A 40,565-nucleotide genomic window follows, 5' to 3' on the forward strand; every position below is an offset into this window, starting at 1 on the left:
CGCCAAGCAATATCGCGTATACAAAATATATGCTTGACGTGGCGGCGAATGGCTCGCTCGCAGAGGTTGTAGCGGCGCTGCTGCCGTGCATGTGGAGCTACCGCGAAATTGGCGTAACCTTCGCCGAATATCCGGGCGCATTGGAGCATCCGCTTTATAAGGAGTGGATTCTCATGTACAGCTCGGAGGAGTTCGGCGAGCTGACGAACTGGTGCATTGGCCTAATGGACCAATTGGCAGCAGGGCTTCCAGAGCGGGAGCTTACGAAGCTGGAGGAGCATTTTGTCATAACATCGAAGATGGAATATTTATTTTGGGATATGGCATATCGCGGGGAGGAGTGGCCAGTGTGAGCATATTGAAAGGTCAGCCGGGAGAGCAGGGGCTTAAAAAGGCGGCGGGGGCAAGCGAGACAGAAGCATTAGAAGCAGCAGATGCAGAAGCAGCAGAAGCAGCGAAAACGACCGCTTCTGCACATAGCGAAAGCAACGAGCCAGCGGGCCTTAGCGTCAGCGGACTGACGTATGCTTTTCCCGGCGGGCCGCCGCTGATTGAAGGGCTTGACCTGCATATTAAGCAGGGCGAGTTCGTCAGCGTGCTTGCGGCGAGCGGAATGGGCAAGACGACGCTGTTTCGGCTGCTGGCCGGACTGCTGGAGCCGCAAGCCGGCACGATTACGATTGGCGGCGTGAATCGCCAGCAGCAGGCGGCGAAGATCGGCTATATGCCGCAGAAGGATTGCCTTATGCCGTGGCGGACGGTGCTGGATAATGCCGCGCTCGGCATGGAGCTGGCAGGAACGCCGAAGAAGGAAGCGCGCCAGCGGGTGCGGGAGCTGCTGCCGGATTTCGGCCTCGCCGGAACCGAGGCGAAGTATCCGCATGAGCTGTCGGGCGGCATGCGCCAGCGGGTATCGTTTCTTCGTTCGCTGCTGGGCGGCGGCGAGCTCTTTTTGCTCGATGAGCCGTTCAGCGCCCTTGATGCGATGACGAGAGTCAGCATGCAGGAATGGCTGCTGCAAATATGGGAGCAGCACCGCAAAACGATTGTTTTTATAACCCACGACATAGATGAAGCGCTGCTTCTGTCGGACCGGGTGCTGGTGGCGGCGAAGGCGCCGGTTGCCGAGCTGGTGGAATATCCGGTGGCACTGCCGCGTCCACGCACCTACGAGACGATGCTGAGCGAGCCATTTGTGGCGTTAAAACGCAAGCTGCTTGGGCATTTCGGGCATGCGCACACAGCGGCCAGCTTAGAGGGGGGAAGCCGATGAAGCGCTTTTTCAAGAAGCATATGCCAGTTGTGCTGTTCATCCTCCTGCTTGCCGTTTTGTGGGAAGTCGGAACGCGAATATTCCAAATTCCCCATTATATTATCCCACGGCTGTCTGATGTGCTCGTCTCCATAGCGGAGAACAGCGGGCTGCTGGCGCGGCATTTCGCCATCACGCTAGGCGAGGCGCTGCTTGGGCTGGCGATTTCAATCGTGCTGGGAACGTTGTCGGCGATCTGGATCGACAGCTCATCGCTGGCACGCAAAACGGTGTATCCGCTCGTTGTCGCCTCGCAGACCATCCCGATTATTGCGCTGTCGCCGATTATGGTTATGTGGTTTGGCTATGAAATCGGCAGCAAAATCGCCGTCGTTATGCTGTTCACCTTTTTCCCCATTGCGATGAATACGGCGGACGGCTTCCGCTCGGCGGACCCGGATATCGGGGAGCTGCTGCGGACGATGGGAGCAGGCAAGCGCGAGTTGTTTCTCAAGTGGAAAATCCCTTCGGCGCTGCCGGAGTTTTTTACAGGGCTGAAAATGGCAGCGGCGATCAGCGTCGGCGGCGCCACGCTTGGCGAATGGCTGGGCGGCGAAGCGGGGCTGGGCATGTACACGAAGCGGGCGGCGAATATGCTGCGCGGTGAAAGTGTTTTTTCCGGCGTGCTGCTGCTGTCAGCAATGGGCATTATGCTATTTTTAGCCGTATTGGCGCTTGAGCGAATCTGTCTATCCTATCGGAAAGAATCGAAGGTAGGTCAGTAAGGGGGCCCCAAGGCGGAGTGCCGCTCAAGCTTTATGGCCTTTTATATACTATAATAGAACAAGAAAGAGGTAAGTTGTCTATGCGTAAGGAGAATGAAGGGAATCGTATTTTTACGAAAAATAAAGCTTCCAAATGGAAACGCAGCTCATGGGTCGCAGCATGCCTGGCTTTGACGCTAGCCATTATGGCGGGCTGCTCCTCGGATAATAAAAACACGGCAAATGGCGAGGAAGGTGTGCAGGAGCTGACGGTGCTGCTCGACTGGTATCCGAATGCGGTGCACACGTTCTTGTATGCGGCGGAGGAGCAAGGTTATTTCAAGGAAGCCGGCCTTAATGTGAAGCTCCAGGTGCCAGCCGATACGAATGATGCGCTTAAGCTGGTCGCAACAGGCAAGGCGGATCTGGCGATCAGTTATCAAATGCAGGTAGCCGTTGCCCGCGCAGAGGAAATTCCGATTGTATCGGTTGCCTCGCTTGTGCGCCACCCGCTGAACCAGCTGTTCGTGCTGGAATCGTCCGGCGTGAAGACGCCTAAGGATTTGGTTGGCAAAAAAATCGGCTACCCGTCGATTCCGCTGGATGAAGCGTACGTGAACACGATGGTGAAAACCGACGGCGGCGATCCGTCAGCACTGAACTATATCGATGTGGGCTGGGACCTGATTCCGGCCATGACGACGAAGAAGGTTGACGCCATTATCGGCGGTTATGTGAACCACGAGAAGCTGCTGCTGGAGAAGGAAGGCGAGAAGCTGATTGCGTTGAATCCTGCCGATTATGGCGTGCCGGACTATTACGAGCTTGTCATGACAGCGAGCGAGGATGGCGTTGCCAGCAAAAGCGAAGTGTTCAAGAAGTTTATCGACGCTGCGGCTAAAGGGCAGGAATATACGGCAAGCCATCCGGATGAGGCGCTTCAGGTGCTGCTCGACAAGCAAAGCGCGGATTACCCGCTCGATGCCGAGATTGAGAAGCAGAGCCTGCAGGTATTGCTGCCGCTCATGGACGCGGGCTCCGAAGCTTTCGGCAGCCAGACGGCGGAGTCGTGGAGCAATGTCATTTCATGGTTGCAGGAGCATGGCCAGCTTACGAAAGAGATCAAGGCGGAGGATGCATTCCGCAACCTATAATGGTGGAGGGAATACGGCGTATGGACGAACGCTATTCAAGACAGATGTTGTTTACGCCAATTGGTGAAACAGGGCAGCGCAAGCTAAGCGAAAGCGCTGTGCTTATTATAGGAATGGGAGCGCTCGGCACCGTTCTGGCCAATCATATGGTCAGAGCGGGGGTCGGGCTCGTCCGTTTCGTTGATCGTGATTATGTGGAACGCAGCAATCTCCAGCGCCAAATGCTTTACGACGAAGAGGATGTCGAGCATGGCTATCCGAAGGCGGTTGCCGCCGAGAAGAAGCTGCGCAAAATCAATTCCGATGTCAAAATCGAAGCGATTGTTGCTGACGTCACCGTTCAAAATATCGACGCGCTGCTGATGGATATCGACCTTGTGCTTGATGGGACGGATAATTTTCAGACGCGTTTTCTGCTTAATGATGCTTGCTTCCGCAGCGGCATTCCGTTTACCTATGGCGGGGCGGTCAGCTCGCGGGGCATGAGCGCGATTCTCGTACCGGGCGCTACGCCGTGTCTGCGCTGCTTTATTCAATCGGCGGATGCGGGCGGACAAACCTGCGATATGATTGGCGTTATTTCGCCAGTAGTGGATATTGTCGCTTCCTACCAAGCGGTAGAGGCGCTTAAATATTTGGTCGGAGCTGCGGATAAAAGAAGAAACAGCCTAATGACCTTCGATTTATGGCAAAATCACGCATTCGAGATGAAGCTGGGCGAGCCTGCCAAGCAGTGCCCTTGCTGCCAGCTGAAGCAGTATCCAGCTTTGCAGGTGGCAGAGCAGGATGCGGCAGTCTCGCTATGTGGACGCAGCACCGTGCAAATTTCCGGCGGCGCCCCGCTTCATTTGGAGCAGTGGCGGCAAAGGCTGGAACCGATTGCTGTGGAGCTTACGCATAACGCTTATTTGCTGAAAGCCGAGCTGCCGGAAGGCGAGCGGCTCGTGCTGTTCCCCGATGGGCGTGTGCTTGTGCAGGGAACGGAAGATATGGTCCGTGCCAAAACCTTATATGCCCGTTATATCGGAAACTAAGGAGCTGCGAGGAAATTAGTACCCGCTTTTGTCAATAAATTAGCGGTACTTTATTTCGTCGCAGTCTCCAACAGCGAAGGGAATGTGTGAATATGAAGGATTTTCGTTTATATGCGATTACAGGCGAGGAATTTCATCCGGGCCGCGATTTAATTGAGGTAATGGAGGAAGCGATTTACGGCGGCGTTGATATTATTCAGCTGCGCGACAAGTCGGGCGACAAGCCGGCGATTTTGGAAAAAGCACGGGCGCTCCGCGAGCTGACCCGCAAGCATGGCGTAACCTTTATCGTCAATGACTACATTGATATTGCACTGGAAGTGGATGCGGACGGCATTCATTTGGGCCAGGGCGATGTGCCGCTCGTGGAAGCACGCAAGCTCGTGGGCGATAAAATCATCGGCATTTCGACGCATGCTATTGAAGAGGCGCTGCTTGCCGAGGAGCAAGGCGCCGATTACATCGGTGTGGGCCCTGTGTTTCCGACGAAGACAAAGGTTGACGTTGTTGATCCGGTAACGGTTGATTATGTGCGCGAGGTAGCGGATAAGGTAAAAATACCATTTGTCGCCATCGGCGGCATCAAGCTGCGCAATGTGGATGAGGTTATTGCAGCGGGAGCTACGCGCATTTGTGCGGTTAGCGAAATTGTTGGCAGCAGCGATATTTCCGGCACCTGCCGTTCTTTTCTGGACAAGCTGGATAAATGGGGAGAGTCGTAATGGAACTAGTCATTAACGGTGTGAAGCAGGAGCTGGCAGCGAAGACGATTGAAGAGGTCATTGCCCATTTTGAACTGACGGGCAAGCCGGTTGTCGTTGAAGCGGATGGAGCGGTGCTGACACAGGAGCAATGGGCAGCAACCGAAGTTCGCGAAGGCATGAAGATCGAGCTTGTACATTTTGTAGGAGGAGGCTGAAGCGAATGAAGCCGGATGTATGGCATATTGGCAACCGTGAACTAACGTCCCGATTTTTTATCGGCACCGGGCTTTTTCCAAGTCCTTATGTACAGAGGGAGGCGATTGAGGCGTCAGGCGCCGAGGTGCTGACGTTCGCTATTCGCCGCATTAATTTGGAGGCGACCGAGGACGATTCCATTCTTCAGCATTTGCAAGGCCAATCGTATCAATATTTGCCGAATACTTCAGGAGCAAGCACGGCGGAGGAAGCGGTGCGGATCGCGCGTCTTGCGCGGGCTTCGGGACTCAGCGACTGGATCAAGGTCGAGATTAGCGCCAATGAGCGCACGCTGCTGCCTGATCCGATTGAAACGCTGAAGGCGACGGAAATTCTCGTAAAAGAGGGCTTCACCGTCCTTCCGTATACATCGGATGACCCGGTCATTTGCAAGCGGCTGGAGGAAGCGGGCGCTGCGGCTGTTATGCCGGGAGCGGCTCCGATTGGGACGGGCCTTGGCATTTTGAACCCTTATAATTTGGGCCTTATTGTAGAGGAAGCGAAGGTTCCAATTATTGTCGATGCGGGGCTTGGCTCGGTCAGCGATGTGACCCAGGCGATGGAGCTTGGCGTGGCGGGTGTGCTGATGAATACACCGGTTGCGAAGGCGAAAGATCCAGCAGGCATGGCGCGGGCGATGAGGCTCGGCATTGAAGCTGGCCGTCTGGCTTATTTGTCAGGCCGCATTTCGAAGAAGCGCTACGCTTCGGCAAGCAGCGGTTATGAGGAGTTTAAGCTGAAATAACAGCATCATTCAACAAGGAAAGCTGGTTAGGACATGGGAGAACGGATTGTAATCATGGGCGGCGGCATTATTGGCTTATCCTGTGCGTTCGAGCTGCGGAGCCGCGGTCATCAGGTGACGGTGCTGGAAATTGGCAGCTGTGGCGGGCAGGCGTCGGGAGCGGCTGCGGGGATGCTGGCTCCTTTTTCGGAAAATGTTGAGGGGCCGGATGACTTTTTTCGCTTATGCGCGCAGAGCTTGAGGCTCTATCCTTCGTTTATAGATCGCGTGAAGCAGGTTTCCGACCTGCCTTTCGAATATACCGAATCCGGGAGCATGTATATTGCTTACCATGATGCGGATATTTTGGCGCTTGAAGGCAGGCTGCGCTGGCAGCGGGAGTATGGTTCGTCGGGCAGCCTGCTGGAAGGTGGCGACGTGTTTCGGTTGGAGCCGAAGCTGTCAGGCAAGGTGCGGGCGGCGCTGTATACGCCGGAGGAAAGCCATCTGTACGCGCCGCATTATGTCAAAGCGCTGGAGCATGCCTGCCGCTTGATGGATGTTCATATTCATGAGCATTTGGAGCAGGTTGCGATCAAGGATTGGCAGAGCTCGGTTGTGCTGGAGGCAGCAGACGGACGTTCTTTTGAAGGGGATCGGCTCGTTGTATGCTCGGGAGCTTGGGCGCAGCAGCTGGAAGCCGCATTTGGCCTTCGCATTCCGGTCTATCCGATTCGCGGACAAATTTGTGCTTATGAGACGGTGGAGAAGCCCGTTCACCATATGGTGTTTTGCAATCAGGGCTATCTCGTGGCGAAGGAAAATAATACGCTCGTATGCGGCGCCTCCGAGGATGTAGCCGGGTTCGAGACGAGCGTAACGGAGAAGGGCATTGAGCGCCTGCGAAAATGGAACAAGCAAGCTTTCCCGTTTCTCGAAACGTGGACGCCGTTCCACAAATGGGCGGGACTTCGCCCTTCCACACAGGATGGCTTCCCGCTGCTCGGCGCGCTGGCGCAATCTGGCCGTGTCGTGATGGCGGTAGGGCATTACCGCAATGGGATTTTGCTCAGCCCCGTTACAGCGCAGCTTGCGGCTGATAGCGTAGAAGGCAAGAAGATGCCGGACTTCATGCAGGCGTTTGCTCCTGAGCGGTTCAGTTAGACAGAGCAAGGCACAGCGAACTGGGGATGGAAGTGAAACGCGCCGCGCCGCCGAAGGGCGGCGTCAGCCGTTTCACCTTGGTTCGGCATTTGATGAAGAAAGGGGCAAAAACACATCATGAGCGTACATGGGAATGGACAGGCGCCACGCAGTGTCCCAACGGCATTGACGATAGCGGGCTCGGACAGCGGCGGCGGCGCAGGCATTCAAGCGGACCTGAAAACGTTTCAAGAGCTAGGCGTATTCGGCATGTCCGCGGTTACCGCGATTACGGCGCAAAATACGCTTGGCGTACAGGGCGTATTTCCGCTTAGCGTGGAGGCTGTCGTGCAGCAAATGCATTCGGTCGGCTCGGATATTGGCGTCGATGCGCTGAAGACGGGCATGCTGTTCAATAGCGAGATTATTACGGCTGTTGCGGCAACGATTGCCGAGCTTGGCTGGAAAAATGTCGTCGTAGACCCGGTCATGATCGCCAAAGGCGGAGCCTCGCTGCTGCAAGAGGAAGCCATCCGGGCGATGACGGACAAGCTGCTGCCCGTAACGACGGTCATTACGCCGAACATACCGGAAGCGGAGAAGCTGACGGGCATTGCGATCGTAACGGCGGACGATAAGCGGGAAGCGGCGAAACGGCTCGCTGGATATGGAGCAGGCTACGTCATTATTAAGGGCGGCCACGATACGGGCGAGGAAGCGATCGATCTGCTGTATGACGGCAGCGGCTTTACCGAGCTGGCAGGCAGACGAGTGGCGACGGCCCGTACGCATGGCACAGGCTGTACTTTTTCGGCGGCGCTTGCGGCAGGGCTTGCAGAGGGGCTTGATATGGAAGCTGCGATGCGCCAAGCGAAAGCGTTTATTCAAGCGGCCATCGAGGACGGCATTCAAATTGGCGGCGGGCATGGTCCGACCAATCACTGGGCGTACCAGCGCAGCAAGCGGGCATTGCAAGCTCCACTATAGTAGAAAAAGCTATGCGGCTTCCGGTTAGGTTCTAACCGAAGGTTGCATAGCTTTTTTTGAACGATAAGAATACATAAGCTTCACACTTATGGGCTAAGTCCAGCCCCAGAAAAAACCTTCACGGTCCCAGGCTGCTTTGCCACCATGGCCTTTTTTAAATGCTTTTTTAACTTCCTTGTCGATCGACGTATTTCCCTGCTCGTTCACATAAATGAACTGCTCTCCAAAATGGGCTGTAATATGGGCAACGGCCTTCTCCTGATGAAGAATGCCAGCAAACTTCAGCTCTCCAAGCATCCAATCGGCTACATCCTGTGCGGTATGACTCAACGTATCTCTTCCTCTCTCATTCGCAGCTCTCGCCCACTATTATAATCAACCGCCGCGCATATGCCAAATTTACAGCAGGCTTACTCCAAAAGCGTCCACATAAACGGCAGTGCCCGTCACTTCGATGAGTGGTTCATCCTGCTGTTTAGTGACTGTTACCAGGACACGTCCATCCCGGCCTATTTCATGGCCTTGTTCAATGCATAGCTCAAGCGATTGTAGCGGTTTCTCAGCCAAATGCGCTGCATAATAAGCTCCCATTACGCCAGATGCTGTACCTGTAACGGGATCTTCAATCGTGCCGGAATACGGCGATGAAAAATGACGGGCGTGCATATGAGCGTGTGGATCATAGGTTTCCAGGCAAAAAGGGTGCAGAGAAGCACGCGGCATCTCCTGCAAAATTTCGGGGAACCGCTTATTATTTGGCTTCATACGGCGGAATGCTTCGAGACTTTTGATAGGAATTAACAGTGTCCATGTCCCCGTGCTTCCGTAAACAGTGGGAAGCTCTATCTCAATGTCGGCTTCCTCAATGCCCAAGGCATATGCCAATTGTGCATAGGAACCGTTAAAAGCCCGGAACTGCGGAGCCGCCTGCGTCATTGTGATTTGAAGCTGCCCCTGCTCATTCGTATGCAGCCGAACAGGGAGCACGCCTGCTTTTGTCTCAATCAGAAGCTCCGTTTTATCGCCTAACAGCCCCTTTGTTTGCAGCGCATAGATCGTTGCCATCGTGGCATGGCCGCAAAGATTAATTTCGTGGCCGGGTGTAAAATAACGGATTCGAATATCCGCTACATTCGATGGCAGCGGGAAAGCAGTCTCATTAAAGCCAACTTGCCCGGCGATGGCTAGCATTTCTTTTTCCGTCAGATCATTGCCTGTTAAAACGACACCCGCCGGGTATCCTTTCCCCGGAATAGGGCTAAAGGCATCGTAATGATAGACGTTAATAGATGGCATATGTTTACTCCTTTATGAAGTCTCTTTCTCAGCAGGCCTCCAAAAACGATCGACTATTCGCCGGGGTACCATTTATGTCCACAGCCCATGCAGCCATTCATAATCTTGTTTCTGCCATGCAGGCCAGTCAGTGCTGCGACAGGTGCAGCAAGGAAAAAGGAGGCCAAACATAGCAGGCCAACAATTACATAAATAGCCCCTAATAATCCCCCTGATGATTCGGAAAATCCGCCACCGCTGAAAGGGAACAAATATAGCATAACAACAGGAAAAGCAAGACCGACTATAAATAGCAGCACGGGCACAATGAGCATTAGAGCAAGCGTCACAAACAGCTTGGTCACACTGTAGCCTCTTGTTGTCATCATGACATGAGTGGACATGCATTTTACGCATAAAAGGGCAGGTGCAGCAGTAGTATCGGCATGCTGCTCGACAACAACTGAAGGGGGCTGGCTTCTGGCAGCAGAGCTGCTTCCATAATTAGAACTGCTGCGCATATTGCTGGTAGGACGATTCAAAGAACGATTCGTTTGTGCCTGCATATTACGGCTTGGAGGCCGGTTATTAAAACGATTATTTTGGTTTTGCAAGGATGTAGACACTCCTTCTCATTTATTGCTCGTGCTGTTACATATCTGAACCTAGTATTCGACAAAGTTTCCCAATTTCCTTTCTTGTAGGAAGTAAGCGTCTATGAATACGATAGCAAGGCAAGGCATGAAAATCAGATGTCATAGGTTAACGCTTTATCCCATTGATTCCTTGTTTGATGGAGGCCTTCCATCGACATTTGTCGAAATGAGGGCGGAATCCCATCGTCGCGCGACTTTTCCTCAAATTTTACTAAACAAATCACCGTCTATAGCCGATATTTCTATTCATGAATAGCAATTAAATAAATAGGCGGGTGGGTCTCATGTTTTTCAAATTGTTAAGTCCTTTTACAGCTCTCATGTCCAAATTGAAGTATGCACAGAAGTTTGTGGTCGTCAGTGCTCTGTTTATGATCCCGCTGGTCTTGCTGCTTGTTCTATGGGTTAACGAGCAGCAAGGAAACATTGAGTATATTAAAAAAGAACATGACGGCGTCACTTATATTAGAGAAATGATGCCGCTTATGCTTCAGGTGCAGCAGCACCGTGGACTATCCTCGGGCTTGCTGAATGGCAATACGGATGCGAAGGCAGAGGTAGATGCTAAATCGCAGGAAATTGCTGGCTTGATCCAAACGATAGACCCGGAGCTGCAAGCGTCTGGCATGGCGGGGGTGCAGGAGCTGTGGGAAGCATGGAAGCAGCAGTGGACAAAATTAAATGCAAGCAGCGCTGCGATGTCGGCTTCCGACAGTTTTGAAAGCCACTCTACGCTCGTCTCAGATTTAACCAATATTATGATTAAACTTGCAGATGAATCGGGACTTTCGCTTGATACGCAGATGGATTCTTATTATTTGGGTTCTATGTTCGTACAGCAGATTCCTGCGTTAATGGAGCATGCGGCGATTATTCGCGGCAAAGGCAATGGGGTGCTTACGAGTAAAAAAATGACGGATAACGAAGAAATTAAGCTTCGTTTGGAAGCGGAAATGATCAATTATTCTTTGACGAATATGAATAAGTCGCTGAGCAGCGCTTTAGGCTGGAATGAGGCATTGGTGCCATCCCTAGAGAAAAGTGGCGCGACGACCGCAACATCGCTCAAAAGCTTTGTAGCGCTTCTTAATACAGGTGTCCTTAACGGCTCCAACTTGAACATGAATGGATCGGAGTTTTTCAAGTCTGGAACGGCGACGATTGGTGTATTAAACGACTTTTATGTACAGGTGAATACAGAGCTTGAGCAGGTGCTCCAGCAGCGTATTGATGAGCTGACAGCCACTAGAAATATGCTGCTCGGCTTGACGGCTCTGTCCCTGCTGCTCGTTGCTATTTTCTACATGGCTTTCTACCGGAATGTAATGGTAACGGTGGCAGCGCTCCGAAATCGTGCGGATGCGATGGCGAAAGGCGACTTTTCCAAAGAATTGCATTTGGAAACGCGGGATGAGCTGCTTCAGGTCGGCCATTCCTTTAATGACATGATTCGCTCCTTGAATGTGCTGCTGCGGAGAAACCAGATTGTGTCTGAGCAGGCAGCGGCTTCGTCGGAGGAGCTCACAGCCATTTCACATGAATCGACGCTTGCGATGAAGCAAATTGCCGAGTCCATTCAGGGCGTATCCGAAGGAACGGACGTACAGCGCGTATCGGCGGATGAAACGTCGAAAGCGATGAATGAAATGGCGGTTGGCATAACACGGATTGCCGAAGCGGCTTCAGAAGTGGCGGATGCTGCGGTCAAGGTGACGGGCAACGCTCAAGTAGGCGAAGAACAGCTTGGACAAACGGTGCGCCAAATGAACAGCATTCAAGCATCGGCTGTCCGTTCAGGCGAGGTTGTTACAAAGCTGGATGAGCATTCGGTGCAAATTGGCCAAATCGTGCAAGCCGTTATGGCGATTGCCAAGCAAACACAGCTATTGTCGCTGAATGCGAACATTGAAGCGGCAAGGGCTGGCGAGCACGGACGGGGTTTTAGCGTCGTAGCCTCCGAAGTAGGCAAGCTGGCTGAGCAGACGAGCGAGTCGGTGCAGACGATATCTGAGCTGATCAGAGATATTCGGGCGCTCGTAAGCGAGAATGTGAAGGCGATGAGCGAGATGAAATCGGAGACAGCTTCGGGTCTGGCCTCCATTGAGCAGGCCAATACGACAATTGGCGATATTTTGTTTGAAGTCCGCTCGATGAGCGATCAAATTCAGGAAGTGTCGGCAGCTGCCGAGGAAATCTCCGCAGGCATGGAAGAGGTAACGGCATCGGTTGGCGAGGTAGCGAACATCTCGAATAAAACGTCGGATGAGGCCGAGACGATGGCCGCAGCTACGGAGGAGCAGCTTGCGTCGATGGAGGAAATTCAAGCATCAGCCGAAGCGCTGCGCGATATGGCCCAGCAGCTCCAGGACGATCTCAGTCATTTCGTGCTGAGCAGCGAGGACACGGAGCAAGCGAAGGCTGTATAGCACGGAAATATGGATAATGCTCGGGCTGTGCAAGCAGCCTGTAGATTATCCTTTTTTTGTATTCAGATCGAGTCGGATGGTAGAATGAAAGAAGGGCTGAAAAGAACATAAAGGAGAGCAAGCAATGAGATTTTTGAAAAAAACATTGATTTATATTTTGGTCGCTATCATTCTTATTTTTTTATTGAGAATGCTTGAGGTTAGTACTCCGGTATCGATCATCATTATATTTTTGACGTATGTGGCCTTAACGCTGGGCCCCTTATTTTATACCATTTTAGGGACAAGAAACCTGATGAAGATCGAGAGGTTTCTGCTCGCGAACCGCAAAATACCTAGCTACTATATCAATTATGCGGTAGCCAATCGTCTGGATGACGAGTTTGAAGAGAACATAGCGAAGCTGCTCAAGCAGTACAAGCAAAAGAATAAACAGGCGTTGTTCATGACGCTTCAGGCTCACTACAATAAGGATATTCAGAGCGTCCTACACGAAATCGAATTTATTCAGCCAATCGAGTATAGGTATTATTATCAGGCTTATTATTACATCGAGAGAAGAGAGTTTACGGAGGCTCATGACTATATAAATCGCATTTCCAAGGATTGGATGAAGCAATCACTGCTGTCTTACATGGAGTATAAACAGGGCAATCGGCCAAGGGCAATCGAACTGGCGGAGGAAGCGATGCAGGCCGCTCGGGGAATCCAGCTATATGTGATGGTGAAAACATTCGAACGCGAGTACCCGGAGCTAAGGCAGCAGATGGTGAAGTAACTGGTTGGTGAATTAACGTTTGCTGTTGTGGCCTCGCGGGGCACTCTGGTCAGGACGTATAGAGCCATATAGAGCCGTATAGAGTGCGAAGGGAAAAGATGTAGAACGGACCGCCGCTAAAGCAGCAGCGATGTCCGTTCTTTTTCTTTATTTTTGGGAAAAAATGAGGTCGCTGCATTATAGATTTTTATGATCGTCTAATAGATTATTTCTGGGCTGATGCCGATTGACGATTAGCTGGGGGTAACCTATACTTGCCTAAATACAAGTAAACAACTGTGAATAATGAGTATAACAATATTGTATAGCTGATTACAAGGTGAAACGGCTGTCGCATTCCTTTGGCGGCGCGGCGCGTTTCAATCCGAGAAATATAGAGAAGGGATGGAACAATCCTATCCTTTCCTATATTTTAAACAAGGGGGTTTGCGAACAAATGGTACAGGTGAAAGCACCAAATCAATACGTAAACGAGCCAAATGCATGGACGGACGGCGGGGCAAAAATTGCAGAAATCGGCAACAAGCTTTTTATTATCGGTGGGGAAAAAGCGCTAGAGGCCGCGGCTCCGCTGCTAGCCAGCCTGAATACCGTCGATGTCACCTATCAGGTGCACCGCTTTTCCGGGCAGGTGACGACGGAGCAGATTGCAGCTTACTCGGAGCTGGCGTCGAGCCAGGATATCAACGTGCTGGTAGGAATCGGCGGCGGACGAGTGCTGGATTTGGCGAAGGCGGTTGCGGAACGGATTCATGTGCCGAGCGTGACGGTGCCGACGATTGCGGCAACCTGCGCGGCATGGTCAGCGCTGACCGTATTGTACGACGAGGAGGGCCGCTCGGCAGGCTATTTGCCGCTTAAGCGGTCGCCGCAGCTGGTGCTAGCCGACACATCGGTGCTTGCTGCTGCACCTAAACGCTACCTCGCATCGGGCATAGGCGATACGTATGTGAAATGGAACGAGACGGTCGTCAATGTGAAAAAGGTTCCGGCCGACCTTGATGTACGGCTTGGCGTCAAAACGTCGGAGCTGGCGGTCGAGGTGCTCGACCGCTATGCGCAGCAGGCGTATGCGAATGCAGGCGACGGCATAGCGTCGCCCGCATTCCATGAGGTTAGTCACGCCATTGTCTGGCTGGCCGGGCAGGTGAACACCGTATCGGCAGGAGGCGCACGCGGCGCTTTGGCCCATGCCATTCACGACAGCCTGACGCAGTTTGCGCAAACGCATGGCTCGCTGCATGGCGAGAAGGTTGCGTTTGGGCTCGTTGCCCACACGCTGCTGCAAGGGCAAACGGCCGAAGAGACGGAGCGGCTTGCAGCGAAGCTTGCTGCGCTTGGTCTGCCTGTTACGCTGGCGCAGCTGGGATTTGAAGAAAAAGCGGATCAAATCGCGTATGACATTGCCCATAAAGTGCCGCTCGCTGGAGCGAAAGCTGCTGAGCTGCCATTCGCCGTTCATCCAGCGGCAATCGCGGAGGCGATTATCGCAGCGGATCAGCTCGGGCAGCGGATTAGAAGCAAAGCAGCCATTTCTTAACAATAAAGGTACGCGATAAACGATAAGGGGAAACATTCCACACGAGATCTAGAGAGGCGGAAACAACCGTGAAAAACAGAAAGAGACAATGGCTAGGCTTAAGCATCGCAATCATCGTGGCGAGTCTGCTCGCAGCTTGCGGCAATACAGGGGGAACGTCGAATACAGGTGCAGCAGCGAGCCCGGCTGCTTCATCTGAAAGCAGCAGCCCAGCAGCGGAAGCTGGGCCAGATTTGAGCAAAGTCACGCTGAACATCGGCCAAACGGGCTGGGAAAATCTAAAGATCGGCTTCAAGGAAGCCGGACTTGATAACACGCCTTACAAAATTGAATTCAGCGTGTTCCAAGGCGGCAATTTGCAGCTGGAGGCAATGGCAGGCGGACATTTGGATGTCGCTTTGACGAGCGAAATCCCGCCACTGTTCGCAGCACAGGCGGCAAACGGCGGCAATTTCAAAATTATTGCGATTCAAAAAGGAAGCACGCTCCAGCAGGAGCTGCTGATTCCCAAAGGCTCGACGGTGAAATCCGTAGCCGATTTGAAGGGCAAGAAGGTTGCTTACGTCAGCAGCACAACCGCGCATTATTTTCTGCTGAAAATGCTTGAAGAAGCAGGGCTTAGCTGGACGGACATTGAGCCTGTAGCATTGTCGACCTCTGATGGCCTTAGCGCATTAATCGGCGGCAGCGTCGATGCATTGGCGAGCTATGGCAATGCGGTCATTTCGGGTCGCCAAAATGGCGCTACGACGCTGGCGTCTGCCCAGAACATTTTATCCGGCAACTTCCCGATTGAAGCGACTCCGGCAGCGATTGAAGATCCGGGCAAGCGTGCAGCGATTGCGGACTTCCTGAACCGGCTTAACCAGTACAATGAGTGGATTCGTGCGAACCAAGAGAAGTGGGCAGGCATCGTAGCTGAAAATACGAAGCAGCCTGTGGAGCAGGCGCTTCAAACGCTGAAGGATGGCGAAGCCCAGCAGCCGACGAAGATTTTGCCGCCATCGGATGAAGCGATTGCTTCCCAGCAGGACATTGCCGACACGCTGCAAAAGGTCGATTTGCTTAAAAATCCGGTTGATGTGAAGTCGATTTGGAGCGACGCTTTTGCCGGCGCACTGAAATAATTTTAGCCTGAAAGGAGAGAGCTATATTTTGCGGAAACCATCTTACAGCTTCTGGACATCCTCCTTCACGCCGTGGCTGCTGCCGATTCTGCTGCTCATCGCTTGGCATGTGCTGACGGTTACGGGCATCATTGCCGCTAACGTTTTGCCGCAGCCGCTGCAAGTGATTGAGGAGCTGATCACTTCCATCAAGAGCGGCCAGCTGGCTGAAAATATTGCGATCAGCGCCCGTCGTGCCATCCTCGGCTTCCTTATTGGCGGGGGCATCGGCTTCCTGCTAGGACTTATTAACGGTTTTTCTTCCAGAGCGGAAATCGTCATGGACTCGTCTATTCAAATGCTGCGCAATGTGCCGCATTTGGCACTCATTCCGCTCGTTATTATTTGGTTCGGCATTGGCGAAGAGGTGAAGCTGCTGCTGGTGGCGCTGGGCGTTTTTTTCCCGATCTACCTCAACACCTTTCACGGCATCCGCTCGATTGACCGCGGGCTGATTGAGATGGCGAAGGTGTATGGGCTGCGGGGCTTCGATTTGTATAAAGAAGTGATTTTGCCAGGAGCGCTGCCTTCTGTGCTGGTCGGCGTCCGGTATTCGCTTGGCATTATGTGGCTGACGCTCATCGTTGCGGAGACGGTAGCGGCAAATTCCGGCATCGGCTACATGGCGATGAATGCCCGTGAATTTATGCAGCTCGATGTGACGGTGCTGAGCATTATCATTTATGCGCTGCTTGGCAAGCTGTCCGACAGCATTGCGAAAATACTCGAGAGGCGGCTGCTCCAGTGGAATCCGAATTACAGCCGTGCGAAAGCATAGGAGGGGATGACATGACCGATAGCCGCAAAGGGGCGCAGCTCCAGCTGAGCCGGGTACGCAAGGAGTTTGCAGGCAAGGAAGTGCTAAGAGGCGTTGATCTGAAAATAGACCGTGGCGAATTTGTCGCCATCGTCGGCCGCAGCGGCTGTGGCAAAAGCACGCTGCTGCGGCTGATCGCCGGGCTGGATTTGCCGACAGAAGGCACGCTGCTGCTCGGCAGCGGCGAACAGCAAAGCGGCGGGACAGATATTCGCGTGCTGTTTCAGGAGGCGCGCCTGCTGCCCTGGAAGAGCGTGCTGGATAATGTGCGGATCGGCACGCCGGGCAAGGATAGGGCGAAGGCAGCGGAGGCGCTGGCGCAGGTCGGGCTTGCGGACCGCGCAGGGGAATGGCCGCATGTGCTGTCCGGCGGGCAGAAGCAGCGGGTGGCGCTGGCCCGGGGGCTTGCAAGCAAGCCGCGCCTGCTGCTGCTGGATGAGCCGCTTGGCGCGCTCGATGCGCTGACGCGCATTGAAATGCAGCAGCTGATTGAGCGGCTGTGGCTGGAGCAGGGCTTCACGGTCGTTCTCGTTACGCATGATGTGAGCGAAGCTGTTGCGCTGGCAGACCGGGTTATTTTGATTGAGGAGGGCGTTATCTCGCTCGATAAGCGGATTACGCTTGACCGTCCTCGCAACCGGGACAGCGGATTTATTTATTTTGAAAACCTTATTCTAAACAAGGTGCTGGGCAAAGAGGAAATACCGCTGCAAAAGAAGGTCAGCTATACGATATAAACAGCGGTCAACGGACTGTTGCATTTGAGGACAAAGGCGTAGTTTATGCAAACTAAGCCTTTTTTTTATATTCTTTTCAATAATGGAGCAGCTGATATATGCTGCTTGGGGTCATTTTGCTCGCTTTTTTAGCAGCAGGTACTAAGATAAGATGGTACTATTTTTTCCAGCGAAAACAGGTAAGATAAGGCTATCAAACAAATAACCGCACGGTTATACGGGAGGACGCCTATTATGGAAAATCAGATGCCTGTTCGCAAATCAATGAACTTTTACCGCCGCCGGAATACACCGACTTATACGTTTATGGCTTGGGGAGCTTTTGTGCTCGCATTCGCCTTTGAATTTATCGGCATTTATACGCTGAACCAGCCGCTTTCGGTTCAAGGCTACTACGCCGTAACGGGAATACTGCTTATCATTACCTCGTTTACGCTCCAGAAGCTAGCCCGCGACAATGATGAGGATAAATTTCTGAAGGAGCAAAACCCTTCCTATCGCAACCGCAATACGCCAGCCTTTACGTTCATGACCTGGATCGGTTTTATCATTGCTGTGCTGTCGCAATATATCGGCTTGTACACTTTAGAGGAACCCTTCTATGTAAAAGGCTACTACGCTATCGCCGGAGCTTTCCTGATTGTAGCCTGCCTCGTGCTTCAGAAAACCGTTCGCGATAACGAAGAGGATAAAGTGCATTTGAGCCCGGAAGAGGAGTAAGCAAGGGCGGAGTAGCGGGGCGGGGAACAGCTGCATTTCGCCTATCCCATAGTTTAGCGGCTTTCTAAGCGTCTCTCGCTTGGAGAGCCGCTTTTTTTCGTGCGCGCAGCCCGAGAGAGAATGATTATCCTTCATGTTATCCATAAAATGTCCATTTGTATGTATTGGTAAATGGGCATATAATTATATTAATTATAAAAAGATAATTATTATAATTAATTTGAAGGAGATGGCTACCATGAAAATAGGAGAGTTTCATCATCTTGAGCATGTGAAGGAGCAATCAGCTTCCAAGAAGACGCTGTGGATTACGCTGATGCTCACTTTGTTTTTCACAATTGTTGAAGTCGTTGGCGGGCTCGTATCCGGCTCTCTTGCCCTGCTGTCGGACTCGGCTCATATGGTTTCAGACGTCCTTGCATTGGGGCTGAGCATGCTCGCCATCTATATGGCGACGAGACGTCCGACGAAGCAGTATACGTACGGCTTTCTGCGTTTCGAGATCATTGCTTCATTTTTGAATGGATTGGCGCTCATTGTCATCGCGCTTTTCATTCTCGTAGAAGGGATAAAGCGGATCATTCATCCTGAGCCGGTTGATCTTGGCCTTATGCTCGGCATCGCCATCATTGGATTAATCGTAAACATCGTGCTTACGCTGGTGCTGAGCCGAAGTATGAAGACAGAGAACAATCTGAATGTGAAAAGCGCGCTGTGGCATTTCATTGGCGATTTGCTTAGTTCGGTTGGCATTATCGTGTCAGCGATACTCATTCGATTGACGGGGTTGTCGATTTTAGATCCGATTATCAGTATCGTCATTGGCGGCATTATTGCATTTGGCGGATACAAGATCATCCGAGAGGCGTATGTGATTCTAATGGAAGCTGTGCCGGAGCAATTTAATTTGGAGGATATTCGCCGTGATCTTAGAGGGGTGGAAGGCGTTGAGGATGTGCACGAGATGCATCTTTGGGCGGTGTCGACCGACCATTATTCCCTTACAGCACATGTGTTGGCGCGAAGCAACATTCAACCGTATTGTATAACGCTCGCAATGAATGAGCTGTTAAAAAACCGCTATGGCATTGTCCATTCCACGATTCAGGTTGAGCATGCCGCTATTCACGATCATGGGGAGTACGGCAAATTAGTTAGTGGCGGTGCGGGTATGCATACATAAGCAAGCCAGATCGTGTATGCAAACGTGAGCAGGCTAGATCGTGTATGCAAACGTGAGCAAGCTAGATCGGTATGCAAACGTGAGTAAGCCAGATCGTGTATGCAAACGTGAGCAAGCTAGATCGTGTATGCAAACGTGAGCAAGCCAGATCGTGTATGCAAACGTGAGCAGGCTAGATCGGAATGTAAACGTGAGCAAGCCAGATCGTGTACGCAAACGTAAGCAAGCTAGATCGTGTATGCAAACGTAAGCAAGCTAGATCGTGTATGCAAACGTGAGCAAGCCAGATCGTGTATGCAAACGTGAGCAGGCTAGATCGTGATCAAATTTAGCTTTAAACGTATGTAGGGCCTCTGCTAGTGTATATACTCTGAACAAAGATAGATTTGGCGGACACAGCAGCCGCTATTTCAACAGAATCATGGGCAAGGCACAGGCTGCGGACTCAGGAGCCGCTATTGTGCTGTAAATGACCATTTTGGCAGGATAATGAGGATGATAACGACTTTCCTGTCCGCTTACGGCCTGAAACCGGGCAAAAATCCAGAATAGCGGAACCTCAGTCCGCCAAAAAAAGGGTCAGCGGTCTCAAGCTGTTGTGTGGTCTAAGCAATAGGGGTCTCAGCAACCATCGCATGCTTCGGTTCTCAAGTCTTAGACTGGAGTCGTCAGATGAGATTGGCAGCAGTGCTCAAGCATCGAATAAGCTTTGGGCAAGAAGTGGCAGGCCCACACAGGTTTGAATACACACTCTAGTTCATCGAAAGAAAAATGCACTTCCCAGAGTAAATATTGGAAAATCCCATCTAAGCGGGCACAGATCCTATTGGAAAAGTCCATGTTAGCGGGCGTCAATCCAATACAAGGCTGGGAGGTGCACTTTTGTTCTTAACCGTTAATGATTTCTCCGCCGTTGACGTGCATCACTTGCCCGGTGACATAGCTGGAATCATCCGAAGCAAGATAGACGTAGGCTGCGGCGAGCTCGGCAGGCTGGCCGGGGCGTTTCATCGGCGTATCGCCGCCGAATGTAGCCACCTTCTGAGCATCGAAGGTGGAGGGAATAAGCGGCGTCCAGATAGGACCCGGCGCGACGCCATTGACCCGAATGCCTTGGCCCGCCAAATTGGCGGATAGGGCGCGGGTGAAGGAAACGATCGCGCCTTTGGTGGCTGAGTAATCGATCAGCGTTTCATTGCCGCGATAGGCAGTAACCGATGTCGTATTAATGATGGATGCGCCTTGCTTCAAATGAGCGAGCGCCGCTTTCGTCAAATAAAACATGGCGAAAACGTTAGTGCGGAACGTCGCGGTAAGCTGCTCCGCCGTAATATCCTCAAGGCGCTGCTGAACATGCTGCTCAGCGGCATTATTGACGATAATATCAAGCTTGCCGAATTCCTTTACTGTTTGCTCTACCGCTTGCTTGCAGAAGGCTTCATCGCCAATATCGCCGGAAATCAGCAGGCAGCGTCTGCCGAGCTGTTCGACCTCCTGCTTCACCACGTTTGCGTCCTTGTCCTCTTCCAAATAGATGATGCTGACATCGCAGCCCTCCATTGCAAAGGCAATCGCTGCAGCGCGGCCGATGCCGCTGTCACCGCCGGTAATAATGGCTGCTTTGCCAAGCAGCTTGCCAGCAGCTTTATAAGTTTCGGATTTATAGACAGGCTGCGGATGCATAACGGATTCCAATCCAGGCTGCTGATCCTGATGCTGGGGCGGCAGCGTCTGCTTAGGCGTTTGTGTTGTAGATGTACTCATCCTAAAACCTCCTTGTAGTGGCGCGGCATGCGCCTGTAACAAAACGTTCTTATTGTGGAATAAATGGGCAGAGGTTATACATGATTTCTTTCATTTCACAGCATGCTGGCGATACCAGTCATTTGCTTCCCGAAGCACCTCTGTTCCGCCCGCCTTCATAAACTCCTGGACGAAACGGTCAAAGTCCTCCAAGGGCTTCTCGCCAGTAATAAAGGCGACATAGGCTTTATTTTTTAACTTGATTAACTCAGCTCCATTGTCGATTAAAGAGGGAGTCGCAACTTCCAAAGCATTGTAGATGCCATCCTGATCGAGTCCTAAGGTGGAGGCCCATTGCTCTCTTCGTTCTTTAGGGACCAAGGGTACCGTCATACCCAAATTGGCGCCGATTGTATTTTGATAGTTGAACATGGTGTCAAAGGGAGGCAGCACAATAACATCTTCCTTCGATTCTCCAGCCCATGTCCAGTGCGTGCCTTTGATCCCGTATTTCATCGAGGTATATTCATCGAGATCGGGATTGGCGCTCACATCGTCCAGAATTTGCAGGATTGTCTCCATCTTCCCCGGCTCTTTGGCCGCGTCAGCCCCGATAGCGGTAAAGCTCATCAGCATATCATAGGCTTTGGAGCCTCGTTTTCCTTCTGGTCCACGAAAGGGTTGTCCGAACACAATTCGGGCCTGCGGATTGCCCGCTGTTAATTCCTTCACGTTAAACGTAGCTTCTACCGGAATCTCTTCGCCATTCGTGCTACCCTGATCCTTCATTACCCAATAATCTCCATTTTGAATCCAATGATAGTAATTCCCCATGGAGGTCATGCCGATTTTTCCATTGATAAAGGCATGGGACAGATGCTTGTAGCCGCCTTTATTTTCCCCGGTAACAAACTCCGGGTCGATTACGCCATCAGCGTACCATTTGCGAAGATAATGGAGAGCTTGCTTCATTTCCGGCTCCAATGCGCCGATAACGAGCTTTTCATTTTTCACCCCGAAGTAGAGCTGGTCTGCGAAAACGATTTGCCCGAATGCACCGAAAACAACATTCATTCCTTCCCTGGACAAGCCGTACGTATCTTTCAAGCCGTTGCCATCCGGATCTTCATTTGCGAAGGCATAGATGACCTTCTCAAAATCGGATAGCGTCTCAGGCACAGGCAGGCCCAGCTTATCCAGCCAATCCTTTCGATATACAACAGGTATACGGTAGATGTTTGTGGGGTTGATGACAGGAATACCGTAATAGTTTCCGCCGATTTTTCCAGCATTTTGATAAGCGGGCGCATTTTCTTTAATAGCTTTCAAAATGTTGGGGGCGTATTGCTTTAGCATCTCCTCCGGAATTTCGGCCAGCAAGCCTTGCTGTTGATATTTCAGGAGGTCCTGCGGCTGTCTGATCCGGAACAAATCGGGAATTTCCCCCTGCGCCAGCTTCATATCTAGTAAAGCTTCGTATTTATTGTTTTCTAAATCCCAAATATCCAGATTAACGTTGAACTTATTTTCCACGAGGCGAACCATCTCGGCATCGTCTGGAACAGGCAAATTCAGATGCATCGTCCAGGAAATGTTGTACTGCGGGGTGTCAGAAGAAATGGAAGGCTGCACTTGTTGTGCGGCAGACAGCTGCACAGAGCTCGTTTCGCATCCGCTAACGATGCTTAGACAGACAACTGCGATAAGGGCGGTGATACGTCGTAATTGCTTCTTATTCATGATGAGCCCTTCCTTGAATCATAGTCCTGGCGTGCAGTGCCATGCAGTGTTAGGCTAAAGCGGCTACGCTTGTTTAACCGTTTGGCGCAAATAATTGCCCGGTGTACACCCGTACTTTTCCTTGAATTTCTTAATAAAATAAGCTGCGGTTCCGTAGCCGACCGTACTCGCGATTTGCTCGATTGACATATTATTGTTCTCGATCAATGCTCGGGCGTTTTCCATTCGCAGGCTGGTGACATAGTCGGTATAGGTGATGCCGTTCTCATCCTTAAAGAGCTTGCTCAAATACTTGGGGCTAATAAACACCTGAGCAGCCACCTTCTCAAGAGACAGATCATCCGACAGATGGCTGCGCACGTATTGCTTGGCAGCCTCGACGCTAGAGATGGCTCTATCGTTATTCCGTTTCTCTATTTGCACTAGGAATGCGGTTATTGATTCAACCAGCCAATTCCGAAAATAATAAATGTTGTGAATCTCTTGATACTGATGATATACATCCATATTGCCTTGATCAGGGTATTTGTAACGGACGCTCTTCACATAATCGGAGTATACGAATACGGTATTTGCCAAAATAAAGTGGCAGTAATCGGCAGCGTACATGCCTTCCTGCATCGTTTTGACCAGCTGATCGACCGCCGTTACGATTTCAGCGGATTGCCTAGCGTGCAATTTTTCTTTGAACCTCATAAGCATAGCTTGTGGAATTTCTTCAACACAGTTCTCCCGATCCATTAGAGCGCGATCATTCAGAATCGACAGGTCCGGCAGAAAATAACCATATTTCATTAGGGTCTGAGCTTCGCTGTAGCTCTTGTAGACATCAATAATGTCCTGCACCCAGCATCCATGAGATATTTGAGATTCCAGCTGGAACTGCTGCTTGTTTTCCGTTAATAGAAGCTGGCAGAGCTGTTCCAAAAGCGCGTCACATTGTTTTTTAGCGAAAACAACAACTACAATCGTCTTGTCCGGCAGCTCCTCGGCAATGATGTGCCCTTCTGGCAGAGAAGCGCCCTGCAGTTGGGTAATCATCCTGTACGTCGCATATTGTTGATCTCGGGAGCTTAACCCGGCAAAAGCTTGATCTGAATTTACAATCATGCAGCAGTAATGGCTGTATGGCTGATTGATGCCTAAAAAGGGGAGCTCCTCGGCCAATTTCTCTGGGGTATAGCGGTTATGGAGCAGGTTCAGCAAAACATTGTGCCTAATAACCGAGCTATTGGCTTCAAGGGTATCCTCTAGGCTGCTGACCTTGTCGTTCAGCCTGATGAAGGCTGTGTCAATTAGCTTGAATTCATTGGCTGCATGGTCAGGCGTATGCCCAGACAAATCCTTTATTTTTCCCACTAATCGCTTGATCGGGCTGTAATTCGCTCTGGCAAAAATCCCGGATAATACGATTCCTAGCAAAAGGGCCATGACACAGATGCCCAGCATCAGCTTTTGTACAAAAATCAACTTTTGATAGAAGAAGCTGGCAGGCAGGGCGCTATATATTTTCCAACCGGTCGATGGCAGTGTTTGGTAGGAAACGGCATAGGCTTCATCCTGAATCGTATCGTTAAAGTTCCCGGCCTCCGCCTTGGACAGCAAAGTCTCGGTAAAGCTGGAGCTGTAAGCACTGTGCAAATTTGGGCTTCTGCTAGCTGAGCCTGATATCAGGCTTCCAGAACGCTCCAAAATAAACGTGCTTTCATATTGTGTAGGCATCATATTCCGAATAACCTCGCTAATCGCGCTTGCCTTCATGTCAATCGCAATGATAAGGTCGTTATTTTTGCCGGAGGCTTGGAATGGATAGCTGTGTGCGTAAGTAATTAAAGTTTCGCCTTTGTTATCGGGCAGACTGGAGTAAATATCCTGCGGAATCAACCGGGCAGGTGTCCAGAGATGGCTCTGCTTAGTGCCGCGCATCCCGTTCATCCAGTCGGCAAAAAATACGGCGCCGCTGCCTTGATCGGCATTAAACTTAAGCCCATAGTTCGACGAAAGCATTATATTTTGTTTAGGATAATACAAATGAACGGCGTACACGATGTCCGAGCTGCCGGCGACTTCTGTCTGGAGCAGCTCCTGCAGGTCAATCGCCTTGCTAAGGTTGCTTTTATAGGAAGCGTCAGCAAATAAACGGATATCTACGGTTTTGTCGAGAGATAAATTCAAATAAATTTGCTGAACTCGCTGGAGCACCGTGGCTTCAATCGTTTGGGCTGTATTTTCTAAAATCAGCTGGTTTTTGGTGCGCAGCTCCGCTTCGTAGCTTTTTGAGAAGTAGATATAGAAGACGGAGCAAAGCAGCAAAACGATGACAAGCACGATCGCTATATATGAAATGGCTAGATTCGCAAATACGGAGTTCCATTTTTTCACCGCTTACTCCCCCCCTCACCGCCTAGATTATACACCACAGGGTGGACGGACTTATACCCATTAATCAAATCTTAACAATAGGAGCAAAGGCGGTTGAAAATGGAAAAGCAATAAAAGAAAGGAGGAAGGAAAGTGGAAGGAAATGAGGAAGGAAAGGGCGGATGGCGAGGATAGAATACGATTTTTATACATTTCAGAAATTGTTATATTGAGCAGCGGCAAGGCCCAATGTTACGCTCGAAATCGGTTCGGAAAACAAAAAACGAAACGATAGGAGTAGACTCAACTTGAAAATGAAATCTACAAGAAAGTATCTATCTGCTGCTTTGGGCCTGTTACTGCTTTCCAATTCCGTAGTGGGGAATGCTGCAACCGCAGCATCAAATGGAGCTTCCATTGGAGCTTCCATTGAACTGCCGCCAGCTCCGGCATGGGGACATTTTGTAGACAACTACAAAAACAGCATTTCTGCTAACCAATCGGTATATTCCAATCCAGTCATCGGCGTACTGTCCGGGTTTCAGGATCTCTGGGAGCCAGGAACATCCTGGGACAATGGCACGAAGCTGAACAGCAGCGTGTTGGACTACAACATTCAATATGTAGCAAACATAGCTGCTACGCGTACGGCGGAAGATGAACAATTGGCGTATCTCGTTGACCGGAGAAATCAATCGTATGGAGCGACTGAAGGTCTTGGTGCTCTGGCTGATGTGTATCGCGACAAAACGGGAACATTCACGACGATTACAAGCATTCCAGATGATGCCACATCGGTCAAATACAACGACGGCAATGGCTCCAATAAAGCGGGCGATTCGGGTTCCGAGCTTGGCAAAATGGTAGACTTGATCGGGACGCTGCGAGGCAATTACGCATCCAGCAACCCGGCGAAAAACTTCTACAGCTATATGCGTCCATACCGCTGGGCTAATGATACTTCTATGATCGTGCCTACGCTGGTTCCTGCAATCAGCACAACGCCGGCTACGGATGGCGGTTTCCCAAGCGGTCACACGAACGCCTCGTATCTCGCTTCTTATGCACTGGCCTATGCTGTGCCTGAGCGGTTCCAAGAGCTGCTGACCCGTGCTTCGGAAATGGGGAACAGCCGGATTATAGCGGGCATGCATTCTCCGCTTGATGTCATAGGCGGACGCGTGATGGCTACAGCGCTGGCAGCAGCTACCTTGTCTGACCCGGACAATGCGGCACTTAAGCAGGATGCTTATGATCAAGCGCATGCTCTTCTGTTGACCGAAACAGGTACAGCGGAAGATCGTTTCACTGACTATGAGAAAAATAAAGCGCAATTCACCCAGCGTTTGACCTATGGCTTCGATCAGATCCAATCCACAACTGAACCGATGGTTGTGCCTAAAGGCGCTGAAGTGCTGCTGGAAACGCGCCAGCCTTATTTGACGGGCGAGCAGCGCCGTGCTGTTTTGGCGACGACTGGCCTTGCTTCCGGCTATCCGGTACTGGATGATCCGGAGGGCTGGGGACGTCTGAATCTCTTCGCCGCAGCAGACGGCTATGGTGCTTTTGACAGCGACGTAACCGTGACGATGGATGCCAGCAAAGGCGGCTTCCATGCAGCGGACAGCTGGAAGAACAACATTGCTGGAACAGGCAAGCTGACGAAGGAAGGCACTGGCGACTTGAAGCTGCTCGGTGCAAATACGTATTCCGGGGGTACCCAGATTAACGCGGGTACGCTGGAAAGCGGCTCGGCAACAGCTCTGGGCAGCGGCGATGTCGTGAATAACGGCGGTACGCTAGTAGAGAAGGCAGCAGGAAAAATGACGATTGGCGGAAGCTTCACGCAAGCTGCGAATGGTACGCTTGAGCTTAACGTCGACAGCGCAAGCGATGTGCTGGAAATCAAGGGAGCGGTAAATGCGAACGGAAAATTGCAGGTGAATTTTCCAAGCAGCTATGTGCCGACCGTTGGTTCTGTGACTCTTATGAGCTATGGCGCTGGTCAACAAAATGGTCAATTTGCCGCCGTTGAGATTAGCGGGGTACCGAGCCAGTACAATACTCAGGTTGTTTATCAGGCCAATCAAGTGGTGCTGGAAATTACGAATAAGTCGAATTCGGGAGGCTCAACAGGCTCGGGCAATTCGAATCCGTCGACTCCTTCGCCGACACCTGCTCCAACGCCTACACCGTCCGGCCCTGTAGATCCGAGCTCCATTGGTGTAACGGTGACAGCAAAGGCTGACGCTAATGGAAATGCTGAGGCTGTCATTGACGACGCACAGATTAAAACCGTGACGGAGCAGGCTCAGGCAATGGAAACGGGCTCAAGAATTGTGACGCTTATCGTTGAAGCGGCGGACAACGCTAAAGCAGTTGGCATCACGCTATCCAAAGCTGCTGTTACTAATCTGTCTAACGGCAAAGTAGATCAAGTTGTCGTGGTGACGCCATTCGGTACTCTTACCATCCCTTCGACTACGCTGAATGCGATAGAGAAGTCAGCAGGCAATAATATTAGGTTCGAGGTAGCGAAAAGCGAAGAAGATACGCTTACACCGGAAGCTAAACGGTTAGTTGGAACAAGGCCTGTATTGGATATTTCGATTGAATCCGGCGCTACCAGCCTGTCTGCCTTTGGCGGCGGCAGCATTCAGATCGATATTCCGTATACGCCTGCACAGGGCGAGGATACAAACGCTATTGTTGCTTATTATATCGACAATAATGGGAAGCCGAATGTTCTAAACCATTCAAGCTACAGTAATGGCAAGGTTACTTTCGTAACGAACCATCTGAGCCATTATGCTGTAGGCTACAATAAGATCAGCTTTAGCGACAGCAGCAGTCATTGGGGAGCTTCATATATTTCCTATCTGGCTGCGCGGGATATGATTTCCGGCAGCGGCAGCAACCAGTTCGCGCCGAACAAAAGCATCACGAGAGCGGAATTTGCTAAAATACTGGCTGGTGTTGCAGGCGCAGATGTGTCTGGATATACGGTTTCTGCATTTGGGGATGTCAAAGCTGGAGACTGGTACTTGCCTTATGTGTCCTGGGCAGCAGAGCATAAAATAGTTGAAGGTTCAAGCAGCAATGAATTTAAACCAAATGTATCGATTAGCCGCGAGGAAATGGCTGTCATGTTGAAGCGATTTACCGATCAGGCTGGCTTCACGCTGCCTAAGACGGCCAGCGCAGTCACCTTTGCTGATCAAAGTAGCATTAGCTCGTGGGCAGCAGATGCCGTTGCTTCGTTGCAGCAAGCAGAAATCATCTCGGGCAAGGGCGCCAATGCTTTTGATCCGAAAGGCGGCGCAACAAGAGCCGAAGCGGCGAAAATGCTAGCCGTGCTTCATCAAAATATGAATAAACAATAATATAGCGGCAAAATGATAGTCAGAGTGCGCAGAGAGCCCGGAAATAGGGTTCTCTGTTTTTTATCTAACAAAATGATTGACGATATCATTTGAGCTTAAGATAGTGAAGGCACAAGGGAATGTCTTCTAATGATGGGGAAAGACGGTTATTTAATGGAAAAACTCTGTTTTTTGCCTAGTGCCGGAAAATAGGAATCTATATACTAAAAAGGGATTTACTGCGCTAAGCAGGTGTCGAGCAAAGGAGGCTAGCTAGTTTAACCTGTGTTTTGTAAGCGTAACCAATTGATCTTCAAATCGAAAGGATGCGATTGATTTATGTTCAGCAACCACTCCAACTGGCTTAAAAAGACGGCCGCCACGTTAACGGGGCTTACGCTGCTTTGCGGCAGCACCGCAGGCGCAACTGCTGCGGGAACGACGGCTTCGGGACAAGCAGGGGCTGCCTTAGGCAAAGTACAGCTGGAATATTTGGATAGAGGACTTGTAGCTGTCGCTTCTTCAGGAAGCGTATTTCTCAGCTGGCGGCTGCTAGGAAATGAAGTAACTGGCTATTCCGCGGGCGGGATGACCGGCGCGAATTTCAACGTCTACCGGGATGGCGCGCTTATTGCGACGGTGACGGACAGCACGAACTATTCGGACCCGCAGGGCAGCACATCATCGCGTTACCAGGTGGCGGCTGTAGTGGATGGGGAAGAGCTGGCACGAAGCAGCGAAGCTAAGCCGTGGGGCGATGGCTATTACGATTTGCCGCTTAATAAACCGGCAGATGGGGTTACGCCTGTGGGCGAAGCTTTCACCTATTCGGCTGGCGATATGAGCGTCGGCGATGTGGATGGAGACGGGCAATACGAATATATCGTGAAATGGGACCCTTCCAATTCCAAAGATGTATCGCAGAAGGGCTACACCGGCGAGGTCATTATTGACGCCTATGAGCTGGATGGAACGCAGCTTTACCGCATTGAGCTGGGGCCGAACATTCGCGCTGGTGCGCATTATACCGAATTTATGGTGTATGATTTTGACGGCGACGGCAAGGCGGAAATGATGTTCAAAACGGCTCCAGGTACCAAAATAACGAAATACGATGGCAGCGGCGGCATCGCTTCTGAAAAATATATTTCGATGCCTCAGGAGGATATTGCAGCAGGGTACAGCCATGATGATGATTACCGCGTGAGCAAGCAGGGCTATTATGAGCATGTCGTAAATATGTTCATGGACTGGGACAAGCATGAGGAAGTCGTAAACGGCAATTGGCCGGCAACGCTGGAAGAAAGCTTCGGTATTGCGCCTAAGTATGCATATCCCCTGTCCCGCGAGGATGCGGAAGAGCTGACGGATTATTTTATGGACGTGTATGCGCCGGCGCGCAGCGGCAACAATAAGCTGCGTGATTTTGAAGGCTTTATTTTGAGCGGGCCGGAATATTTGACCATGTTTGAGGGTGCGACAGGCAAGGAGCTGGAGACGATCCCCTACAAGCCGGGCCGTCATGACGATGGCCTTATGTGGGGCGACTATGCGATGGCGCGGATTGAGCCGGGCAACCGTGTAGACCGTTTCCTTGCAGGCGTCGCTTATTTGGATGGCACGAAGCCTTATGCGGTGTTTGCCCGCGGCTACTACACGCGCTCGACGCTCGTTTCCTATGAATGGGATGGCAAGCATTTGCGCGAGCACTGGTTTGTCGATAGCGGCTGGGTGCCGATGACGAATCCGTTTAATGACGGGCCGCATGGCAGACCGGGACTGAATCCGGCTTTTGCAACGCTTACGACGCAGGGTGCGCATTCGCTGAGCACGGCGGATGTGGATGGCGACGGCAAGCAGGAAATTATTTATGGCTCCTCGACGATTGACCATGACGGTACGCTGCTATACAGCTCGGGCGATATTTTGCCTCCGGGCAGCGCAAATCCGGGGACGTATGCAGGTCTTGGCCATGGCGATGCGCTGCATGTCGCAGATATTGATCCTGACCGTCCGGGCTTGGAAATTTTCATGGTGCATGAGGGCGGAACGTATGCCCCTTATGGCTACTCGCTGCGCGATGCTAAGACAGGCGAAGTCATTTATGGCGGCTACACCGGCAAGGATACCGGTCGCGGCATGGTTGGCGACATCGATCCGGATCACAGAGGGCTGGAGACATGGGCCGTTGGCACATGGACAGCAAGCGGAACGCAGATTAGCACAACCTCTCCTGGAACGAATATGAACATTAAATGGGCGGGCAATATGACGACGCAAATTGTGAATGGCTCCTTGGAAGTTACACCGACGATTGATGATTGGAAACGCGGCAGATTGCTGACGGCTGCGGGAACCCGCACAAACAATCATACGAAGGGAACGCCTTCGCTCGTAGCCGATATTTTCGGAGACTGGCGGGAAGAAATGCTGGTGCGCACCGTGGACAGCTCGGCTATCCGTATCTATATGAGCACAGAGCTGACAGACCGCAAGCTTTATACGCTGATGCATGATTCGCAGTACCGTACAGGCGTAGCTTGGCAAAACACGACGTATAACCAACCGACGTATACGAGCTTCTATTTTGCTTCCGATACGAATTTTGCGAATGTGCCGATTCCAAATTACTGGACGCCGGTTGTGGATGACCGCAGTTCGGTCGGCGCTTCCTTAATCGGGCCAAACGCAATGGCAAAGGGACAAACGTTCGATGTTGTATATGCGCTGCAAAATGTGCCAAGAGGCATTGCGAAGCAAAACATCCGAATTGAATTCGATCCGACTGTATTGGAGCTTGTAAGAACGCCAGAATCGCTGGATACTGGCAGATTCGTCATTAACGAGCATTTAGAGGCTGCTGGCATTATCAGCTTGAAAGGCAGCCATGTTGGAGACGGTCTTAACAATCCGCTCGGCAATCTGTTCAAGCTGACCTTCCGCATTAAAGCGGACGCGCCAGCTGATGTGACCGCGCTTGCGGTGACCAGGCTGATTGGCACGGACGGAGCAGGCGTGAATACGCAGCTTGCCGGCGATGTGCTGAATATTAAAGTTCACTAACACAATAGATAGGCCATTTCTGCGGCCGTTTATTGGAGCAACCTTCAAGGCCGCGAGTTCATGCGGCTTTGGAGGTTTTTTCGGTATTTAAGGGGTGTTTTTTGACCAGTAGATTAGAAAATCGTTTATAGTAGAGAGATAGAGTTGACAACGTGTTCATTGGTTCAGGTTTGCGGGTAATGATCATTAGAGTGTGGGGGCGAATCATATGCGAAAATTAGTATTTTTTCTAGGCGGGGCGGGAGCGGGCAAGACGACGCTGGCCAAGGCGCTGGCACGGCGCAAGGGCGCTGCGATTTTTGATATGGATACGCTGCTGCGTCCGGCGGCCGAGGCGATTATGACGGCGTCGGGACTTGATCCGAAGGACCGTGATTCGGAGCTGTATAAGGTGCGCTGCCGCGATCTCGGCTACCGGATTACGATGGATGCAGCTTTGGAAAATGTAGCGATTGGCACGGACGCGCTCGTCATCGGCCCCTTCACGAAGGAAACTGCTGATCCGCTTTGGATTGAGCAGGAGCTGTCGGCCATCGGTGCAAGCCTGCGTGATGTAGCTGTGCGGGTCGTACTCGTTTCCCTGCGGGATCAGGAGCTGCATCGCAGCCGGATACAGGAACGGGGCCTAGCGCTTGATGAGTGGAAGCTTGGCAATTGGGAAACGTTCAGCCGCTCGCTGGGACCGCGCAAGCTGAATTGGCCGATTCCAGCCACTTCGGTGCTTGATTTTGATAATTCAGGCGAGCTGAATGAGGAGAAACTGCTGCTGCTGGAGCGCTTCGTATATGGTGATGACATCGTAGAAGGGGAGTGAGGCTGCATGTCCTTATATTTCAGAGACAACTTATTCAATTCCGGCGGTACAGGCATTATGAATGAGACGGGGCAGTCTGCGGGATGGGTTAATCTGAAAAGTGCGTTTAGCACTTCGCTGGAAGTTTATGATGCCAATGATACGAAAATGTGCGAGGCGAAATTTCGTTTTTTCTCAATGAAATGGGAAGTCAGCGACAGCTACGGCGCTCCGCTCGGTGTGCTGCGCCCAAGAATGAGCTTCATGAATAAGCGGTTCGAGTATGATGCGGGCGAGCGCGGCTTTTATTTAATTGAGTCGCCAGCGTTTTCCAAAGAGTATGTGATTATGAACCGCCGTGAGGAGACGATTGCGAGCTTCGCGCAGACGAGCGGCTGGATGCAATCCGGCGCTTATTGCTTGTGGAACGAAACCCGCCAGCTCGGAGATTATGAGCTGATTGCAGTTATTATGGGCGTGAATGAAATTAGGAAGCGGCAGAGCAGTAGTTAGCATTTACATGAATAGGCCGCGATGCCTTAAGAATAGTTCTAAGCAAGCATGTGTGATTTCGGCACATGCTTCTTTGGCGTTGTCCACGTATAGGACGAAGGGTGACCCAGACGGCCATTAAAGTAAGAGGCAGAAAGTATTTTTATATTATTTATGGGATGGATTATATGCTGCCCGAAAACTTGCAAAATCCGCGGCTTTAAGGGAAGAAGCGAGGATGGTTAAAAAAGCGGGAGCTGCTCTTGAAAAGAAGCAGCTCCCGCTTTTTTGCGCTCTATTCTTTTAGCAGACCGTAACCGTCTTCCAATAATACTCGTCCAAAAATGGCTTCAAGCTTGTAGGAGCTTGACCAGTCAGCTCTTGAACCGTTGTTGACGTCTGATCATATTCCCCTCTGGCCGAGGCGGTATCGAAGGAAGCTAATGCTTGCGCTACAGCATTCGGAACGCCAAACGATTCATACATGCCAACGAGCTGTGCGGTCTCGATTGGAATATAGACAATGTCTTTCTTAGCGATGTCACTCAATATTTGAGCGATATCATAACCGGATAGCGCTTCTGGCCCAGTTACATTCCGTGTGTGCTTGTCCGTGTTTGAGGAAGCGAGTGCAGCTGCGGCTGTATGAGCACAATCCTTGCGTGTCACATAAGCGATTTTGCCTTCGCCGATAGCAGCAGCGTATTGGCCTGTAGCGACCGTATGCGTCAAGGATTGAAGCAGATTCTCGGCGTACAGATTGCTGCGAAGAATCGTATAAGACAGGCCGCTGTTCTTAATAGACTCTTCCGTGCTGTAGTGGTCTCCCGCCGTTAAATTCGCTGTACCGGGCTCAGGGTTGAAAAACGATGTATAAACAATATGTTTTACTCCCGCATTAACCGCAGCTTGTATGGCATTCGAATGCTGCTTGATTCGATGACCCGGCACTTCAAGCGCATCCGTACTTACCAAAAGCAGACGCTGCACCCCGGTAAAAGCATCGGCCAGCGTCTCAGACTGGTTGAAGTCCGCATGCCGTACGCTAACTCCGTGGTCGGCAAGACCCGAAAGTTTTTCTGGGGTGCGGGTAGCTGCTATAATCGGCCCATCATAGTTTTCGAGCAGCCATTGAATGGCCAATCTTCCTAAATTTCCGCCTGCGCCTGTAACCAATATCGTTTCTTTTGTTGCGTTCATTTTGGTTTCCTCCTTTTCAATACGGCAACCTCATGCCTATCTACACTATACAAAAACGTTACTGACACTAGACTGTCAGTAACGTTTCAACATTTTTTCGATTTCTTTTTTCATACGGAGTTTGAAAGCTTCGGGCTCAAGGATTTTAACATCTGCGCCCCAGCCAAGCAACCAGGACAGCAGATCTTCCGGTTGTCGAACGCGAAAGGTGACGTAGTATCCATCGGCGTTCAATCGGGCATTCTCCATATAATAGTTGTTTGCTATTTTCACTTTATCCGCGATGCTCGCATTAAAAAGCACATGGACGCTGACGTTGCGGTCATCCTTCGGCTGATAGTCGTGCAGGTGAAAGCTGCTAGGTAGCTGGAACGTATCATCCATAGTGGCAAGCTCTTTTATTCGCGATACCCGAAAATGGCGAATGTCATCCCGCAAGTCGCAATGGGCAACTAACAGCCAGCCATTTTGTTCATCAAGGACGAGCCCGTAAGGGGCAACCGTTCGCAGCATTTCATGTTTTTCATTCGCTTGTGCCGCTCGTTTGTGGTATTCAAAGCGGATTTTCTTGCCTTCAAGCATGGCGGTACGGATGGCGGCCACGTAAGCCTTCTCCCGTTCGCCTATTTCTGGTTCATTTTCTTTGTGAAGCAGAAGGATATTATCGCGTATCCGATCCGCTTCGTCGCGGATGGGCTCCGTTAATACAGCTTCGATTTTCCCGCGTGAAGAGCGGGCGATCCTGCTGTAGACAGGATCAAAACGCTGTTCTACAAACTCGGCTCCAATCAACAGCGCTGCTGCTTCTTCTACCGTAAAACTCACTGACGGCAGAAAATAGCCATTCATCAAAGAATAACCTAATCCAGTCGCACCGATGATGGGCACACCGGATTCACTTAACACTTGAACATCCCGATAAATCGTTCTAGGACTAACTTCCAGCATCTCTGCCAGTTCCTCAGCCTTCAGCACCTTGTTTCGCTGCAGCTCTAGAACGATCGATAACAAGCGTTCTGTTTTATTCAATTTGCAGCGGCTCCCTTTATTTAATTTTTTTGAGCAGCCGCACTAGTTCATCATATCTGTTGTGGTTTCGAAATACCGGATAAGGCTCACTTCGGTAGCTGTAATTTTGAAGTTTCCCTGCCAGATTTCAACTCCCCCTCTTATAGAAGATTCAACGGATTCTCTAATATAGCTGCTGTATTTGCCGTTCTTAGAGCCTCTGAATCCTGGACTATCATAGATAAAACAAGTGAACAGTATAGCTCTATCATTTTCTTCTAAGCTGGCTTCAAGCTGGCCAATATGCTTAAGGAAGCGTTCGAAGGAATTGAATTCACTTCCTTTTGCGGTCGTGATATGTTCTTTTTTCTCAACCTGTAAAGTTGTAAGCGGGGTCTTGACCTCGATGTAAGTATTCCCTACAAGAAAATCAAGCTTGGAATTGCCAAGCTTTTGTTCCCGCTTCACGCTATCACTGCTGACCATAGCAGAGAGCTGGCCATTTTTCAGAAAATGTTCCACATAGCGGTTTGCCGCATTTTGATTAATCCCGATCCATGATTTATTTGGCTCAGACAGCAAATCGAGTGAGATGGCCTCTACGGTGTAGAGGGTTTTTCTGGTCAAGTCTTTACTCTTGGAAAGCAGGCAGGGAATATCGCGGAATACGATGCTGCCTATGCGTCCTGTAGTGGGGCAGTGGCAATCATAAATGATGCCGTCGATCGCCACTTCCATAATAAATCGATTTCTTCTTCGAAGAATCAGGCCTTCAATAAGCGGTGTTTCAAAAATAAAAGCGTCGTTGTTCATGTCCATTTTGAAAGTGTGAGCCTCCCTTTCGTAACTATACGTTGAATATACAAGAACGCTACTGACAACAGATTGTCAGTAGCGTTCTTGTATAAACATATGGGAAGGAATAGCCTAAAAATCATTCAAAGGGTTGACAAATGATTTAATAATGTCATAATGATAATATCAAATAGAAAATTAAATCGTAACAGGAAGTGAAGCACTTGATCGAAAATGAATCCAATTATTCGCCGGATCATTACCGAACGCCGGACGGAGCGCCGACGGACATCGTGATCTTTACGATTGTTTCAACCCAGCGCAGCAAGGTTAAGAAAGCTTTGCCGCATCATGAGCTGCAGGTGCTGCTCATCAAGCGTAACATTTGGCCTTTCGAAGGGCAATGGGCGCTGCCGGGCGGTTTTACACTGGAAACGGAAACGGTGCAGGAATGTGCCAGACGTGAGCTTTTGGAAGAGACGCAGGTTAGCGAGGTTCATCTCGAATATTTTAACGTATATAGTGCGCCTGGACGTGATCCGCGGGGCTGGATGATTTCACATGCATTTCTTGCACTCGTGGGTGAGCAGCAGCTTGCGAATCGGCAGGCGGCGGTCGATGCCTCGGAGGTGCAGCTGTTTCCGGTAGAGGAGGCGCTGAAGCTGCCGCTTGCCTTTGACCACCGCATCTTAATTCAAGATGCGCTGATTCAAATTCAACGGAAGATGCTGACGACGACGATAGCGAAAGCTTTTTTACCGGATGAATTCACGATTGCCGAGCTGTATCAGGTCATACAAGCGGTCGTGCCGGATTTTGCAGAACAAAACTTTATTCGGAAAATCACCTCGACGCAAAGCCGCAGCGGCATTATTGAGAAAGTCGTGGATGCGGCCGGGGCGTTAAAGTCCTCCAATCAGTATTCTCAGCGCCCGGCTCAGCTATACCGGTTTACGGGGCTAGAGCCGCAGCTGTCGATTTACGGATAAAAGATAGAGTAGAGATTGTAGAACGATTTGAGCGTATCAAAGCGTACCGGAGCGGAACGGCAGATTTAGAAGGTAACTACGAAGCAGCGAGGAGAGTGAGCAGGATGATCAAGCTGAATGGCGTGGAGCTTGTGTTCAAAACGTTCCCCAACGGGGAAACGCTTGTCGATGGTGATGCGATTACGGCATTGATAGCCGAGCAGAATACGCTTGCTTTTAAATATGACAATGACAGCGACTTGATTAAGCTGATGTTCGTGAAGCAATATTTGGACAGCCGGAAGGTGCAGGCGGGCTTGACGATTGCTTATATGCCCTACAGCCGGATGGACCGGATCGAGGGCACCTCTGTGTTTACCTTGAAATACGTAAGCGGCCTGATCAACTCTTTGGCATTTGAGCATGTGACGGTGCTGGAGCCGCATTCGGATGTGACGCTAGCGCTGCTGAACAATTGCTCGGCACGGTATCCGACGATTGAACTGCTGGACCTTGTCGTTGAGGCGACGGGCTTTGACCGTTCGGCTGATTATTTATTTTTCCCTGATGCCGGGGCGCAGAAGCGCTACAGCAAAGTTCGCGGCTATAACGAGCTGGTCGGCTTTAAGGCGCGGAATTTTCAGACGGGTGAAATAGAACGGCTTGATGTCGTTGGACAGGTGGCAAGCGTTGGCTTTAAGGCGATTATCGTCGATGATCTTTGCTCCTACGGGGGAACGTTCATGCGCAGTGCGGAGAAGCTCAAAGGCTTGGGTGCGGCGGAAATTTATTTGCTGGTAGGGCATTGTGAGCCTTCGATTCATAAGGGCAAGCTGCTTGATTCGCCGCTTATCGATAAAGTGTTTACGACCAATACGATGCTGAATGAAGCGGGACATGAGAAAATCCAACTTTTTGAATGGGGAGAGGTTTAAAATGACGACGAAGACAGCTTACCCTGCGACACTGCTATGCGATTTTTATAAAATCAGCCACAAAAACCAGTATCCGAAAGGGACGGAATTCGTCTACTCGACCTGGACCGCCCGTACTAGCCGGCTGGAAGGCGTGGAGGAAGTGGTCGCCTTTGGTTTTCAAGCCTTCATTAAGGAATATTTGATCGACTATTTCAATGAGCATTTTTTCGTAAGAACGAAGGAAGAGGTTGTAGAGGAATACGGCCGCGTGCTGAAATTTGCACTGGGCGACGCTAATCCGGATGCTTCGCACATCGCTGCGCTGCATGAGCTCGGCTACTTGCCCATTCGCATCAAGGCTGTGGAGGAAGGCTTGATCGTTCCGGTTAAAGTGCCGATGCTGACGATTGAAAATACGCACCCTGACTTTTTCTGGGTAACCAATTATTTGGAGACGCTCATGTCGTGCCAGCTTTGGATGCCGACGACGAGCGCGACGATAGCTTTTGAATACCGCAAAATATTGGAGCAATACGCTTTGCAGACGAACGGCGATACGTCGGGCGTGCCCTTTCAGGGGCATGATTTTTCGATGCGGGGCATGAGCTCGCTTGAAGCGGCGAAGGGCAGCGGCGCTGGGCATTTGCTGTCGTTCACGGGAACGGATACGGTTCCGGCGATTTTGTATCTGGAGCAATTTTATGGCGCGAATATGGAAAAAGAGCTGGTAGGCACCTCGATTCCAGCGACCGAGCACAGCGTGATGTGCGCCCATGGCACCGATGAAATGGCATCGTACCGCTATTTGATCAATGAGGTGTATCCGAATGGCTTCGTCTCGATCGTCTCGGATACATGGGATTTGTGGAGCGTGCTTGATGTGGTGGTCAGAGGGCTTAAAGAGGATATTCTAGCCCGTGACGGCAAGGTTGTCATTCGCCCGGACAGTGGAGATCCGGTCAAAATCATTTGCGGCGATCCCGATTCGCAGCATCCATTTGAGCGCAAAGGCGTTATTGAAATTTTGTGGGATATTTTCGGCGGCACAGTGACGGAGAAGGGCTTTAAGCAGCTCGACAGCCACATTGGCGCGATTTATGGGGATGCGATTACGATCAGCCGCTGCCGGGAAATTTGCGAGAAGCTGGCGGAGAAGGGTTTTGCTTCCACAAATATGGTGTTCGGTATCGGCTCGTTCACGTACCAGTACAATACGAGAGATACGTTCGGCTTTGCGCTGAAATCGACGTTTACGATTATTAACGGCGAAGAGCGCAAAATTTTCAAAGACCCGGCAACCGATATCGGCAAAGTGAAAAAATCGCAAACCGGACTCGTGCTCGTAACCGAGCAGGACGGCGTGCTGACGCTCACTGACGATTTGAGCGTGCAGGAATATGAGGCAAGGAAGCACGAAGACGTGCTGAAGACGATTTTTGAAAATGGCAAGCTGGTGCGTGAGCAGGAGCTGGCAGAAATACGTGCGAATTTGCTGGGGAAGCTGTAGTATGCCTCGCCAATGAGTGAATGAAACGGAATGAAACTGAATGAAGCTTATCATTCGAGGGCTTGAGTTCAAATATGAAATGATACAAATATGAAACGATGCAAATGTTATTGGAAATGCGAGCAGACCGCCCGAAGGGGGCGGTCTGCTCATTTGGATATGGATTAGAGGTAAGGAGATCACCTTAACAAACCATTTCTCTCTATTCGAGCTATAGGGCAGCTTAATAATCCAGGAGGCGCCCATTATCATGCCATTGACCGTACATTTTATTTTCTTTCGTGTTGGCTATAAATTTGTCTAATCTGCTTTCAAATAAGGATGGCTGATTTTTATAGCTTTGTATCGTATCGATTCGAACTCTTTGATAAAGAGCTGGAAATGCGCTGAAATTTTCATATCCTTGCGGGTCTTCTTTCAGCCTTTGATCTATAACGCGATCTATTTTAAAGGAATGGGGCTCCATATCAGGAAGCACCTTTCTTCCTTCGTCGCTCATTAATCCCAGCTTTTCGAGGCGGCGGACGCGTTCTTTATTCAATTCAGTCCATGAGCTTTTTTTGCTTCTAGGAGATAGTCTCTGCGCCAGCTGGGATTCAGAAATTTTCTTTTTTACCCCATCAATCCATCCAAAGCACAAACATTCCTCGACTGCATCCAAATACAGCAACGAATCCGGGTTTGGCGCCATGCTTACGACTACCCAACAAAATTTTTCGGTCTGTCCGTTTTCCTGCAGCCAAATTCTCAAAGCTTCTCGCGATGTTATTGCCAATAAATTTTCACTTTCCATAGACAAAGTAAGTTCTCCTTTCTAGGTATGGAGAGTCATTATTATCATTATAATGCCTGTGACCCTAGTCGATGTTGATACCTGTCTCCATACTAGAAAAGGCGATTTATTTTTCGCAGAAATTATTTCATAGCTACAATAATTACACTAATAATCAAACCTGAAAGTAAAAAATAGCTTCCGCTAATTAGTCCGTATAACAGCGGGCGAGGCATATTTGGGTTGATCGCCGTATTGACGGTCGTTGAAGCCAACAATCCAACACCAACAATGCCGCCAAAGATTAGCGCATTAACCATGGATTCGATATCGAAAGCATAGATCAAAATGGCCATGGTAACTGTAGTTGCTAAACCACAGACAAATGGTCCCGCGATAAAAAGGGGAGCTGGTTTTTTAAAATGTACCCCTTGTAAAGGACAATTAAAAAAAGGTTAGGCCACTTCAAGCTGCTGTCTGTATCGTGCAGGCGGCAGCTTATTTAAGTTCCATTGACCTCGATAATGAT

The 40,565-nt window shown here is 50.7% G+C and carries 36 protein-coding genes and 2 pseudogenes (1 of these 38 running past the window's edge); 27 read left to right on the plus strand and 11 right to left on the minus strand.

Annotation, left to right across the window (positions count from 1 at the left end; genetic code table 11):
• The 10 genes from tenA to thiD form a co-directional block, all read left to right on the plus strand.
• Positions 1-353 carry the 3' portion of a thiaminase II gene (gene tenA, locus AC6B99_RS02395; RefSeq protein ID WP_496662695.1) on the plus strand. The gene continues 319 nt to the left of window position 1, outside the view, so 353 of the gene's 672 nt are visible here — the last part of the coding sequence; the start codon falls outside the window, past its left edge; its stop codon occupies positions 351-353.
• A complete protein-coding gene (locus tag AC6B99_RS02400) occupies positions 350-1,273 on the plus strand; it encodes an ABC transporter ATP-binding protein (protein ID WP_496662663.1) in 924 nt (307 codons plus the stop codon). The genes tenA and AC6B99_RS02400 overlap by 4 nt, the downstream gene beginning before the upstream one ends.
• Positions 1,270-2,037, plus strand: a complete 768-nt coding sequence (locus AC6B99_RS02405; RefSeq protein WP_496662664.1) for an ABC transporter permease — start codon at positions 1,270-1,272, stop codon at positions 2,035-2,037. Before AC6B99_RS02400 ends, AC6B99_RS02405 begins: the two co-directional genes overlap by 4 nt.
• 80 nt (positions 2,038-2,117) lie before the next feature.
• Entirely contained in the window at positions 2,118-3,170 is a 1,053-nt protein-coding gene (locus tag AC6B99_RS02410) for an ABC transporter substrate-binding protein (protein WP_081418821.1), read from the plus strand.
• Between the two features lie 20 nt (positions 3,171-3,190).
• A complete protein-coding gene (locus AC6B99_RS02415; protein ID WP_496662665.1) occupies positions 3,191-4,204 on the plus strand; it encodes a ThiF family adenylyltransferase in 1,014 nt (337 codons plus the stop codon).
• 92 nt (positions 4,205-4,296) lie between these two features.
• Entirely contained in the window at positions 4,297-4,926 is a 630-nt protein-coding gene (gene thiE, locus AC6B99_RS02420) for a thiamine phosphate synthase (RefSeq protein WP_494859172.1), read from the plus strand.
• Positions 4,926-5,123, plus strand: a complete 198-nt coding sequence (gene thiS, locus AC6B99_RS02425) for a sulfur carrier protein ThiS (protein ID WP_494859173.1) — start codon at positions 4,926-4,928, stop codon at positions 5,121-5,123. Before thiE ends, thiS begins: the two co-directional genes overlap by 1 nt.
• A gap of 5 nt (positions 5,124-5,128) precedes the next feature.
• Positions 5,129-5,908: a thiazole synthase gene (locus tag AC6B99_RS02430; protein ID WP_056035911.1), complete on the plus strand. Its 780-nt coding sequence runs from the start codon at positions 5,129-5,131 to the stop codon at positions 5,906-5,908.
• Positions 5,909-5,941: 33 nt separating this feature from the next.
• Entirely contained in the window at positions 5,942-7,051 is a 1,110-nt protein-coding gene (gene thiO, locus AC6B99_RS02435) for a glycine oxidase ThiO (RefSeq protein ID WP_496662666.1), read from the plus strand.
• Between the two features lie 117 nt (positions 7,052-7,168).
• Entirely contained in the window at positions 7,169-8,017 is an 849-nt protein-coding gene (thiD, locus tag AC6B99_RS02440) for a bifunctional hydroxymethylpyrimidine kinase/phosphomethylpyrimidine kinase (RefSeq protein ID WP_056035905.1), read from the plus strand.
• A gap of 93 nt (positions 8,018-8,110) precedes the next feature.
• On the opposite strand, the gene AC6B99_RS02445 is transcribed toward thiD, so the two are convergent.
• The 3 genes from AC6B99_RS02445 to AC6B99_RS02455 all read right to left on the minus strand — a co-directional run bounded on the left by AC6B99_RS02445 (position 8,111) and on the right by AC6B99_RS02455 (position 9,906).
• The gene (locus tag AC6B99_RS02445) at positions 8,111-8,347 is read right to left on the minus strand and encodes a DUF6953 family protein (RefSeq protein WP_172455375.1); all 237 of its coding nucleotides are present in this window, start codon (positions 8,345-8,347) and stop codon (positions 8,111-8,113) included.
• Positions 8,348-8,416: 69 nt separating this feature from the next.
• On the minus strand, positions 8,417-9,313 hold the full coding sequence (locus AC6B99_RS02450; RefSeq protein ID WP_496662667.1) for a PhzF family phenazine biosynthesis protein: 897 nt from the start codon (positions 9,311-9,313) through the stop codon (positions 8,417-8,419).
• Positions 9,314-9,366: 53 nt separating this feature from the next.
• Entirely contained in the window at positions 9,367-9,906 is a 540-nt protein-coding gene (locus AC6B99_RS02455) for a hypothetical protein (protein WP_494859184.1), read from the minus strand.
• A gap of 326 nt (positions 9,907-10,232) precedes the next feature.
• Between AC6B99_RS02455 and AC6B99_RS02460 the strand changes: the two genes are divergently transcribed.
• From AC6B99_RS02460 to AC6B99_RS02500, 9 genes and pseudogenes are all read left to right on the plus strand, one after another.
• Entirely contained in the window at positions 10,233-12,374 is a 2,142-nt protein-coding gene (locus AC6B99_RS02460) for a methyl-accepting chemotaxis protein (protein WP_056035899.1), read from the plus strand.
• A 124-nt stretch (positions 12,375-12,498) separates the two neighbouring features.
• Positions 12,499-13,152: a hypothetical protein gene (locus tag AC6B99_RS02465; protein WP_496662668.1), complete on the plus strand. Its 654-nt coding sequence runs from the start codon at positions 12,499-12,501 to the stop codon at positions 13,150-13,152.
• 436 nt (positions 13,153-13,588) lie between these two features.
• The gene (locus tag AC6B99_RS02470) at positions 13,589-14,692 is read left to right on the plus strand and encodes an iron-containing alcohol dehydrogenase (RefSeq protein ID WP_494859190.1); all 1,104 of its coding nucleotides are present in this window, start codon (positions 13,589-13,591) and stop codon (positions 14,690-14,692) included.
• A gap of 68 nt (positions 14,693-14,760) precedes the next feature.
• A complete protein-coding gene (locus AC6B99_RS02475; RefSeq protein ID WP_496662669.1) occupies positions 14,761-15,819 on the plus strand; it encodes an ABC transporter substrate-binding protein in 1,059 nt (352 codons plus the stop codon).
• A gap of 28 nt (positions 15,820-15,847) precedes the next feature.
• Positions 15,848-16,636: an ABC transporter permease subunit gene (locus AC6B99_RS02480; RefSeq protein ID WP_056035890.1), complete on the plus strand. Its 789-nt coding sequence runs from the start codon at positions 15,848-15,850 to the stop codon at positions 16,634-16,636.
• A gap of 11 nt (positions 16,637-16,647) precedes the next feature.
• Positions 16,648-17,412, plus strand: coding sequence for an ATP-binding cassette domain-containing protein (locus AC6B99_RS02485; protein WP_056035889.1), 765 nt, complete (start codon positions 16,648-16,650; stop codon positions 17,410-17,412).
• Positions 17,413-17,718: 306 nt separating this feature from the next.
• A pseudogene (locus AC6B99_RS02490) lies at positions 17,719-17,856 on the plus strand (YiaA/YiaB family inner membrane protein); the annotation flags it as partial.
• A gap of 84 nt (positions 17,857-17,940) precedes the next feature.
• Entirely contained in the window at positions 17,941-18,132 is a 192-nt protein-coding gene (locus tag AC6B99_RS02495) for a YiaA/YiaB family inner membrane protein (RefSeq protein ID WP_496662696.1), read from the plus strand.
• Positions 18,133-18,370: 238 nt separating this feature from the next.
• Positions 18,371-19,315, plus strand: coding sequence for a cation diffusion facilitator family transporter (locus AC6B99_RS02500; RefSeq protein WP_496662670.1), 945 nt, complete (start codon positions 18,371-18,373; stop codon positions 19,313-19,315).
• Between the two features lie 888 nt (positions 19,316-20,203).
• Here the strand turns inward: AC6B99_RS02500 and AC6B99_RS02505 are convergent.
• From AC6B99_RS02505 to AC6B99_RS02515, 3 genes are all read right to left on the minus strand, one after another.
• Positions 20,204-21,079, minus strand: a complete 876-nt coding sequence (locus AC6B99_RS02505; protein ID WP_056035887.1) for an SDR family oxidoreductase — start codon at positions 21,077-21,079, stop codon at positions 20,204-20,206.
• 90 nt (positions 21,080-21,169) lie between these two features.
• On the minus strand, positions 21,170-22,798 hold the full coding sequence (locus AC6B99_RS02510; RefSeq protein WP_496662671.1) for a type 2 periplasmic-binding domain-containing protein: 1,629 nt from the start codon (positions 22,796-22,798) through the stop codon (positions 21,170-21,172).
• Positions 22,799-22,861: 63 nt separating this feature from the next.
• Positions 22,862-25,180: a helix-turn-helix domain-containing protein gene (locus AC6B99_RS02515; RefSeq protein WP_496662672.1), complete on the minus strand. Its 2,319-nt coding sequence runs from the start codon at positions 25,178-25,180 to the stop codon at positions 22,862-22,864.
• A gap of 293 nt (positions 25,181-25,473) precedes the next feature.
• On the opposite strand from AC6B99_RS02515, the gene AC6B99_RS02520 reads away from it, so the two are divergent.
• The 5 genes from AC6B99_RS02520 to AC6B99_RS02540 all read left to right on the plus strand — a co-directional run bounded on the left by AC6B99_RS02520 (position 25,474) and on the right by AC6B99_RS02540 (position 33,093).
• Positions 25,474-28,542, plus strand: a complete 3,069-nt coding sequence (locus AC6B99_RS02520; protein ID WP_496662697.1) for an S-layer homology domain-containing protein — start codon at positions 25,474-25,476, stop codon at positions 28,540-28,542.
• A gap of 318 nt (positions 28,543-28,860) precedes the next feature.
• Positions 28,861-31,584, plus strand: a complete 2,724-nt coding sequence (locus AC6B99_RS02525) for a rhamnogalacturonan lyase family protein (RefSeq protein ID WP_496662673.1) — start codon at positions 28,861-28,863, stop codon at positions 31,582-31,584.
• Between the two features lie 208 nt (positions 31,585-31,792).
• Positions 31,793-32,398, plus strand: coding sequence for a P-loop nucleotide/nucleoside kinase family protein (locus AC6B99_RS02530; RefSeq protein ID WP_496662674.1), 606 nt, complete (start codon positions 31,793-31,795; stop codon positions 32,396-32,398).
• A 6-nt stretch (positions 32,399-32,404) separates the two neighbouring features.
• Complete coding sequence (locus tag AC6B99_RS02535) at positions 32,405-32,890, plus strand: hypothetical protein (protein ID WP_494859206.1); 486 nt, start codon at positions 32,405-32,407, stop codon at positions 32,888-32,890.
• 65 nt (positions 32,891-32,955) lie between these two features.
• Positions 32,956-33,093: a hypothetical protein gene (locus tag AC6B99_RS02540; RefSeq protein ID WP_496662675.1), complete on the plus strand. Its 138-nt coding sequence runs from the start codon at positions 32,956-32,958 to the stop codon at positions 33,091-33,093.
• 79 nt (positions 33,094-33,172) lie between these two features.
• On the opposite strand, the gene AC6B99_RS02545 is transcribed toward AC6B99_RS02540, so the two are convergent.
• The 3 genes from AC6B99_RS02545 to AC6B99_RS02555 all read right to left on the minus strand — a co-directional run bounded on the left by AC6B99_RS02545 (position 33,173) and on the right by AC6B99_RS02555 (position 35,896).
• Complete coding sequence (locus AC6B99_RS02545) at positions 33,173-34,069, minus strand: SDR family oxidoreductase (protein WP_496662676.1); 897 nt, start codon at positions 34,067-34,069, stop codon at positions 33,173-33,175.
• A gap of 75 nt (positions 34,070-34,144) precedes the next feature.
• On the minus strand, positions 34,145-35,098 hold the full coding sequence (locus AC6B99_RS02550) for a helix-turn-helix transcriptional regulator (RefSeq protein WP_496662677.1): 954 nt from the start codon (positions 35,096-35,098) through the stop codon (positions 34,145-34,147).
• 42 nt (positions 35,099-35,140) lie between these two features.
• Positions 35,141-35,896: a DNA/RNA nuclease SfsA gene (locus tag AC6B99_RS02555; RefSeq protein ID WP_496662678.1), complete on the minus strand. Its 756-nt coding sequence runs from the start codon at positions 35,894-35,896 to the stop codon at positions 35,141-35,143.
• Positions 35,897-36,096: 200 nt separating this feature from the next.
• Here AC6B99_RS02555 and AC6B99_RS02560 point away from each other — a divergent pair, with 200 nt between their 5' ends.
• From AC6B99_RS02560 to AC6B99_RS02570, 3 genes are all read left to right on the plus strand, one after another.
• The gene (locus AC6B99_RS02560; RefSeq protein WP_494880139.1) at positions 36,097-36,861 is read left to right on the plus strand and encodes an NUDIX domain-containing protein; all 765 of its coding nucleotides are present in this window, start codon (positions 36,097-36,099) and stop codon (positions 36,859-36,861) included.
• A gap of 104 nt (positions 36,862-36,965) precedes the next feature.
• A complete protein-coding gene (locus AC6B99_RS02565; RefSeq protein WP_496662679.1) occupies positions 36,966-37,775 on the plus strand; it encodes a ribose-phosphate pyrophosphokinase in 810 nt (269 codons plus the stop codon).
• 1 nt (position 37,776) lies between these two features.
• Positions 37,777-39,264, plus strand: coding sequence for a nicotinate phosphoribosyltransferase (locus AC6B99_RS02570; RefSeq protein WP_496662680.1), 1,488 nt, complete (start codon positions 37,777-37,779; stop codon positions 39,262-39,264).
• A 223-nt stretch (positions 39,265-39,487) separates the two neighbouring features.
• On the opposite strand, the gene AC6B99_RS02575 is transcribed toward AC6B99_RS02570, so the two are convergent.
• Together AC6B99_RS02575 and AC6B99_RS02580 are read right to left on the minus strand one after the other, a co-directional pair.
• Positions 39,488-40,057 (minus strand): YdeI/OmpD-associated family protein, encoded by a 570-nt coding sequence (locus AC6B99_RS02575; RefSeq protein WP_496662698.1) that lies wholly within the window; start codon positions 40,055-40,057, stop codon positions 39,488-39,490.
• Positions 40,058-40,179: 122 nt separating this feature from the next.
• A pseudogene (locus AC6B99_RS02580) lies at positions 40,180-40,437 on the minus strand (DUF1761 domain-containing protein); the annotation flags it as partial.
• Positions 40,438-40,565: the final 128 nt, after the last annotated feature.

Source organism: Paenibacillus liaoningensis, from assembly GCF_059609455.1.

What these genes read in the sequence shown, in the direction of transcription:
- AC6B99_RS02570 (WP_496662680.1), top strand. Translation starts at nt 37,777, where the DNA reads ATGACGACGAAGACAGCTTACCCTGCGACACTGCTATGCGATTTTTAT.
- AC6B99_RS02565 (WP_496662679.1), top strand. Translation starts at nt 36,966, where the DNA reads ATGATCAAGCTGAATGGCGTGGAGCTTGTGTTCAAAACGTTCCCCAAC.
- AC6B99_RS02530 (WP_496662674.1), top strand. Translation starts at nt 31,793, where the DNA reads ATGCGAAAATTAGTATTTTTTCTAGGCGGGGCGGGAGCGGGCAAGACG.
- AC6B99_RS02460 (WP_056035899.1), top strand. Translation starts at nt 10,233, where the DNA reads ATGTTTTTCAAATTGTTAAGTCCTTTTACAGCTCTCATGTCCAAATTG.
- AC6B99_RS02500 (WP_496662670.1), top strand. Translation starts at nt 18,371, where the DNA reads ATGAAAATAGGAGAGTTTCATCATCTTGAGCATGTGAAGGAGCAATCA.
- AC6B99_RS02410 (WP_081418821.1), top strand. Translation starts at nt 2,118, where the DNA reads ATGCGTAAGGAGAATGAAGGGAATCGTATTTTTACGAAAAATAAAGCT.
- AC6B99_RS02520 (WP_496662697.1), top strand. Translation starts at nt 25,474, where the DNA reads ATGAAATCTACAAGAAAGTATCTATCTGCTGCTTTGGGCCTGTTACTG.
- AC6B99_RS02535 (WP_494859206.1), top strand. Translation starts at nt 32,405, where the DNA reads ATGTCCTTATATTTCAGAGACAACTTATTCAATTCCGGCGGTACAGGC.
- AC6B99_RS02510 (WP_496662671.1), bottom strand. Translation starts at nt 22,798, where the DNA reads ATGAATAAGAAGCAATTACGACGTATCACCGCCCTTATCGCAGTTGTC.
- AC6B99_RS02575 (WP_496662698.1), bottom strand. Translation starts at nt 40,057, where the DNA reads ATGGAAAGTGAAAATTTATTGGCAATAACATCGCGAGAAGCTTTGAGA.
- thiO (WP_496662666.1), top strand. Translation starts at nt 5,942, where the DNA reads ATGGGAGAACGGATTGTAATCATGGGCGGCGGCATTATTGGCTTATCC.
- AC6B99_RS02430 (WP_056035911.1), top strand. Translation starts at nt 5,129, where the DNA reads ATGAAGCCGGATGTATGGCATATTGGCAACCGTGAACTAACGTCCCGA.
- AC6B99_RS02525 (WP_496662673.1), top strand. Translation starts at nt 28,861, where the DNA reads ATGTTCAGCAACCACTCCAACTGGCTTAAAAAGACGGCCGCCACGTTA.
- AC6B99_RS02545 (WP_496662676.1), bottom strand. Translation starts at nt 34,069, where the DNA reads ATGAACGCAACAAAAGAAACGATATTGGTTACAGGCGCAGGCGGAAAT.
- AC6B99_RS02555 (WP_496662678.1), bottom strand. Translation starts at nt 35,896, where the DNA reads ATGGACATGAACAACGACGCTTTTATTTTTGAAACACCGCTTATTGAA.
- AC6B99_RS02450 (WP_496662667.1), bottom strand. Translation starts at nt 9,313, where the DNA reads ATGCCATCTATTAACGTCTATCATTACGATGCCTTTAGCCCTATTCCG.
- AC6B99_RS02505 (WP_056035887.1), bottom strand. Translation starts at nt 21,079, where the DNA reads ATGAGTACATCTACAACACAAACGCCTAAGCAGACGCTGCCGCCCCAG.
- AC6B99_RS02495 (WP_496662696.1), top strand. Translation starts at nt 17,941, where the DNA reads ATGACCTGGATCGGTTTTATCATTGCTGTGCTGTCGCAATATATCGGC.
- AC6B99_RS02405 (WP_496662664.1), top strand. Translation starts at nt 1,270, where the DNA reads ATGAAGCGCTTTTTCAAGAAGCATATGCCAGTTGTGCTGTTCATCCTC.
- AC6B99_RS02485 (WP_056035889.1), top strand. Translation starts at nt 16,648, where the DNA reads ATGACCGATAGCCGCAAAGGGGCGCAGCTCCAGCTGAGCCGGGTACGC.
- thiE (WP_494859172.1), top strand. Translation starts at nt 4,297, where the DNA reads ATGAAGGATTTTCGTTTATATGCGATTACAGGCGAGGAATTTCATCCG.
- AC6B99_RS02415 (WP_496662665.1), top strand. Translation starts at nt 3,191, where the DNA reads ATGGACGAACGCTATTCAAGACAGATGTTGTTTACGCCAATTGGTGAA.
- thiS (WP_494859173.1), top strand. Translation starts at nt 4,926, where the DNA reads ATGGAACTAGTCATTAACGGTGTGAAGCAGGAGCTGGCAGCGAAGACG.
- AC6B99_RS02470 (WP_494859190.1), top strand. Translation starts at nt 13,589, where the DNA reads ATGGTACAGGTGAAAGCACCAAATCAATACGTAAACGAGCCAAATGCA.
- AC6B99_RS02465 (WP_496662668.1), top strand. Translation starts at nt 12,499, where the DNA reads ATGAGATTTTTGAAAAAAACATTGATTTATATTTTGGTCGCTATCATT.
- AC6B99_RS02540 (WP_496662675.1), top strand. Translation starts at nt 32,956, where the DNA reads ATGCTTCTTTGGCGTTGTCCACGTATAGGACGAAGGGTGACCCAGACG.
- thiD (WP_056035905.1), top strand. Translation starts at nt 7,169, where the DNA reads ATGAGCGTACATGGGAATGGACAGGCGCCACGCAGTGTCCCAACGGCA.